The sequence below is a fragment of the Enterobacter sp. CCUG 70166 genome (assembly GCF_020224095.1).
Classification (GTDB): Bacteria; Pseudomonadota; Gammaproteobacteria; order Enterobacterales; family Enterobacteriaceae; genus Enterobacter; species Enterobacter intestinihominis.
On the sequence record NZ_NRIQ01000027.1, the window covers coordinates 113,551 to 171,221 of the forward strand.

The window sequence follows — 57,671 nt, forward strand, 5'->3', positions numbered from 1 at the left end:
ATATCCCCCAGTACCGCCCCGGCTTCCACGGAGGCGAGCTGGTCGCGATCGCCCAGGAAAACCACGCGCGCATGCGGCGGCAGAGCATCGATCAGGCGCGACATCATGGTCAGGTCAATCATGGAGGCTTCATCCACCACCAGCACGTCCAGATGCAGCGGATTACCCGCATGGTAGCGCAGCCGCTGGCTACCCGGCTGCGCGCCGAGCAGACGGTGCAGGGTACTCGCTTCACCCGGGAAAAGCGCAAGCTGCTCCTGAGTGAGCGGCAGCTGTTGCATCGCACCGCCCAGTGATTCGGTCAGTCGCGCCGCTGCTTTCCCGGTGGGCGCCGCCAGACGAATACGACATCGCTGCTCGCCTGATAGCTGGATCAGGGCTGCCAGCAGCTTTGCGACGGTCGTGGTTTTCCCGGTCCCCGGGCCACCTGAAATCACCGAAATCCGCCGCGTCAGGGCGACGGCCGCCGCCACTTTCTGCCAGTCTGTAGGCTCACCGGAGTCAAACAGCCTGTCCAGTGTCTGGCGAAGCTGCGCTTCGTCGCAGGGAAGCGGCGCGTTGGTCTCACTAAAGAAACGCGCTACCGTCAGTTCGTTTCGCCACAGACGGTTCAGATATAAGCGCTCCCCCGTCAGGATCAGCGGCGCCTGGTTTTCTCCCGGCCCGACGGCCGACGATTCGCGCAAAATTTTCTGCCAGTCCACCCTCTCCCCCAGCAGCGCAAAGCAGGACTGGAGGACAGGCGGCATTTTCTCGTCAACAACCAGACGCGAGAGCGGCAGACACACATGCCCCTCTCCGGCGTCTTTACTCAATAGGGCAGCGGCAAGCATCACGGCGGGCTGGTCAGCGGCAATCATCATGGCAAACTGCACATCCAACTGACGCAGCACGCGTTGCTCTACCGCTTCCAGCAATAAGTCCTGCATCGTCATGCAATCTCCTCCGTGTTTGCTGCAAACAGGTTATCCATTTTATTAATCAATTCCGCATCCGGACGGGTGCTGAAGATCCCGGAGCGCGGATCGGCAGCGTCGACCCCGCGCAAGAAGAGGTAGATGACGCCACCAAAATGATCGTCGTAGCGGTAATCCGCAATACGGTGGCGCAAATAGCGGTGCAGCGCTAGCGTGTAGAGCTGATATTGCAGATCGTAGCGATGCATTTGCATGGCTGCCGCCATCGCCTGCTGGGTATAGGCTTCGCTGTTCTCGCCCAGCCAGTTCGATTTGTAATCCAGCAGGTAGTACCGTCCTTCGTGACGGAAGACCAGGTCGATAAAGCCTTTCAGCATGCCCTGCACTTGACGGAAGTTCAACGGCGGGCAACCGGCTGAGAGCGGATCGCACTGACGGATAAGCGCATCGAGCGCGTCGGCCTTAAGCGGGCCTGCGACAGGCAGATAAAACTCCATCTCAACCTGTTTATTTCTGGCCGTTAGCTGACGAAGAGCGAAGCCCTGCTCAGTCAGCGGTGCCTGCAAAATGGCGTTGATCCAGTCAGTGAGAACGGGCTGCCAGTGCGCGTCATAGCCCCCGCTCTGTAGCATCTTCAGCACCCACTCCTCACTGACAGGCTGAGTAAAATCAAGCTCTTCAAAGAGGCTGTGCAAAAAGGTGCCCGGCGACGCGCCGCGTGGGAACTGATGCGGAGTTAACGTCGGTTCAACCGGAATATCACCCACCCCTGCGGCATCCACGTCCAGCTTCGGCATGAGATCCAGCGCAATACTTTGCCCGTGCTGTTGCAGGCCAGAATAGCTGGTGACGCGCCAGTCGTCGGCAAGCACCCGCGTGATCTGGCGCGCATTAAGGTCGGTCGCGGGCTCTTGCGCCATTTGCCAGCGGCTATTGTCTGGCAGAGACGGGATATGCAGCGCGATATCGTCACCGCAGAGCGACTCAATGCAGAGGCGCAACCCCGCCGCATCTTTCGGCTCGCCACGCTGAATAAGCCGCCCTAACGCGCTTAAATGGAAATCGCTTTCCCCTGTTTTCTCCCCGCGACGGCGGAAAACCGGGGCGACGCCCAGGCTGCAATGCCAGACAGAACGGGTCAGCGCCACGTAAAGCAGGCGCAAATCCTCCGCCAGACGCTCCGCTTCTGCCAGTTCAACGCTGGTCTCCGCCTTGCTGAGATCGAGCACCGCATCGAAAGTCTCGCGGTCATGGTAAAAGGCCTGATCCTGAACCCGGTAGTTCGCGATGAAAGGCAGCCAGACCAGCGGATATTCGAGACCTTTGGATTTGTGAATAGTGACGATTTGCACCAGATGCTTATCGCTCTCAAGACGCATCTGCTGGCTTGAAGAGTTACTGTTTGGATCCGCGATTTGCTGCGCCAGCCAGCGCACAAGGGCATGTTCACTTTCAAGCTGGGTACCCGCTTCCTGTAACAGTTCGCTGATGTGTAAAATATCGGTCAGACGCCTTTCACCGCCGGATGTCGCCAGCATATTTTCGGCAATCTGACGCCGTGTCATCAGCTCGCGCAGCATCGCCATGACGCCGCGCTTTTGCCAGCGTTCACGGTAATGGACAAACTCTTCTACCACCGCATCCCATGCGTTTTCGTCATGGTTGAGTTCATCAATATCCCGTGCGTTCAACCCCAGCATAGAACTGGCCAGCGCGCTTCGAAGCGTATTTTCGCGCTCCGGCGCCAGCACCGCCTGAAGCAACCAGAGCATTTCCTGGGCTTCCAGCGTGTCGAACACGCTGTCGCGGTTAGAGAGATACACTGACGGAATATCCAGCAACGTTAGCGCATCGCGGATTAACGCCGCTTCCTGACGACTGCGCACCAGCACGGTAATATCAGAGGCCTTTACAGGATATGCCTGTTCCCCCTTCCACAGTAGTGCCTCGCCGCGCGCGCCTGCGCTTAGCCAGTCACGGATTTGCGCGGCGCAGTGCTGGGCCATCGCCGCCTGATAATCGGCAACGCCATAGCCTTCCCCCTCAAGCAGCCAGAAGGTCATGGCGGGTTGTACCGCACCGCTGACTTCGTAGCGCAGGGATGCGTTTTTTGGGGCGGATTTCACCGGCAGGAAAGGGATTTCATTGAACATAAACGCCGTCTCCATACGGCTGAACAGCGCATTGACGCTCTCAACCATCCCCGGAGCGGAGCGCCAGTTGGTATCTAACGTGTAATGCGCGACCACCTCACTACGGGCTTTCATATAGGTGAAGATATCTGCCCCACGGAAGGCGTAAATGGCCTGTTTAGGGTCGCCTATCAGCAGCAGGGCAGTGTCGGGCTGCTGTCGCCAGATGCGGCGAAAAATGCGGTACTGCTGGGGGTCGGTGTCCTGAAATTCGTCAATCATCGCCACCGGAAAACGGGTACGGATCGCGCTGGCGAGCGCTTCACCATTCTCGCTGGACAGGGCTTCGTCCAGGCGGCTCAGCATGTCATCAAACCCCAGCTCGCCCCGGCGACGTTTTTCGCGCGCGACGGCCTGGCGGATCTCCGTCATGGCGCGGGTGATCATCAGGTCATTGAGCGTTAATGGCTCCGCAAGCAACGCTTCAATCGCCACAAACAGGGGATGCTCAGGCACAATACCGTCGGCTTTGGTTCGCTCGGTCAAAAAGCGCTGTGAAAATTTTTCCAGTGCGTCCGGAAGCTGGTAACCCCGCGTCTCCTCCTGGGCCCAGGCGCTGATCTTTTCGATCCACTTCCCCTGGTTCCCACGGTTGAACTTGCGTCTGTCGATGCCTGAGTTTTCGATGATTGCATCAATTTCACCAACCGACTCATTCCATTTCTGCTTAAGCGCGGTAATTTTGGCGACGATCTTTTCATGGCGCGAGGCCAGCGTTTCATCGGCAGGCGGAGGAGATTTAATGACCGGCGCTTCGCCTTGCAGGTAACGGTCGATGGCGCGAAGAAGCTCTTCCGGACCTTTCCACAGGGCGTGAACCGCTTCAGCAATGTCGCGCTGCAACGGATAACAGTGACGACGCCAGAAATCCGCACAGGCCTGATAGCGAAGCTCGGATTCATCTTCAATAAGCTGCTGCTCAAAGAGCATGCCGGATTCAAACGCATTCAGGCTCAGCATGCGCTGACAAAAACCGTGAATGGTGAAGACGGACGCTTCATCCATTTGCCGTTCGGCCAGCAGCAGCCATTGCGCAGCCTGTTGCTTATCCGCAATCTCGTCCAGCAGGCTCGCATAGAGGGGGTTATCCGTCGTCTGACGCAGACAGGCGATGCGCAGCTCATGAATGTTGCTGCGAATACGGCCACGCAGCTCGGCAGTGGCCGCTTCGGTGAAGGTTACCACCAGCAGCTCTTCCACGCTTAACGGGCGCGAAAAAGCGGCGTTGCCGCCGAGCCCCAACAGCAGACGCAGATAGAGCGCGGCGATGGTATAGGTTTTTCCCGTTCCCGCTGAGGCTTCAATCAGTCGCTCACCCTGTAGAGGTAAACTTAGGGGATCAAGCGGCTCAGCGGTATGGGTCATTCTTTCTTACTCCAGGGCATAGTTTGTTGCAGCGCGCTGACGCTCTTCCAGACGGTCCACTCTTTTGATTTTACGTAGTCCGTTTTCCCGTTCTGGCTGCCAGAAACCTGAGACAGGATGGCCATACCCTGCGGTTTAACTACCGCCTGATGGAAGAAATCGGCAACTTTTTGTGGCGTCAGCTGTTTTATTTCGGCCACTATTTTATCACGCGAATCAAATTTCATATTACCGCGATCAAAATCTTTGCTCAGCTGCGAGGCCTCTTCACCCAGCGTCTGCGGCGGTTGCATCACCTGGGCGATAACCGCCTGCTGGATCTGGGCAAACTCTTCCGGCTTCATGGCGCGCAGTTTTGCTTCCGCCTGCGGGAAGAATGCCTGATAACGTTGCCACAGGTAAGCAGGTTGTTTGTCGCTGCTTTGCAGAAGGAAGCCCAACCCCCACTGACGGCCCACATTCATCGAGAAAGCGAATACCGCATAACCCAGCTGCTCTTCGGTGCGCAGCTGGTTGTAAAACCACGGCTGAATAATTTGACCGAGCACCGCACTCTGGGCAGAGCTGGTAAATTCGTCATATCCGACAGGGACAAACACCGCGGCCAGCGCGGAATCCGTGCTGCTTCCCGCTTTTTCGAAGATCGCATTCTGCTTTTTCTCTACCAGCACATCCTGGTTACGGCACCACTCATCGCCTTTTGAACCCAGTTGCGCACGCACGTTTTGTGCCAGCGTTTTAGCCTGATCTTCGCTCATGTTCCCTACAACCAGGAACTCCGGACGGGTATTGGTTTTCAGCGAATCACGGTAAGCCAGCACCTCTTTTAAGGTGACTGAGGGCAATAACGCGCGGCGATCTTCGCGCTGGAAATAAGGAATTTGGGACAACATCTGTGCTGGCATAATCGCCTGATCGTAGGCTTTACCCTTCTCGGCAGACTCCATCATCTGGGCATACCAGGACTTAGCCTGCTCGAGCTGTTCTTCCGTAGGCGTATAGCTGAAATAACCGTCCAGCAGCGCCTGGAACAGCTGCGGCAAACGCTGGGTATAGCCGTTGGCATTCACCATCAGACCGTTATTGGCATTGGTGGAGAAACTGATACCGCCAACGGCAGCCTGGTTGCTGAGCTGATCGAGGGCAATACCGGCCAGATAATCGTTAAGCGCAAACAGCACCTGATTTCTGGCGCTGTCCATTGCTTTAGGATTACGCAGCACTACGCTGACATCCGCTTTTGGCTCGTCGCCGAAATAGCGGCTTGGGGTGTAGACCACGCGCAGCGTCGGCTCATCAACAATCAGCTCCGGATGCGGATAGGCCTTTGCGGGTTTGATCAGCGAGAAATCGTCCGGGATGTAGGGGTTAAGCTCCGGTAACTTCAGCGCAATTTCCCCCGCCTTTTTCTGCCAGCCCGCGAAGGTCTGTTCGCTGATTTTTTCAACCTGATACGGGGCATCAACGAAGTAGGCCATTTTGTTATGCGGTTCGTTCGGGCTGATATACCAGACGCGGGCATTCTGCGGAGTCATCATCGCCAGACGCGCTTTGAGCGCCCCGGCGTCATACTGATCGGCAATATTTACCGCATCCAGCGTATGTTCCACCGGCACGCGGATCATGGTATCTGCCAGCCACTCGACGTAGTCCATATCACGCGTAATAGAGGGATAGCGGAAATCGAGATCCAGCACGTGCGCCAGCTCGTCGAAGTAGCGTTTATCGACGCCTTTGTCGCGCAGCAGAGAGAGATAACTGAAAATGGCCGCAACGACGTCGTCACGGTGAGCCAGCCCTTTATCGGTCAGCGTCGCGGAGATGGCCAGCACGCCGCTATTCCCGTTTACGACGGGATCGGAGTCAGCGCGAATACCTTCCACCAGCCCCTGCTTTTGCAGCCAGTCGGAGAGCGTACCCGGGCTGCGGTTACCGATAAGATAAGTCACCAGCTCGTCGGTTTTGCTGCGGAACTGCGCCGTGTTGTTATCAATACGGAATTCAACGCGTAACACCTTGCGCGGCAAGGCCGGCACATAGTGAATAACAATGCCTTTTTGCGCGTCCGTGACAGCCGGCACGTTAATCTGCGGCAGATCGATATTTTTATTTGGCACCCTGCCATAGGTCTGCGCAGCCATTTTTGCCAGCGTCGGCAACGGTTTATTGCTGTAGATAACCGCTTTCATCAGATTGGCGGAATAGTATTTTTCACGAAACGCATGCAGCGCATCGAGCACCGGGCTACCCGGCTTGTCGCTCAGCGTTTCAAGGTTGCCGCCTGAGAAGCGCGAACCCGGGTGCGCCGGATTGATGGTTTCAGCGCTAACCTGCGCCATGCGCATACCGTCTCGCGTGCGCGCCATCGTAAGTTCGGCGTTTACGGCGTTGCGTTCCCGGTCAGCATATTTTTTATCCAGCAGCGGTGCGGCGATGGCATCCGCCAGACGGTCCACCGCCCCGTCAAGCGCATCATTTTCCACTTCCAGGTAAAACGCGGTACGATACGGCGCAGTGCTGGCGTTGTGGCTGCCGCCATGCATTTTCAGAAATTCGGACAGGCTGTCAGGCTGTGGGTATTTTTTAGACCCCATCAGCGTCATGTGCTCAAGGTAGTGCGCCAGTCCCGGATGGGCGTCAGGATCTTCCAGCGATCCGACCGGCACAACCAGTGCAGAGAGCGATTTAACCGCCTGAGGATCAGAAACCAGCAGCACGGTCATCCCGTTATCAAGACGAATCGCCTGATACTGACGGGTGTCCTTATCGCTCTTACGGATTGTTTCCTGGACAGGTTGCCAACCGGAATCGGCCTGAGTGACGGGAGCCCAAAGGGCGATAAACAAAACAAACGCTTTGAACAAGGTGCTGCCTGGCATTACGACCTCTTTATCACGGCTACATCATTAACAACGTGCGTGCTGGACACGCCAGCATCTCTTTCTTTGGGTACATCAGTCCGTGATAAGAGGTGCATCATAAATGAACACCCCGTGCTGTGCAATTTTTATACAGCACTCAGGACTGCTTAAATTTGAACAACGGTAACAGGTAGCGTTGCGCCTCTTCCGTGATAATGTCGAAATATTCTGGCTCCAGCGTTCGCCATAAACGTTGATACCAGACATCGTCGCCCTCGCCACGTACCATCATGTTCCCTTCGTAGGCCTGCAAAAACTTGCTGCGCGCTTTCTGGAGCGAAGCCTCATCCGTTAACATGGCATCATTCTGCGCGTCGTAACAGGCTTTTATCCATGCCCCCCCACTTTCAGGCAGCAAAAGCAGAGGCTTGTTCATGCCCTGACGATAACCTTCAATATAAAGCGACAGATACGTCAACGCCTGCTCAGGCTCCATCGGCGGGAAGCGCCACTCGCCGTCCTTACGTACAAACAACCGGCTTTCGCCTTCGTGACCGCTCGCACTGTAGACAAGATGTTCGAGCCAGAGTTGCAGGCCATGTGAAACGCTGAGCATAGATGGGCGCCAGCGTAGCAGCCCGTCAGACTGCACGTGCGTGAGCCAGCCGCTGAGGTGCATACCGTTACAATCGAGATCAATTTCAATGCTGCTCGCCGGTTGCCGACACGCGATAACCCGGTCAGCAAGCGCTTGCATCTCCTCACACTGGGCATCCCAGACGATTTCGCCGAACGCACCATACGGCAGTAATCCCGACGCCCTGTAACGTCGGAACAGTTTACTGGCGTCTTCTTCGTCAACCAGCGCATTCAAAAGCTGGGAATTAAGCTTAAAACGCTCCAGTCCATCAAGAATAAACGGTTCCGCATCAGGGATTTCGCTCTCTTCCGAGCGGAAGTTCACCTGCAAGCGTTGCTGGAAAAAAGCCCGAACCGGATGGGCCCAAAAGCGCTGCAGCTGCTCAAACGTAAGGGTGTCTATGGCGCGCGGTTCGAGCGCCTGAATGAAATCGGTTTGCGGTGTGCCCGCGTTCTTCGCAGCGGGAAGCCACTCGCGGGCGTAGCTTTGCAGTTCATCAGGAACGTAATTGACAGGATCAAACGGCATACGGCTATGGTGACAGGTAATATGCGCTTTCACCCGACGTTCGCTTTCGTCGCAGTTACAGGCCTCATCGCCCGGCAGATAGTGACTCTGCCCGATGTAGTCCACCAGCTCCTGCAGCAGCACGGACGGGAAACGCTCGCTGTTGTCCTGAATTGAACGGCCGATATAGCTGATATAAAGCCTGCTTTGCGCAGACATCAGCGCCTCAAGGAAGAGATAACGGTCATCATCGCGGCGGCTGCGGTCGCCCCGCTTCGGCTGTGCGCTCATGAGATCAAAGCCAAGGGGTGGCAGCGCACGTGGATAAATACCGTCGTTCATGCCAAGCAGACAGACTACTTTGAACGGGATTGAACGCATCGGCATCAGGGTGCAGATATTCACCGGCCCAGCAAGGAAGCGCTGGCTGATGCGCTCCTGATCGAGACGTTGCGTCAGCTCATCACGCAGAAGCGAAAGGGGAACCGCCTCGTGATAGTGCGAATTAACCCCCTCATCAACGATGGCCTGCCACTGCTTCTCGATAAGCGCCATGGCGGCTTCCGTTTCGCTGTCCGGCAGGAAGAAGTCATTTAGCATTTCGCGGCAAATCGGCAGCCACTCTTCGAGTGGACGGGGCTGCATCAATGCACGGCGCCAGCGGTTGAGCTGCATCAGCAGCGAGGCTAAGTGACCAACCAGTTCCGCAATTAACCCACTGGACTCATCGTACGGCAGCACGTCATTCCATTCGCCGTGGATGCTCTCCATCGCATACCCCAGCAGCATACGCGTCAGGCCAAACTGCCAGGTATGCTGGCCAGTCGCGGGCAGCTCAAACTCCTGGACGTTATCATCGTCGATTCCCCAGCGGACGCCGGATTCGTTGACCCACTGGCGCAGGTAGCGCAAGCCCTCTTCGTTAATGCTGAAGCGTGCGGCCAGAACAGGCACATCCAGTAATGCCAGCACATCCTCAGAGATAAACCGGCTATCAGGCAGCGAAAGCAGGCTGATAAAGGCCTGTAGCGCCGGGTGTGACTGACGAGCACGGCGGTCAGAGATCGCGTAGGGAAGATAGCGGTCGCCCGTTGCGCTGCCAAATACAGCCTGAATAAACGGGCTGTAGCTGTCGATATCCGCCACCATCACCACGATATCGCGGGGTGTCAGGGTTGGGTCGTCCTGCAACATGGCCAACAGGCGGTCATGAAGAATTTCAACTTCACGCTGTGGGCTGTGGCAAACGTGGATCGCGATACTGCGATCGTCAGGATCCAGTTTTCGCTTCTTATCGCTTCGCGCAAACTCCTCGGCAGTGATCCCGGCCACGGCACGGTTTTCTAAATCCAGAATATCAAGCTGAATATTGTGCAGCAGGCTGTCCGGCGTAATATCCGCAAACGCGTCCACGTCCCCCTCTCCCGAGGAGGTGATATCTGAAAGCAGATAAATATAGTCGCGCCCCAGCTTGCCCCACGAGGCAAGTAGCGGGTTCGGCAGGTTCTGAATCCCCTCTTCATCGAAAAGCTGCGCCGCGTTTTCAGTGTCTTTAAACAGCGGCACGGCGCGTTCCTCAAAGAGGCGTTTACGCTGGCGGGTGACCAGCCGTGAAAGCCAGCGCGGATCCTGAATATCTCCCCAATAGTGCCGACATGGGTTGGTAAAGAGGATATGGATATCAATGTGCTTACCGAGCGCTTTTAGCGCGTTCAGGTAGACAGGCGGCAGCGCGGAGATACCGCAAATGAACACGCGTGACGGCAAACGGGCTGGCCGTTCTGCGGTGTTCTCAAGTGTTGAGATAAAGCGATCGTACAAGTTAGCACGGTGCCATTTAGGCTGACCGAGCTGCCCGGTATGCTCGACCAGCGCTTTCCAGAGCGGCGCCTGCCAGATTTGCGCTTCCGGTAACCCATCGACTAATTCTCCCGCTTCCCAGCGAATCAGCCATTCTGCGCGGTAAACCAGATACTGGTCATAGAGGTCAGCAGTGCGTGAGGCCAGCTGAAAAAGTTTGCGCTTGTCGGTGTCGTCATTCAGATAGTGGCGCAGCATGGCGAACTCATCATGCGCCAGCATGTCCGGCAGCAGCGTCATCAGTTTCCAGGCCATGCTTTGTTTGTTGAAGGCACTCTGCTCAGGAATATCCGGCAGGACGCGTACAAACATCTCCCAGATAAAGCTCGCGGGCAGCGGAAAATCGATATTCGCCGCAATGCCAAACTTCTGCGAAAGGGACATTTGTAGCCACTGCGCCATACCGGTGCTCTGCACCAGCACCATTTCTGGCTCAAACGGATCGTCAAGACGCTCTTGCTCAACGATATACTCCATCAGTGCTTCCAGCACATCCAGACGATTTGAGTGGTAAACCCTTAGCATAAACGCTCCCGACTAGCGGCTAACCGGGCAATGCAGACGCGTCAACGCGCCCTGCCGCCCCAGAGGAGAAATAAGTGTGACCGTGATGCTGACACATCCGGACTGTGTTGTCTGCCCCCGACTGACCTGCCAGCCCGGCGGGAGCGTTAATGTTGAGATCTGCGACTGATTCCACGCATGATGCCATAGCTGGCGATACTGGCTAAGCGCCGCATACCGGGCTGCCAGCGCGCGATGATATCCGGATAACGCCGTCACAACCACAACCAGCAACATCATTGCCAGCAAAACCTCAACCATGCTAAATCCTTTTTGTCTGCTCAGGGTAACTGACATAGCGCACTTTCCTTAAGGGGGCAGAAGTCGCTCCAGCCGTGGGCAGAAAAGCGTATCTGTCCTTCCGCGATATCCCCGCCTCGCCATAGCAACAGATCGTCATTTCCGACAATAAGCAAAACACGCTCCTCAAACAGCCTTACACAGACCCTCAGACCTTGTGTCAGTTTGCACTGAACCTCTGGCTGTAAAGCCCAGTCCTGAACGCGTCCCCACTCCAGTGCAGATTGCAAGGCAGCCTGCTGGCGAACAGACAAACTCTCGCCATTCACCAACGTACTAAAGGTTTGCAACTGCTGGTTTAATCCGGTGAGGATCAGCGTGCCGAGCACCAGCAATAGCAGGACCAGCGCCAGCGATGACATGCCCCGCTGACGATTCACAGATTAAACCCCGTTACGGTGTGGCGAGCCGAAAAGGGTGCGGTCAGTTCACCTTTGCGGCGGGCACGCAGCTCGATACTGATGACCGGCGCAAAGCCAGCACGATCGGTTTTAGTGACCATAAACTGCTCTATCAGGACCCGATCCGGGTCAGTGAGCTTATCCCATCCCTTACCTTCACAGGATGTCGCGCCCCGCAGCGTTTCGAGCGTTCCGGCTTCAAGCCGAAATCCCGTGCTGTCATTTTCTGACGCGGTGCTATCCCACTGGCCGTTGCTGTTTGCATCCCATTGCACAATCGCACATCGTCCTTGCCTGCCGATGATCACCCCCTGCCCCTGGCAATACCCTGCACAGTATCCTGCTCGCTGGAGCTGTTTACCCATCGCAAGCAGACGTTGCCACACCTCATCTTCCAGCTCCCGTTGCCCGGATTGCAGTAAAACACCCTGCTGTAGCCCCGGTAAAAAACGTGACGTGCTGAGTAACAGAATACTGCTTATCGTCATCGCAATCAGGACCTCCAGAAGGGAGAACCCTTTTTGTTTTACTGGCATAGACTTTCTCCTGCGGCATTACACAGCCTGATACGTCCGCCATTTGAGACAATAACCCACCACGCACCGGCGCGGCTCTGCACGCGAATATGTCCGGCCCATGCGGTATCCCTTAAGCCGTAAAATCCCAGCCCCGGTGTTATGTCGCTTATTGTGACCCCGGGCCACATCGGCTTCATCACGTACGGGCTGCCGCTGTCACAACCTGCAGCCGCTGAACTCACCAGACAGTCCCTTTCACCGTCTTTATGCAGCGCGATCCTGTGCTCGCTGTTGTGACGATTTGCGTCGTTTCGCAAGAACGCCAGGTAATCCCGCACCTGACAGGCTGTCTGCCAGAGCCGCTGCCGCTGTTGCCAGCTGTCCCAGCCATAAAGACCCGTCGCGCTGAGGATCACAACCAGCGAGATGGCGAAAAGGGTTTCGATAAGCGTAAAGCCATGTTCGTTTTTCATGGCGGAAGTGTGGCGGAATGGCAGAAAAGGCGCGAGCGTTAAACCAGAACATTACGAGCCGCTTTCCGGAGATTTTCACCCGTTGCAACGCGTTACATCGTCTCTGGATACAGGCTCGAAGAACAAAACGAGCGCGAAAAAAAACCGGCGCTAAAGAGCACCGGTTGTGTCAGGATTCGCCGTATCAGATGGCGACAGGGGCTTTGATGCCAGGATGCGGGTCGTAGCCTTCAATCTCGAAGTCATCAAAACGGTAATCGAAGATCGAGTCCGGTTTGCGTTTGATCACAAGCTTCGGCAATGCACGCGGTTCGCGCGTCAGCTGGAGATGAGTCTGTTCCATATGATTGCTGTAGAGGTGGGTATCACCGCCCGTCCAGACAAAATCGCCCACTTCAAGATCGCACTGCTGCGCCATCATGTGCACTAACAGCGCGTAGCTGGCGATGTTAAACGGCAGGCCGAGGAACACGTCGCAGGAGCGTTGATACAGCTGGCAGGAGAGTTTGCCGTCCGCCACGTAGAACTGGAAAAACGCGTGGCAAGGCGCCAGCGCCATTTTATCCAGTTCACCCACGTTCCAGGCAGAAACAATGATACGGCGCGAGTCCGGGTCATTTTTCAGCTGGTTCATGACGGTCGTGATCTGGTCGATATGGCGGCCGTCCGGGGTAGGCCACGCGCGCCATTGCTTGCCGTAAACCGGCCCCAGGTCTCCGTTCTCATCTGCCCACTCGTCCCAGATGGAGACATTGTTTTCATGCAGATAAGCAACGTTGGTATCGCCTTGCAGGAACCAGAGCAGTTCATGAATGATCGAGCGCAGATGGCAGCGCTTCGTCGTCACCAGAGGGAAGCCTTCTTGCAGATTGAAGCGCATCTGGTGGCCAAAAATGGAGAGCGTACCGGTGCCGGTGCGGTCGTTTTTCGGCGTGCCCTCGTCGAGCACTTTTTTCATCAATTCAAGATACTGTTTCATGATTCCTCAGGAAAGTTGTTGCTGTGGACGACGACGATACGCCCAAATCATCATAATGGCACCCGCGACAATCATCGGAATGGAGAGGATCTGCCCCATGCTGATGTACTGTACCCACTCGCCGGTAAACTGTGCATCCGGCTGGCGGAAGAACTCGACGATGATACGAAACGCGCCGTAGCCAATCAGGAACAGACCAGATACTGCCCCCATTGGGCGCGGTTTGCGGATATACAGATTCAGGATGATAAACAGCACCACACCTTCCAGCGCCAGCTCATAAAGCTGAGACATATGACGCGGCAGAACGCCGTAGGTATCGAAAATGGACTGCCACTCAGGATGCGAAGGCAGCAGCGCGATATCCTCTGCGCGGGAGCCCGGGAACAGCATGGTATAAGGCACGCTCGGATCGACACGCCCCCAGAGTTCACCGTTGATGAAGTTGCCCAGACGCCCTGCACCCAGCCCAAACGGGATTAATGGCGCAATAAAATCAGCCACCTGGAAGAAGTTACGTTTGGTGCGTTTGGCGAAGATCACCATCACGAGGATCACACCAATCAGTCCGCCGTGGAAGGACATGCCGCCGTCCCAGACGCGGAACAGATAGAGCGGGTCGTTCAGGAATACCGGGAAGTTGTAGAACAGGACATAGCCGATGCGCCCGCCCAGGAATACGCCAAGAAAGCCAGCATAAAGCAGGTTTTCCACTTCGTTCTTCGTCCAGCCGCTGCCCGGACGACTGGCGCGACGACCAGCAAGCCACATGGCAAAGACGAAGCCCACCAGGTACATCAGTCCGTACCAGTGAAGCGCTACAGGTCCTATTGAGAAAATAACCGGATCGAATTCCGGAAAATGCAGATAACCACTGTTCATCTGTCACCACAAGATGTTGTTATTCCGCTGAAAGTGGACAGCGGCTGAATTGCATTCCCGCCGTTGGCAGGTGCTCCAAAGTTGCGAATCATAGCATAAGGCAGGCGCGGAGGATGCGCCTGAGATGTAAAAGATGTGTATAGGGTTTTATGCGCGCTGTTCCCCCTCACCCCATTCCTCTTCCTCAAGGGAGAGGGGGTCGTCCGAGCAGTCATTATTTTGTGGGGATCAGCGGCCGCCGCGGATCAAACCGCCCATGCCGCGTCGCTCCATAAACGCCGCCACCTGATGGCGCACTTCGGCTGCCAGCTGTGCTTCCAGGCTACGCGCGGCCAGCTCATGCGCCTCATCTTGTTCGATGTGACGTAACAGGTATTTCACACGCGCAACGGAACGTCCGTTCATTGACAGGTGACGGAAACCGAGGCCAATCAGGATCGCCACGCACATCGGATCGCCGGCCATTTCGCCGCACAGGCGCAGGTCGATATTATGCTGCTCGGCTTCGCGGGCGATCATCGCCAGGGCACGAAGCATCGCCGGATGCAGGCTGTCGTAGATACTGGCCACGCGGGTATTGTTGCGATCGACCGCCAGAATGTATTGCGTTAAGTCGTTGGTACCAACGGAGATAAAATCAACGCGGGTTGCCAGCTGCGGTAACATAAAGACCATCGAAGGCACTTCCAGCATCACGCCAATACGGGGTTTAGGGATCGCGTAGCCGATCATCTCTTCCACTTCGCGCCCTGCACGTTCAATCAACCGCCGCGCTTCGTCGATCTCGTCAATACTGGTGACCATCGGCAGCAAAATGCTGAGATTCCCCGTGGCCGCGTTGGCACGCAGCATCGCACGAACCTGGATAAGGAAAATTTCCGGCTGATCGAGGGTAATGCGGATCCCACGCCAGCCGAGGCAGGGATTCTCTTCACTGATGGGCATATAGGGCAGTTGCTTATCCGCGCCGACGTCGAGGGTGCGCAACGTGACGGGTTTGTCGTTAAACATCTGCAACATGCCCTGATACTGCGCAACCTGCTCCTCTTCTGACGGGAAGCCGCTTTGCAGCATGAACGGTATTTCGGTGCGGTAGAGACCAATGCCATCGATGCGGCTGCCGAGCTTCTCTTCATGCTCGGGGCTTAACCCCGCGTTGAGCATCACCTTCACCCGCTCACCGCTCTTGAGCTGCGCGGGCAGGTTGACGTCATCTTCCGCCAGCTTGCTTAATTCATTCTCTTCGCTGATAAGACGCTGGTACTCCTGAAGGAGAACCGGCTCAGGATCCACCAGCAACTCACCGCGATATCCGTCCACCACCAGCGTACGGCGATGTAGTACGGAGGGCTGAATATCCGCCCCCATCACGGTCGGAATACCGAGCGCACGCACCATAATGGCGGCATGGGAGTTAGCTGCGCCATCGCGCACCACCACGCCCGCCAGCCTGTCCTGCGGTAATTCCGCCAGCGTCGTCGCCGAGAGTTCATCGGCCACCAGCACAAACCGGTTCGGCCAGGCATTCGCCCCCTGAATAGTATCATCGAGGTGGAACAGCAGACGTTGCCCAAGCGCGCGTAAATCGCCGGCGCGCTCTTTCAGATAGCCGTCAGTCAGTACCGCAAACTGCTCGGCAAATTTTTCAATGACCTTTTTAACCGCCCACTCTGCCACCGACCCCTTATCGACCTCGGCAAATAACTCACGACGCAAACGCGCATCGGAAAGCAGGTGTGAGTAGAGATCGAAAATGGCCGCCGTCTCTTTTTGCGCGCCAGCGGCAAAGCGTTTGCTGTAGCGACGAAACTCATTCGCCGCCTCTTCCAGCGCAGCGGTGAGCCGTTCGCGCTCAAGCGCCTCATCCAGCGTAGAGGCTTCGTAGACCTGCTCCATCAGCGGGAGCGTGGCATCCATCCAGCCTTCGGCAATAGCGACCCCCGGCGAGGCCGGAAGCGCGCGAATACGCGTATGACGATACTGACCAAAAAGGGCTGTCAGTTGGGACTGAGAGAGGATCGCCGCCATCTGCGTTGCGAGCGTGACGAGGAAGGACTCCTCGCTTTCATCGTACTGGCGCAGCTCGCGCTGCTGAACAACAAGCACGCCAAGCAGCTGGCGGCGCTGAATAATCGGTACGCCAAGAAACGCGCGGAAACGCTCTTCTTTGACGGAAGGGATATATTTGAAGCTGGGGTGTTTTTGCGCATCGGCAAGGTTGATTGGCTCCGCCAGTCGCCCGACCAGGCCAACAATACCTTCATCAAACGCGAGCGTGACGGTACGTCCCCGTGGTTTTTTTAATCCGCGGGTTGCCATAAGGTAGTAGCAACGTCGGTCATGGTCGGCCAGGTAGACCGAACAGACCTCTGTTTCCATCGCAAGACAGATGTCCGTCACCAGAATATTCAGCGCCTCGTTAAGGCGAGGCGCACTGGCGACCTTTTCAACTATTTCTCGCAAGCGGGTGAGCATGATTTGCGTAGCTTAACCTCTTTTACGTCGCCAGGCAGGTGCGCTCTGTGGCTTCGGAGTCGTCTCCTGAAGCTGCATCACGACACTTGCGAACTCTTTCATCACCCTACGGTATACATCGCGCTTGAATGACACGACCTGACGAACCGGATACCAGTAGCTTACCCAGCGCCAGCCATCAAACTCTGGCGTGCTGCTGGTTTGCATATTGATATCTGAATCGTTGCCCACCAACTGCAAAAGAAACCACTTCTGTTTCTGGCCGATACAAACCGGCTTTGTGTCCCAACGCACCAAACGTTTCGGTAACTTGTAACGCAACCAGTTGCGGGTCGAAGCCAGGATGCGAACATCTTTTCGGCTTAAACCCACCTCTTCAAACAGCTCCCGGTACATCGCTTGTTCTGGGGACTCTCCAGGATTGATCCCGCCTTGCGGGAACTGCCAGGAGTGCTGACCATATCGCCGGGCCCACATCACCTGGCCCAGACGATTACAAATTACTATTCCTACGTTTGGGCGGTAGCCATCGTCATCAATCACCGGACTACCCCAAACTAAATCTGATATATGAATGATTGTTTCACACTACAGGGAGGCGGTAAACCACTCTCTTACAGGCCTGCAACCTAATAACATTTGAATAACTCACAATTTTGTGAGGAGTTATAAACAGATGAGGGCGACTGAGACCATTTTTATTCACCTTTTCTGTGGATATAGTTGTGAAGAAGTATGGAATTACCGATGAACAACCTTGTGGCCCGGCGAATCGGCAATTTTCATCACTTAAAATAAATCATTTAAATTCATATAGTTAAACGTAAATTTAGGGTATCAAAGGCGATTAACGTGACGATCGTCACATCAAAGATCTTCCTGGTGATGAAAGATCGAACAGCGTCGGTTTTATCCACAGATTGTGCCAATAAGTTAGGCACAATTTGTGTGAAAATTCGATTTTCATCGCACGTCAAGGCTGTAAATTGAAACAGTAGTGGCGGTTATTCGCAGTTATCCCATTTTTCTGTGGATAACATGGTGTAAGATCCTGTTTATTGTCAGTGACCAGAATTGCACAACCTGTTTTTTAGCCATGGCGCGACGGGATACATTTCTAAAAAACATAATATAAATCATCCACATGGAATATGTACTCAGAAAAAAGTAAACTCTATCCACAAGGGATAAAATATCAGTTCATTTTTTAACCAAAAGGTTGTCAGCATGCATTCTCTCGCCCCACTGCTCTCTCCTCCCGTCAGTGAAGCCCAGTTGCTCCAGCAGGCACAACGTCTGGCAGGCTATGCACTGGGCGAGCTGGCCGTGATGGCGGGGTTGACGATACCCAACGATCTGAAGCGCGATAAAGGCTGGATCGGCGTGTTGCTTGAACGTTGGCTGGGCGCAAGCGCGGGCAGTAAACCCGAGCAAGATTTTGCGGCGCTGGGGGTGGAACTGAAGACGATCCCCATTGATAGCCTGGGGCGGCCACTGGAAACTACCTTTGTCTGCGTTGCGCCGCTAACGGGTAATAGCGGAGTGACATGGGAAACCAGCCACGTCAGGCATAAGCTGAAGCGGGTGTTGTGGGTACCCGTTGAGGGTGACAGGCAGATCCCGCTGGCAGAGCGTCGCGTTGGCGCCCCGCTGCTCTGGAGCCCGGATGAAGAAGAAGAGAGACAGCTTTCCCAGGACTGGGAAGAGCTGATGGACATGATTGTGCTGGGACAGGTTGAGCAGATCACCGCCCGGCATGGCGAAGTGCTGCAACTCCGTCCCAAAGCCGCCAACAGCAAAGCGCTCACTGAAGCGGTAGGTGCACAGGGCGAACCGATCCTGACGCTGCCGCGCGGCTTCTATCTTAAAAAGAATTTCACCGGTGCACTGCTGGCACGACACTTCCTGTTGAAAACATAGTTTTTTACCAATTTTGCGCTCCGGCTAACATAATCTCCTCCTTTTTAAGATTTCCCCCCTTTCACCTGTCGTAATATCAGGTTATTACTACACTATGATTTGATACGAGCCAGGTGAGGATGAGAACGATGAAAAAATGGGCAGTAATTATCTCAGCAGTCGGTTTAGCGTTTGCGGTATCGGGTTGTAGCAGCGACTATGTCATGTCAACGAAAGATGGTCGTATGATCCTGACCGATGGCAAACCCGAAGTCGACGACGATACCGGTCTGGTGAGTTACCGCGATCGCGAAGGCAATCAAATGCAAATTAATCGCGACGAAGTCTCCCAGATCATCGAGCGTTAAACAGATAAAGGTCAGTAGCTTGCTGGCCTTTTTGATTTTTTCCTTCCCCTTTTGCCTTCCCTCTGCCATGTTTATATTCCTTTGTCGGGAGGTTCCTGACGCGGTCTGTATGTCTAAAAAAGGAAACCGGCTATGCATTATCACCGTATCCCCCATAGCGCTCTGGAGATCAGCCAGCTGGGGTTAGGCACCATGACATTTGGTGAACAAAACAGCGAAGCCGATGCCCATGCACAACTCGATTACGCCGTCAGCCAGGGCATTAACCTGATTGACGTGGCGGAGATGTATCCAGTTCCTCCCCGCCCGGAAACTCAAGGTCTTACCGAAACGTATGTCGGCAACTGGCTGGCGAAACGCGGCAATCGCGAAAAGCTGGTCATCGCTTCTAAGGTTAGCGGCCCTTCCCGTAATAACGATGCCGGGATCCGCCCTAACCAGATCCTCGATCGCAAGAATATCCGTGCTGCGCTGGATGCCAGCCTCAAGCGCCTGCAAACCGACTATCTCGATCTTTATCAGGTGCACTGGCCGCAGCGTCCGACGAACTGCTTCGGTAAGCTTGGCTACACCTGGAACGAGAGTGCTCCGGCCGTCACCCTGCTGGAAACACTGGAGGCGCTTACGGAATGCCAGCGCGCGGGTAAGATCCGCTACATCGGCGTTTCCAACGAGACGGCGTTTGGCGTAATGCGCTATCTGCATCTGGCCGATAAACACGACCTGCCGCGGATCGTGACCATCCAGAACCCGTACAGCCTGCTGAACCGCAGTTATGAAGTGGGTCTCGCGGAAGTGACGCAGTACGAAGAGGTGGAGCTGCTCGCCTACTCTTGCCTGGGCTTCGGAACCCTGACGGGCAAATACCTGAACGGCGCGAAACCGGCTGGCGCGCGTAACACGCTTTTCAGCCGCTTCACCCGCTATAGCGGCGAGCAGACACAAAAAGCCGTGGCGGCCTATGTGGATATCGCGAAGCGTCACGGACTCGATCCGGCGCAGATGGCGCTGGCCTTCGTGCGTCGTCAGCCGTTTGTGGCAAGTACCCTGCTCGGCGCAACGACAATGGATCAGTTAAAAACCAATATTGAGAGTTTCCACCTGAACCTGAGTGAAGAGGTATTAGCGGAGATTGAAGCGGTGCATCAGGTTTATACCTACCCGGCACCGTAATAAAAGCAAAACGGCAACGTGCGTTGCCGTTTTTAGGGTTTTCACCCTCTCCCCGTGGGAGAGGGCCGGGGTGAGGGCATCAGGCCGCACAATTCAACGACGACGCTGCCAGACCCACAGCCCGGTAATCGCCAGCGCAAACAGTGCGCCAAACCCCACCCCGATTGCCACAACCGGCGCACCTGCTTTTACCGCCAGCGAGTAAATCCCCAGCATCAGCAGCATCGCCATGTTTTCGCCAAGGTTTTGCACCGCAATGGCGTTGCCAGCCCCGACGGTCTGCTTGCCGCGCTCCTGCAAAAGCGCGTTGAGCGGCACCACAAAGAAACCGCCTAATACGCCGATCAGTAACAACAGGGCATAGGCTGGCAATATGGCATGTTGCAGGGAGAAGAACAGAACGCCGACGCCGATCAGGATCCCTGCAGGCATGCAGCGCGCAACGGTTTCAAGCGTTACCAGTTTGGCCGCAGCCCCGGCCCCGACCACAATCCCGACGGCGACCATGGCATTCAGGTAGGTCGGCGTGGCGTTGTCTGTTATACCCAGCGCCACCGGCACCCACAGCACCAGCAGGAAACGCAGCGTAACGCCGGCCCCCCAGAACATGCTGGTGCCCATCAGCGAGAAGCGTGTTTCACCGTTACGCCACAGTACGCGGCAGGCGTTGAAGAAGCTGCCGGTCATTGGCCCGAAGCGCCAGGATTGTCCCGGACGCGCCACGGCCAGTTTGGGGATAAACAGGTTGGCGATCACCGCGCCACCGTACATCAGGGCACAGATGCCAAGCGCGGCGAGCACGTGCCAGTCTGCCAGCACGCCGCCCGCCACCGACCCCAGGAGAATAGCCGCAATGGTGGAGGACTCCATCAGGCCGTTGGCCTTCACCAGCTTATCGCCGGTGGTGAGCTCACCCAGAATGCCGTACTTCGCCGGGGAGTAAGCTGCCGCGCCAATGCCTACCAGCGTGTAGCCAACAAACGGGTTGATACCAAAGCAGATGCTTGCCGCGCCCAGAAGCTTAAGACTGTTGGCAAACATCATGACCCGACCTTTGGGGAAGCTGTCCGCCACCTGGCCAACAAACGGCGCAAATACAATGTAAGCACCCACAAACACCATCTGTAGGATCGGCTGGCTCCAGTCGGGATAAAACTCAGCTTTCAGCAACGCCAGCGTAGCAAACAGCAACGCGTTATCGCCGAACGCGGAAAGAAACTGGGCGGCGATAACCGCCATCATGCCTTTCGACCAGATTGAAGTGTTAGTGTGTACTGACTCACGCATTATGCTGTTCCGCCTCTTCAACCATGCCCTTCAGGGTCACAAAATCGGGTTTACCGCTGCCCAGCACCGGTAACTGTTTGAGGTAACGAATATCGCGGGGGACCGCCAGCTCGGGGATACCATGTTCGCGCGCATACCTGAGAAGCGCATCACGTTTCAGTTCACCGTCAGTAGTAAAGAGCACCAGCGCCTCGCCTTTACTGGCATCACTTTTCACCACGGTCGCATGCATTTTCTCCGCCGAGACTGCGGTCGCCAGCGTCTCGACCATTTCAAGAGAGACCATTTCCCCGGCGATCTTGGCGAAGCGTTTTGCACGTCCCTGGATCTGCACGAAGCCCTGATCGTCGAAGCGCACGATATCGCCCGTGTCGTACCAGCCCGTTTCAACCTCGCCATTGACGTTCTCGGCAGTCGGCGCCTCAAGCACGCCCGGGTTTTCCACACGCAGATAGCCGTTCATGACGTTCGGCCCTTTCAGCTGAAGACGTCCGCCGTCTTCAATACCCGGCACCGCCAGCAGACGCGCGTCCAGTCCCGGCAGAATACGGCCAACCGTTCCCGGTTTCGCCGCCATCGGAACGTTGATGGAGACCACCGGCGCGCACTCCGTCACGCCATAGCCTTCCAGAATCCGCAGGCCAAACTTGTCCTGCCAGATCTGGCGCGTACTGTCCTGGAGTTTTTCCGCCCCCGCCACCACGTAGCGCACGCGGAAGAAATCATACGGGTTGGCGAAGCGCGCGTAGTTTCCGAGGAAGGTGGACGTCCCGAACAGCACCGTGCAGTTACGGTCATAAACCAGCTCCGGCACAATGCGGTAGTGCAGCGGGCTTGGGTAGAGGAACACCTCGGCACCGGTCAGCAGCGGCGTAAAGAGACCCACGGTCAAACCAAATGAGTGGAACAGCGGCAGCGCCGACATAAAGCGATCGTTGGCGGTAAAGTCAGCGATGGTTTTAATCTGTTCGACGTTTGCCAGAATGCTTTTGTGGCTATGAACCACACCTTTCGGGTTGCCTTCAGAGCCGGAGGTAAAGAGGATAATGGCATCATCCTCCGGCTGCTGCTTAACCTGCGCCAGACGCGGCATCAGCAGGTGCGCGAAAATCCACAGCTTGTCGGCGGTCGTGACGTCTGCTTTCAGATCTTCCAGGAACACCCAGCGCACCTGCGTCAGCTGTTCCGGCAGGTGCCACAGCTTGCCTTTGTCCAGGAACTGGCGGGAGGTAAAGATGGTGTTGATTTGTGCTGCGGTAATCGCGCTGGAGAGCCCTTTCACGCCCGCCGTGTAGTTCATCATCGCCGGAATGCGGCCCCGGGAGACAGCACCAAAGATCACCGCCGCGCTGATACCCGCGTTTGGCAGCATCAGTCCGATCTTTTCGCCCTGTTTGCTGTACTTTTCCAGGATACGCCCGACAAACAGCGTTTTGGTCAACAGCTTACGGTAGGTATCCGGCGTAAAGTTGATGTCTTCGATGCAGTTTTTCTTCGCACCGTAGCGATACTGCGCCGACAGCAACGATTCATACAGCGTTTCGCGCGGGCGTACGGCCATGCGCGCTTCCATCATAATCTGGTGCAGCATTTCCCCGGCGATTTTACGGCGGTCACGCGCGCGCGGCGCCTCGGGCATCGGCAGTGACGTCGGCGGTAATATATGCAGCGTAATTTTCGGGAACAGACGCTGCTTCACCAGCCCTTTCAGACGGCTGAAAAAGGTCAGCTCAGCCCCGTCGATGCGTAGCGGCACGACGGTGGCCTGAGACTTCGCCGCGACAAAACCGGCCCCGTCGTAAATTTTCATCAGGGAGCCCGTCACTGAAATCCGCCCTTCCGGGAAGATAACCACCGGACGCCCCTGCCCAATCAGACGCACCAGATGTTTAATCATCATCGGTTTGGTAGGGTCGAGCGGGACAAAATCAATCAGCGGCCTGAGCCAGCGCATGTACCATTTTTCACTGATGGAGCTGTACACCGCAAAGACGGGCCGCACGGGCAAAAACAGCGCCAGCAATACGCCATCAAGAAAAGAGACGTGATTCGGTGTGATAAGAACACGCTCGCCATAGAGTGCCTGCGTATCGCCAGTCACGCGAATGCGAAACAGGATACGAAACAGTGTGCGGAAGAACCCAAAAAGCATTTCAACTCCCTTTGCCAGCCAGTGTGAAAGGTATAAATGGTGGCAGATTACACGAGAAGTAGTGAGGGAGCGATAGCAAAAACAGAGGCGAAAAAAAACCTGCGCATCCGCGCAGGTTGGTGCAAGTGAAGAGTACGAAAACGTACCAGGAATTCTCACCAATCAATACCTCTGGGATCTTGATTGTGGCCTCCGGCGACAGACTTCGCCAGCAGGAAAACGCAAGGGAATGAGCCGAAGTGCAACCAGGTGTGAATAATCTCTTTTGCTGTTACAGGTTGAACTTACAGGCAAAAAAAAACCTGCGTAAAACGCAGGTTGGTGTAAATCGTGTTAATCAACCGAAGTTGATTCCACCTATCAATACCTCTGGGATCTCGACTCTAGCAATTCACAACGCATCGTTGCCAACGGACAATCGCAACAGCCTGAGGCAAAGTGTAACTAAAGGTTCAGATTGACATTATTCAGACATGACTGGCCGTGTAACGATTACACCGCGAGGGATGTTCTGCTTCACGTTTGCAGAGGACGCTCACCCGCTCCCCTTGAATGCGCGCCGCTTTTCCGCAACACTAGTTAGTGTGTAAACGCTTACCCCTATAAGAAGGTATTGAATGGCGACAATTAAGGATGTGGCTCGTCTGGCCGGTGTTTCCGTCGCGACCGTCTCCCGCGTGATCAACAACTCCCCTAAAGCGAGTGATGCATCACGCCAGGCCGTGCAGGACGCCATGGAAAACCTGAATTATCACCCTAACGCCAACGCACGCGCCCTTGCCCAACAGTCGACAGAAACCATCGGGCTTGTGGTCGGGGATGTATCCGATCCGTTTTTCGGTGCGATGGTCAAAGCCGTAGAACAAGTTTCTTATCACACCGGTAATTTCCTGCTGATTGGTAATGGCTACCACAATGAACAGAAAGAACGCCAGGCCATTGAGCAGTTGATCCGTCATCGCTGTGCGGCGCTGGTGGTCCATGCCAAAATGATCCCCGACGCCGAGCTGATCCATCTGATGAAACAGATGCCGGGGATGGTGATTATCAACCGTATTATTCCCGGATTTGAAACCCGCTGCGTGGCGCTCGACGACCGTTACGGCGCATGGCTCGCAACCCGTCACCTGATCCAGCAGGGCCATACCCGAATTGGTTATCTGTGCTCCAACCACCCAATTTCCGATGCGGAAGATCGCCTTCAGGGCTATTACGACGCGCTGCGCGAAGCCGGTCTGCCGTGCAACGATCGTCTTGTGGCGTACGGAGAACCGGATGAGAGTGGCGGCGAGCAGGCGATGACGGAGCTGCTGGGCCGCGGGCGGAATTTCACCGCCGTGGCCAGCTATAACGACTCCATGGCCGCCGGCGCGATGGGCGTGCTGAATGATAACGGAATCGACGTCCCGGCAGAAATTTCGCTGATTGGCTTTGATGATGTGCTGGTGTCGCGCTACGTGCGCCCTCGCCTGACCACCGTGCGCTACCCGATTGTGACCATGGCAACGCAGGCGGCAGAACTGGCGTTAGCGCTGGCCGAGCATCGCCCGCCACCGGAAATTACCCACCTGTTCAGCCCAACCTTAGTGCGCCGTCACTCGGTGGTATCGCCCGCGGAAGCCGTGAGCGAACAGCGATAGAGATGGACGGTTTTATCCGGGTATTCCAGCGCATCACCGATGTAGTGCCAGCCGTAACGTTCGTAGAAGTCGCGGCAGGCAGACCAGAGGTGGAGCTCGTGATACCCGGCGCGTCGCGCGTAGCCGATAACATGCTGCTGAAGTTTTCCCGCCAGCCCGTTTCCCCGCGCGGCTTCATCGACATACAGCGCAGCCAGCCAGGGATGAAGATCCTGCCGGGAAATTAAATCGCAACGCCACAACCCAACGGTGCCCAGCAGCTGGTCATCCTCAACGGCAATAAAGGTGAGCGGTAACTCGCCCGGCGTCAGGCTGTGCTCGACAATGCTCTGGAAAAAGGCACGCGGCATACCTTCACCAAACGCGTTCCAGATCCAGTCGATCACCTGCTGTGTAAACTGCGGCGCAGCGTGAAGCGGCAGTATATTCACACCAGCTTCCCCTGGAAAAGAGGGACCGATTCGAAGAGATAGCCGTCAAAATCGGGCGCGTCTTCGTCTGACAGCTCAAGCAGGCTCTTTTTAACGTTCTCAAGATGCTGGAACATCGCCTGCCACGCCCCCATCACGTCGCGGCGGCGGAGCGCAGCGAGAATGGTTTGCCTGTCTCCGAGCCACTTCAGGCGCCAGGCGCGGCTGGCGATATGGCCATTGAACTGCTGCCACAGCGGACTGCTGTCCATGTGATGCCAGACACTCTCAACCGTCGCCAGCAGCATCTGGTTTTGTGTGGCCCCAGCCAGCACCAGGTGGAACATTTTGTTGTTGTCCTGGCTGCGATCGTCGACGGCAATCGCCCGTTGCTCTTGCTCGATAATGCGGCGCAGGTTGTCGATGTCCGCCCGTGTCGCCATTTTTGCGGCAAAGGCAGCGATGTTGCTTTCAAGCAGTTGACGCGCCTGGAGAATTTCAAACGGCCCAACGTCACTGTTCAGAAAACGCTCTTCCTCGTTTTCATGCTCTTCCGGAATGCGCATCACGTACACGCCAGACCCCTGGCGAATATCCACCGTCCCCTGAAGCTCAAGCATCAGCAGCGCCTCGCGCACGATAGTGCGGCTGACGCCATACGTCTCGGCGATGTTGCGCTCCGGCGGCAGACGCGATCCCACGGGATAATGCCCCTGGATAATCTGCGCCCGTAAATCCTCGCCAATCTCCTGGTACTGTTTTTTTTCCGGCAGGATGACAGCCTTATCCACGTTTTCACCTGTGTTTTTCAGTTAATGCGCGGGCCGGACGTCCTCCCGGCCAGTTTGTGCGCTATTTTACCAGAAGGCTTACTTCCATTCATCGTCTACCCTGAGCGTCAGCACACGCTCATCGCGCAGCTGGCGGAACCAGGACGCTGATTTCTTTGCCCGCCGTGCGCGTTGATTTTCAAGGTCGATCTCAATCAGCCCGTAGCGGTTTTTAAACGCGTTCATCGGGGAGACATTGTCGGTGAAGGCCCACAGCATATAACCGTGACAGTTCGCCCCCGCCTCCCGCGCCAGCAGCGTGTAGTAGAGATGTTCGCTGATAAACGCGATGCGGTACGTGTCGTCAATGACGCCGTCACGATTGCGATACTGCGCTTCGTTCTCCACGCCCATCCCGCTTTCCGCCACAAACCAGTCAATGTTGCGATAGTCGTTTTTAATCCGCATCGCCATGTCGTAAATAATGCGCGGAAAGATCTCCCAGCCGCGAGAGGTGTTCATTCGCCGTCCGGGCAGCTCAAACGGCTCGTAGTAGTACGCCGGATGGAACGGCGTCTTCGGGTGCCAGCCGCGGGACGGGGCTTTGACGCGATGCGGGTAATAGAGGTTAATGCCCAGCTCATCGACGGTGTTGTCGGCAATCAGCGCCAGCTCGTCAGCCGTGTAGTCCCACTGCACCTGATGCTGCGCCAGCAGGGTAAAGAGCGCCTGCGGATAGCGCCCGTGCACCAGCGGGTCGAGAAAGACACGGTTGTAGAACAGATCGTACATCTCTGCCGCTCGCACGTCATGCGGCGCGCGGGAGCGCGGATAGGTCACTTCCGGGTTAAGAATACAGCCCACCGTGCCGTCATAACCTTTCTCGCGAAACAGCTTCACCACTTTCGCCGTCGCCAGCACCTTATGGTGGTTCCACTGCATCCAGGTGCTGATGCTCTGCTCATAGGGCCAGCGCAGCGCGTCAAGGTAGACGCGCGTCTGGACCACAATCGGTTCGTTGAAGGTAAACCAGCGGGTGACTTTGCCGTGAAAGCGCTCAAATACCTTTTCCGCATAGCGAACGAACAGCTCGACGACGTGCTTTGACGCCCAGCCGCCGTAGGTCTCCAGCAGCACGCCCGGCAATTCGTAGTGTTCCAGGCAGATCATCGGCTCAATGCCCTGACGGTGCATTTCATCGAACAGCGCGTCGTAATACGCGGCGTACTCTTCATCTACCGTCGCATTTTCATAGTCGGTTAAAAAGCGCGACCAGTTGATCGAGGTGCGATAGTGCGTCAGTCCCGCCTGCTTCATCAGCGCTACATCTTCGCGGAAGCGATTGATAAAGTCGGTTGCCACCGCCGGACCATAGCCGTTGTGCCAGACGTGACGATCGTTCATGTACCAGAGATCGATCCACGAATCCTGCCCCGGCTTTTTGCCGCTCCAGCCCTCGGTCTGCCAGGCCGATGCCGCCGCACCCAGAATAAAATCTTGCGGTATGGCTATCTGTTTTGTGCTCATCGTATCCTCATGCGTTATCGGTGGCTTGTTGCAGTGCGGCCTGCTCTGCGCGGCGTGAAGCAATTTTCACAAACGGCAGATAGATAATCACCGCGGTCACGATGCAGATAAACTGGGTGATGACCGCCCCCATGGAGCCCGCCGTTGACAGCCAGGCGTTGATCAGCGGCGGCGTGGTCCAGGGCACCATCACCACGGCTTTCCCGGCAAATCCGGTCACGGTAGCAAAGTAGCCAATCGAGCCCGTCACCAGCGGCGTGATGATGAAGGGGATAGCCAGGATCGGGTTGAGCATGATTGGCATACCGAAGATCACCGGCTCATTGATATTAAAAATACCCGGCCCGATGGAGAGCTTGGCTATCTCCTTCATCTCTTTACGTTTGGTGGCAATCATGACGGCTATCAGCAGGCCGATGGTCAGGCCGGAGCCGCCGATGCTCATATAGACGTCCCAGAACGGCATGGTGATGATGTTTGGCACCTCTTTGCCCTGCTCGAACGCGCTCATGTTAACGGTGATTGCCCCCAGCAGCAGCGGCTCGCGGATCGGCTTGATCATCTGGTTGCCGTGAATACCAATCACCCAGAACAGCTGGGCGACAAACATCAGCAGAAGGATCCCCGGCAGGCTTTGCACCACGCGCTCCAGCGGCTGTTGCACCACCTGGTATACCGCGTCGTAGAGATACATGCCGGTAATCTGATGAAACACGAAGCCAAAGGTGGCGATGGCGGTGGTGGTGATAATGGCCGGGATCAGCGCAGAGAACGACGCGGCAACGTTCGGCGGCACCGTGTCCGGCATCCTGATTTTCAGCCCCTTGCGGTTTTCCAGCCAGCAGTAGATCTCCACCGACAGGATGGCGATAAACATACCGAGGAACAGGCTGCGGGTATCTGAGAACTGGCGCAGCAGCACATCTTTCACCACGTGCATCTCACCGTCCACCAGCATTTCCACCGTGGTCGGCGTCACGCAGATAAAGCAGATCACCGCCAGCAGGCCGGGGAACAGGGACTTAATGCCGTTAATACGCCCCAGCTCAATGCCGATTAAAAACACCGCGCCGATGTTGAGAAAGTTCAGCGTGGCGTAGTTGAGCGCGCTGGTGATCGGCTTTAAGGCCGCGAGAAACGACAGCGACTGAAAGCTCGCCAGACCGTTTTTCGGATCCAGCACCATATTGGAGATCAATACCGAGAACGCCCCCACTATGATGACTGGCATTAAGGTAATAAACGCAGACTTGATCGCCTGGATATAGCGATAGCTGTTGAAGGTAGTGGCAAAACTGCCCAGAGCGTCGATCAGTTTTTCCTGAAATGCCATAGGGTAATACCTCAGTAAAAGGGCTTTTATTGAATAAGGTGTACAGCCGGATACTATTGGTATGCCAAAAATAGCGTCCACAGGCGATTTGTTCTGTGATTAAGCTCCCAACGCCGTTAGAGGTATTCCAGATTATGATTTATCACCATTTTGGTATACCAATGACAGGCATTTATTCCGCGGGCGAGGATCGTTACTGAAAAGCGTGATCGTTATGGGGTTTTGTCCTTCCCACGTCGCTTATGCGCCGGATGGTCTGTGTTAAACTGCAAACCATTACGTGGAAACAGGAATTTCGAATGGCAACAATGCTGGATGTCTCACTGCGTGCGGGCGTGTCGAAGGCCACCGTTTCGCGCGTGCTGAACGGCACAGGTCAGGTTAAAGAGAGCACGCGCCAGCAGGTATTTCGCGCGATGGAGGAGCTGGGCTATCGTCCGAACTTTCTCGCGCGCTCGCTGGCTAACCAGACCAGCAACAGCATCGGTCTGGTCGTCTCGACGTTCGACGGTTTTTACTTTGGTCGTTTGCTACAGCAGGCGTCACGGCAGACCGAAACGCACGGTAAACAGCTGATTGTTACCGACGGTCACGATGCCCCTGAACAGGAAGAACTGGCGGTGCAGATGCTCGCCGACCGCAAGTGCGACGCCATCGTGCTGTACACGCGCTACATGAGCGAAAAGACGATCCTGAAGCTGATCAACAGCGTGCAGACGCCGCTGGTAATCATTAACCGTGAAGTGAGCCAGGCGGCGGATCGCTGCGTCTTCTTTGAACAGCAGGACGCAGCCTTCAAAGCGGTGGATTACCTGATAAGCCAGGGCCATCGGGAGATCGCCTGTATCACCGTCCCGATCCACACCCCAACGGGTAAAGCGCGGCTGATGGGCTACCGTAAGGCGCTGGAGAAGCACGGTATTCGTCTTGACGAGCGGCGGATTAAATACGGCGATGCAGGCATGACGCGGGGTTACGAGCTGTGCAAGGAGCTGATTGCGGAAAAGACATCGTTCAGCGCCCTGTTTGCCTGTAACGATGACATGGCCCTGGGCGCCTCCAAAGCATTACACCAGGCCGGGCTGAAGATCCCGCAGGATATTTCGCTGTTTGGTTTTGACGATGCCCCCAGCGCAAAGTGGCTGGAGCCTGCCCTGTCGTCGGTGTATTTGCCGATCGACAACATGATCGTCACGGCGATCGACCAGGCGATCCGGCTGGCAAAAAACCAGCCGGTTGAAGCGATCCCACCGTTCACCGGCACGCTGGTATTACGCGATTCCGTGACAACAGGCCCCTGGTTTAATCAGACCAGCTCTAACGCCAGCAGCTCCTGAATGGTCTGGCGACGGCGAATCAGCCGCGCCACGCCGTTATCAAACAGCACTTCCGGCAGCAGCGGACGGCTATTGTAGTTCGAAGACATAGATGCCCCGTACGCACCGGTATCATGCAGCACCAGATAATCTCCCGGTTTTACCTCTGGCAGCGAACGGGTTTCGACTTTCCCGCCTTCCTGCTGAGTAAAGACGTCACCGGATTCACACAGCGGGCCGGCAACAACGGTCTCGATGCGCGGGGCGTTGACCAGCTCGCGGCCATCGGCGGCAAGCGCGGTGATGTGATGATAGCTGCCGTACATGGACGGGCGCATCAGGTCGTTGAAGCCAGCATCAATCAGCACAAAGTGACGGCTTCCCATCTCCTTCACGCTCCGCACCTGCGCCACCAGCACGCCAGCTTCGGCGACCAGGAAACGACCCGGCTCAATCTCCAGCTTCACCGCATGGCCCAGATGAGCGGCGATGCTGTCACGCGCGGCGCTCCACAGGCCGTAATAGTGATCCGTGTCGATCGCCTCCTCCCCTTCGCGGTAAGGGATCGAAAGCCCTCCCCCGGCGGAGATCGCCTCCAGATCCTGACCAAAATCGATAACCTGACGCACCATCGCGCCACAGACCTGCTCAAGATGGCCATAATCCACGCCGGATCCGATATGCATGTGAATACCCACCAGCTTAAGGTTGTAACGTTGTAAAACCTCCAGCGCCGCAGGCATATCGGCATACCAAATCCCGTGCTTGCTGTTTTCGCCCCCGGTGTTGGTTTTCTGACTGTGACCGTGACCAAAGCCCGGGTTGATGCGCAGCCAGACGCGATGGCCCGGGGAAACCTGCCCAAGCTGTTCCAGCATATCCACCGAACCGGCATTCACCGGGATTTGCAGCTCGTGCACGCGCGCCAGCGTGGCGTCGTCTATCAGGTCAGCGGTGAAGACGATCGCGTCGCTATCGGCCTTTGGATCAAACCCGGCCGCCAGCGCACGTTCGATTTCACCCAGCGATACGGAGTCAACCTTCACGCCCTGCTCGCGCATCAGGCGCAGAATATGAATATTGGAGCAGGCCTTCTGCGCAAAACGCACCACGTCAAACTGATGCAGCGCGGCGATTTTCTCGCGAACAATCTGCGCATCGTAGACCCACACCGGACAGCCGAATTCGGCAGGCAGGCGCAGCAGGTTATCGGCGTTTAAATCGGTTTCGGTCTGGTTGAGCGGGCGTGGCATGGTCGTCTCCGGTATTCTGTTTTTTATCATTACGCCACAGCCTGAAGAGAATAAAAAATATCGTTTTATCGTGAGTCTATGCAAAAATGATATGGACCACGCTCAGCCATCAGGTGCCCTATGCCCGCCGTTAACCTACGCCATATCGAGATTTTTCATGCGGTGATGACCACCGGCAATCTCACTGAAGCCGCGCAGATGCTGCACACCTCGCAGCCGACGGTCAGCCGCGAGCTGGCGCGTTTTGAGAAAGTGCTGGGGCTGAAGCTGTTTGAACGCACCCGCGGCAGGCTGCATCCAACGGTGCAGGGTTTACGTCTTTTTGAGGAGGTTCAGCGCTCCTGGTACGGGCTGGACAGGATCGTGAGCGCGGCGGAGAGCCTGAGGGAGTTTCGCCAGGGCGAGCTGTCCATCGTCTGCCTGCCGGTCTTTTCTCAGTCGTTCCTGCCGGTACTGCTACAGCCGTTTCTGGCCCGCTATCCGGAAGTCAGCCTGACCATCGTGCCGCAGGAGTCGCCGCTGCTGGAGGAGTGGCTTTCGGCCCAGCGCCACGATCTGGGTCTGACCGAAACCCTCGTCACGCCAGCGGGAACGGAACGCACGGAGCTGCTCTCGCTGGATGAGGTCTGCGTGCTACCTGCCAGCCACCCGCTTGCTTTCAAAGCAGTTCTGACCCCGGCAGATTTTCACGGTGAGAACTATATCAGCCTGTCGCAGACCGACAGCTACCGGCAGCTTCTGGATGGCCTGTTTGCCGAACATCAGGTGAAGCGGCGGATGGTGATGGAAACGCACAGTGCGGCATCAATTTGCGCGATGGTGCGCGCGGGCGTGGGTATTTCGGTGGTGAACCCGCTCACGGCTATGGACTACGCCAGCAGCGGCGTGGTTCTGCGCCGTTTTAGCGTTTCCGTTCCCTTTACGGTAAGCCTGATCCGCCCGCTGCACCGGCCCGCCTCAGCGCTGGTTGATGCCTTTAGTGAACACCTGATTGCGCACGCGCGTCAGGTGGCGCTTCGCTTACCTGACCTGCAAAAACCTTTATGACAGCATAAACTCCACCGCATCCGCGGCATGGATGGCGGCGGTATCAAAGACCGGTATCGGGCTTTGGTCTGCCGGCACCAGCAGGCCAATTTCGGTACAGCCGAAGATGACTCCTTCCGCCCCCTGCTGCGCCAGTTTCTCAATCACGCTGACGTACCAGGCGCGCGAAGTTTCGCTGAAGGTGCCGAGGCACAGTTCATCAAAAATAATCTGATTAATGCGCGCCCGGTCTGCCTCCTCCGGGATCAGGCTTTCAATCCCGAACTGGCTACTCAGCCGCCCGCGGTAAAAATCCTGCTCCATGGTGTAGCGCGTCCCCAGCAGCGCCACGCGCGTCATGCCGGCGGCACGTATGGCACGCCCGGTGGCATCCGCGATATGTAAGAACGGCAGAGAACAGCGGTCTTCAATATGCGACGCCACCTTATGCATGGTGTTGGTACACAGCAGAATACCCTGCGCGCCCGCACGCTCCAGGCCAAGTGCGGCGTCCGCCAGCATTTGCCCGGCTTTGTCCCACTCCCCGCTCGACTGGCAGGCTTCTATTTCATGGAAATCCACGCTGTGCAGCAGCAGGCTGGCCGAATGCAGACCGCCCAGACGCTGTTTGACGCCTTCATTAATCAGGCGGTAGTACGGGATCGTTGATTCCCAGCTCATGCCCCCTAACAGACCGATCGTTTTCATCTTTCCTCCTGTACGTTTCACCCAGTGAAGCAAACTTGTGATCGCCTTTCCAGTTATTTGGCTAAACGTTTTCTTTTCGCTGCGGCTGAGATAAGTTAAATGAAACAATGTTTCATTACATAACAGGGCGAAAATATGTTTATTTTCCATAAAGAGACCACGCTTGAGGATTTGGGCAACGGCGTGACGCGTCGTATTCTGGCGCACGATGGCAGGATGATGGCGGTGGAAGTGAATTTCGAGCAAGGTGCGATTGGCCCGCTGCATAACCACCCGCATGAGCAGCTCACCTACGTTCTCTCGGGGGAATTTGAGTTCACCATTGGCGAGGAAAAGCATGTGGTAACGGCGGGCGACACTCTCTATAAAAAGCCGCACGTGATGCACGGCTGCGTTTGCCTCAAACCCGGCACCTTGCTGGATACCTTTACGCCGGTACGCGAGGATTTCCTGAAATAAAAAAAGGCGCTCATCAGAGCGCCTTTTTTCATGTTATTCCGTAACCGGCTCAGGAAGTTGTTCCGGCAGCGGGTTGCGGGAGCGCATTGCTTCGCGCAGCAGCACGCTGCCACAGGCGAACAGCCCACCCAGAATACCCGCCAGCAGCACGATCAGTGCTTTGCCCGGGCCATCTTTTTTCACCGGCATAGAAGGAGAGAGCTGGTATTTGAACGGCTCCAGGCTCACGTCTTCGAAGGAGAGTTTTTGCAGCTGCGCCAGATAGTATTCGCGGTTCTGGAAATCGGCGTTCAGCTCAGAAACATCCTTCAGATTTTTTTCAATCTGCAATTTCTGCGCAATCCCGTCCGCGCCGAGCGCGACGGAGTAATCCGGATCGTCTTTCACCGCCTGTCCGTTACTGTAAACCGGCTTTTTGATCCCTGCCGCGTTCGCCACTTCCAGCGAGTAGTTAAGGCGTTGCAGGTTGGTATTGTGGATATTGGTCAGTCGAACCCGATCCAGCTCCAGCTGCTGCTGAACCGTTTTGGTTCTCAGGATCAGCTGATCGCGGATGTTTTGCATGGTCTCCTGCTCGACGATGCGGGAAATGTACTGAATGTAACCATTTAACACTTTCTGCGCGTCCTCTGCCGTTGGGGCAGTGAAGCTTAACGTCCAGGAGAGATACGGTGCTTTATCAGCATTTTTTTCCTGGGTGTTATCAATAGCCTTCATCTTTTCGGCGATATTGACCACCGCGCGGTGCAGCTCCAGCGGGTCAACCTCGGCGCCATCGAGCTGAGCCATCACGTAAGGAGAGCTCTTCATGTACTCTTCAAGCAGGGACTGAGACTGAAACTTTTTGATAAACAGATTAAATATATCCGCACGGGTAACTTTAACGTCCACATCAAGCACCTGCAGCGTCACCATCATCTGGCGCAGCGAACTCCACTGCGTCTGTTCCGCTGGCGTAATGACCGCTTTACTGGTCCATTTTTGCGGTATCAGGAAGGCGATTGCCAGGCCGACCAGTGCAAATGCAAACACAATGGTAATGATGCGTTTTTTTGCTGCCAGCAGGACGTCCAGCAGACCCAGGAGATCTATTTCTTTAGCGCTCACCGCCGGGGGAGCATAGTGAGGAAAGTTGAGATCCGTATGTTGTTTGAAATCCATTGCTGACATAACTGTTCTTCTTTTAAGGATGCAGTGAAATTCTGCCTGACTGGTTCCGGTTTGAGAAATCATACAAGAATGTAAGAATTATCTGAATGCCGAATTGGTACATCTGTAGACCTGCTATCAGATCTGGTAGTTAGCCACGCTGCGTGACTATTGTTTTTCCCGTTTCCACTTGTGCTTCGTCTCGCCTCCTCGCAGCCCCGACGAACGTCCGTGAAAAGGCAAAAATGCCACCTCCCTCACTATATTGAAACAGCGTTTCGACGCTGATCACATTTCCATCATTAAGCGAATGACGCAGAAATAAATCGCAATAATATAAAATAAAACGATGTTTTAGTATCCAAGAACGGCGGTTCAGCTCTTTTGAAACCCAACGCATTTAGCGCAAAGAGGAAGGCAAAAAAGCGTTAATAAACAATTTTATATTTAGCCGACGCCAGATATTGCACCCTAAAATTCAGCTCTCATGCCGCGCGATGCTGGCCTGGGAAGATGTAACAAAGCAGATTCCGTTTTAAACCATTGATCGCCAGGTAGGTATGTATGAATGAAAACAAGCTGCTGGGGCTCGCATGGATATCACCCTACATCATCGGGTTGATACTCTTTACGGCATTCCCCTTCGTCTCATCATTTTTCCTCAGCTTTACGGATTACGATTTGATGAGTCCTCCGGTGTTTAACGGCATCGAAAACTATCGCTACATGTTTACCGAAGACACGCTCTTCTGGAAATCAATGGGCGTGACCTTTGCATACGTATTTTTAACCATTCCGTTAAAGCTCGCCTTCGCATTAGGGATTGCCTTTGTCCTGAACTTTAAATTACGCGGCATCGGATTTTTCCGTACTGCCTACTATATTCCGTCGATCCTCGGCAGTTCCGTCGCCATTGCCGTATTGTGGCGCGCCTTATTTGCCATCGATGGCCTGCTGAACAGCTTTATCGGCGTATTTGGTTTTGACCCGGTGAACTGGCTGGGTGAACCGTCACTGGCGCTAATGTCCGTTACCCTGCTGCGCGTCTGGCAGTTCGGTTCCGCGATGGTCATCTTCCTGGCCGCGCTGCAAAACGTACCGCAGTCCCAGTATGAAGCGGCGATGATCGATGGCGCATCGAAATGGCAGATGTTCATGAAGGTGACCGTGCCGCTGATTACGCCGGTGATCTTCTTCAACTTCATCATGCAGACCACGCAGGCGTTCCAGGAATTTACCGGGCCGTACGTGATCACCGGCGGCGGGCCGACCTATTCGACCTACCTGTTCTCGCTCTACATCTACGACACCGCGTTTAAGTATTTCGATATGGGTTATGGCGCGGCGCTGGCGTGGATCCTGTTCCTGGTGGTGGCCGTCTTCGCCGGTATCGCCTTTAAGTCGTCGAAATACTGGGTGTTCTACTCCGCCGATAAAGGAGGCAAAAATGGCTGATATTCAACAACTCTCCACGGCAAGAAGCATCGCCGAACGCGAAGTAGCCCGCACGCTGCGCAGAGAGAAAATCAACGCCACCGTTCGCTATGCGATCCTGCTGTTTGTCGGCCTGCTGATGCTTTACCCGCTGGTGTGGATGTTCTCCGCGTCGTTCAAACCGAACCACGAGATCTTCACCACCCTGAGCCTGTGGCCTGCCCATGCCACCTGGGACGGCTTCATCAACGGCTGGAAAACCGGCACCGAGTACAACTTCGGCCACTACATGCTGAACACCTTTAAGTATGTGATCCCGAAAGTGATCCTGACCATTATCTCCTCCACCATCGTGGCGTATGGCTTTGCCCGCTTCGAGATCCCGTGGAAGAAGTTCTGGTTCGCCACACTCATTACCACCATGCTGCTGCCAAGCACCGTGCTGCTGATCCCGCAGTACCTGATGTTCCGTGAAATGGGCATGCTGAACAGCTATATGCCGCTGTACCTGCCGCTGGCCTTCGCCACCCAGGGGTTCTTCGTCTTCATGCTGATCCAGTTCCTGCGCGGCGTCCCGCGTGACATGGAAGAGGCGGCGCAGATTGACGGCTGTAACTCCCTTCAGGTGCTGTGGTACGTGGTTGTGCCGATCCTTAAACCGGCCATTATCTCCGTCGCCCTGTTCCAGTTCATGTGGTCCATGAACGACTTTATCGGGCCGCTGATTTATGTCTACAGCGTGGATAAATACCCGATTGCACTGGCGCTGAAAATGTCCATCGACGTCACCGAAGGGGCGCCGTGGAACGAAATTCTGGCAATGGCGAGCATCTCCATTCTGCCATCCATCATTGTCTTCTTCCTGGCACAGCGCTACTTCGTACAGGGCGTCACCAGCAGCGGAATTAAAGGTTAAGAGGGAAATACCATGGCTGAAGTTATTTTCAACAAGCTGGAAAAGGTCTACTCCAACGGTTTTAAAGCGGTACACGCTATCGATCTTAAAATCGCCGAAGGGGAATTCATGGTGATCGTCGGACCATCCGGCTGCGCCAAATCCACTACTCTGCGCATGCTGGCGGGACTGGAAACCATCAGCGGCGGCGAGGTGCGTATCGGCGACAAGATCGTGAACAACCTCGCGCCGAAAGAGCGCGGGATTGCGATGGTGTTCCAGAACTACGCCCTCTATCCACACATGACGGTGCGCGAGAATCTGGCCTTTGGCCTCAAGTTGAGCAAGCTGCCGAAAGATCAGATTGAGTCCCAGGTGAATGAAGCCGCCAAAATTCTTGAGCTTGAAGAGCTGCTCGACCGCCTGCCGCGCCAGCTTTCCGGCGGCCAGGCGCAGCGCGTGGCGGTAGGCCGTGCGATTGTGAAAAAACCGGATGTGTTCCTGTTCGATGAGCCGCTTTCAAACCTCGACGCCAAACTGCGCGCCTCGATGCGTATCCGTATTTCCGACCTGCATAAGCAGCTGAAGAAATCTGGAAAACCGGCCACCACCGTTTACGTGACCCACGACCAGACCGAAGCGATGACCATGGGCGACCGCATCTGCGTGATGAAGCTTGGCCATATCATGCAGGTGGATACGCCGGACAATCTCTACCACAAGCCGAAGAACATGTTCGTGGCGGGCTTTATCGGCGCGCCGGAGATGAATATACGCAAAAGCGTGCTGGTCGAAAAAGCGGGACAGCTGCACATCGCCATTGGTGATGAAACCATGCCGCTGAACGCGGAGAAGCAGGAGAAAGTCGCCGCTTACGCGGGTAAGGAGATCTTCTTCGGCGTGCGCCCGGAATTTGTGTCGCTCTCTGATGAGCCCTTCCCGAACGGCGGCTGTAGTGGGGAGATGGTGCGCGTTGAGAATATGGGCCACGAATTCTTTGTGTACCTGAAGGTCGCGGACTACGAACTGACCGCCAGAATCCCGTCCGATGAAGCTAAACCAATGATTGATAAGGGACTTCATCGTAAGGTGTATTTCACGTTTGATATGAATAAGTGTCATATTTTTGACGCAAAAACTGAACAGAACCTCTCTCTCTGATGGAGTGATAAAAATGAAAAAAGTGCTTTTAAGCGCAGCTATCTCCGCGACCCTGGGCCTTACCGCTTTGCCATCGATGGCGCAGAATGTGGATTTACGGATGTCCTGGTGGGGCGGCAACGGCCGTCACCAGGTCACCCTGAAAGCGCTGGAGGAGTTCCATAAACAGAACCCGGACATCAACGTGAAAGCGGAATACACCGGCTGGGACGGTCACCTCTCCCGTCTGACCACCCAGATTGCGGGTGGAACCGAGCCAGACGTAATGCAGACGAACTGGAACTGGCTGCCGATCTTCTCCAAAACCGGTGACGGCTTCTACGATCTGAACAAGATGAAGGAGGTGATCGACCTGTCGCAGTTCGATCCCAAAGAGCTGCAAACCACCACCGTGGATGGCAAGCTGAACGGCATTCCGATCTCGGTGACGGCGCGGGTGTTCTACTTCAATGACGAAACCTGGAAAAAAGCGGGTATTGCGTACCCGAAAACCTGGGACGAGCTGATGGCGGCCGGTAAAACCTTCGAGAGCAAGCTCGGTAAGCAATACTACCCGGTGATCCTCGAGCACCAGGATACGCTGGCGCTGCTGAATTCGTACATGATCCAGAAGTACAACATTCCTGCGGTGGATGAGAAAACCAAAAAGTTCAGCTACACAAAGGAACAGTGGGTGGAGTTCTTCCAGACCTACAAAAAGCTGATCGACAGCCACGTCATGCCGGACACCAAATACTATGCCTCGTTTGGTAAGAGCAACATGTATGAGATGAAGCCGTGGATCCAGGGAGAATGGGGCGGCACCTATATGTGGAACTCCACCATCAACAAATATTCCGACAACCTGAAGCCACCGGCGAAACTGGAGCTGGGCAGCTACCCAATGCTGCCGGGTGCCACCGACGCGGGCCTGTTCTTCAAACCGGCGCAAATGCTGTCGATTGGTAAGTCGACCAAAAACCCGGAAGCGGCGGCGAAGCTGATTAATTTCCTGCTCAACAGCAAAGAAGGGGTCGATACGCTGGGCCTTGAGCGTGGCGTACCGCTGAGCAAAGTGGCGGTGCAGTATCTGACCGAAGACGGCACCATTAAAGAGGACGATCCTTCCGTGGCAGGCCTGCGTCTGGCGCAGTCGTTGCCGGCGAAACTCACCGTCTCGCCATACTTTGACGACCCACAGATTGTGGCGCAGTTCGGTACTTCTTTGCAGTATATCGACTACGGGCAGAAAACCGTGGAAGAGACGGCCGCTGACTTCCAGCGTCAGGCGGAGCGTATTTTGAGACGTGCGATGCGGTAAACACTAAGCAGCTTACCCGGCCTACACGGTATCGTAGGCCCGGTAAGCGAAGCGCCACCGGGCAATTACATTACACGCCGATATTACGTAGTTTCTCCCCTCTCATCAGCTTGCGTTCAATATGCTCCAGGGTCACGCCCTTGGTTTCGGGGATCAGCCAGAAGGTCACACCGATAAACGCCACGTTCAGCACCGTATAGAGCCAGAAGGTGCCTGCCGCGCCAATCGCATCCAGCAGCGTCAGGAAGGTCGCGCCAATGATCATGTTCGACACCCAGTTGGTGGTGGTGGAACAGGTGATACCAAAGTCGCGGCATTTCAGCGGCTGTATTTCAGAGCACAGGATCCACACCACCGGCGCGGCGCTCATCGCGTAACCGGCGATACACATCATGGTCATGCCCACGGAGAGCCAGGAGAGGCCGCTTGACGCCGTGCCGTTATCGAACTGCATCAGGCAGTAGCCAAGGATTAAGGTGCCGAGCGCCATCACGCTAAAGCCAATTTTCAGGGCGGGTTTACGTCCGGCCTTATCAACGGTGAACACCGCGATAAAGGTGGCGAACATAAAGGTCAGCCCCACCACCAGCGTGGCGATCATCTGCTGTTCGGTGGTGGTAAAACCGGCCATTTTAAAAATGCGCGGGGCGTAATACATAATGATGTTCATCCCCGTAAACTGCTGCATCGCCTGTAACAGCATGCCGAGGAACACCGCGCGGCGCACGTTGCGGTTCGCCTTAAACAGGGACCAGCCGCCCTGCTTCAGCTTCAGGCTTTCGCGGATTTCGTTCAGCTCTTCACGCGCTTTTTCAGACGTGTCGCGCAACATGCGCAGCACCTCTTCCGCCTCCACGTGACGCCCTTTTTGCGCCAGCCAGCGCGGGCTGTTCGGCAGGAAAATGACTAACACAATCAGCACCAGCGCAGGCAGCGCCAGCACGCCAAGCATTGCCCGCCAGTTGCCGCTGTAGCTGAAGTACGTATCCGACAGAAACGCCAGCACGATACCGAGCGTCACCATCAGCTGATACATACTGATCATCTTCCCGCGCACGTTCTCACTTGCCATTTCAGAGAGATAAAGCGGCGCGGTGTAGGACGCGATACCCACCGCTACGCCAAGCAACACGCGTGAAAGCAGCAGCACTTCTATGTTTGTCGCAAACGCGGAGCCGATGGAGCCTGCGACGAACAGGATCGCCCCAACCATCAGGCTGTATTTGCGCCCGAGACGGAACGACAGCCAGCCGTTAAACAACGCGCCGATGGCCGCGCCCAGCATCATGCTGCTCACCACCCACTCTTGCAGGCGGTTGCTTAACGTAAAGTGGTCGGTAATAAAGGGCAGTGCGCCAGCGATAACGCCGATATCCAGACCAAACAGTAGACCGGCTACGGCGGCCGCAACAGAAACAAACTGGTTCATGCGTCGGGTATCGCGCAGCGCAGCGGGCATAAGGGTAGAGTCATTTATAGATGTCATAGTTTCCTGCCTCAACAGCGAAATTCGTTAAGTGAAATTACGAGATACCGGAAGAAAGTGTCAGGTCGGAACTGGTGAAGATATGGATTATTTCGCTACGACATACCGTTCTGTGATGGACATTACAATTTCAAATCAGGGTGGTTTAACCTTATTTTTTATTAATTAGTTAATATTTAAGCAATAAATGTGTGATACCCGTCATTTATTCCTTTTTAGTATGGATTTTTCATCTTTAAGGATATGGATAAAGCCAATTTTGGCGCAAAAAAAAACCTCCACCCGAGGGCAGAGGTTCTTTATTAAGGCTGAATTAACGTGCCAGCCAGCCGCCGTCAACGGCGACGGTATAGCCGTTAATGTAATCCGAAGCCGGAGAAGCCAGGAACACAACCGGGCCCATCAGATCGCTCGGCAGACCCCAGCGACCCGCTGGAATACGTTCCAGAATTGCCGCGCTGCGCTCTTCATCAGCACGCAGCTGCTGGGTATTGTTGGTGGCCATGTAGCCCGGCGCAATCGCGTTGACGTTGATATTGTGCTGCGCCCACTCGTTCGCCAGCAGACGGGTCACGCCCATCACGGCGCTCTTCGATGCGGTGTAAGACGGTACGCGGATGCCGCCCTGGAAAGAGAGCATGGAGGCAATATTGATGATCTTGCCGCCTTTCCCCTGCGCGATGAAGTGCTTCGCAGCCGCCTGGGACATAAAGAACACGCTCTTGATGTTCAGGTTCATCACGTCGTCCCAGTCCGTTTCGCTGAAGTTAATCGCATCTTCACGGCGAATCAGGCCCGCATTGTTGACCAGAATATCGATATGCCCGAACTCCGCCACCGCGCGATCCAGCAGTTCAGGGATCGCATCGATTTTGCGCAGGTCCGCGGTCAGGCTCAGGAAACGACGGCCCAGCGCGGTGACGCGCTCGATGGTTTCCGTTGGCTCTACGATGTTAATCCCGACGATATCACAGCCCGCTTCCGCCAGACCTAACGCCATACCCTGCCCCAGCCCGGTGTCACACCCGGAAACCACAGCCACTTTACCCTGCAGAGAAAATGCATCCAGAATGATGTTTGTTCCTTAATCGTTCAGCGCCTGTCATCAACAGGCAGATGTATGCTTAACTGCCTGCGACTAGCGCAGATCCTTAACAGCGACGTGGTCCATGTCATCGAAGACCTGGTTTTCACCGACCATACCCCAGATAAAGGTATAAGCTTTCGTTCCCACGCCAGAGTGGATGGACCAGCTTGGCGAAATGACCGCCTGCTCGTTGTGCATCACGATATGGCGAGTTTCCTGCGGCTGTCCCATCATGTGGAACACGCAGGCATCTTCATCCATGTTGAAGTAGAAATAGACTTCCATACGGCGCTCGTGGGTATGGCACGGCATGGTGTTCCACAGGTTGCCCGGCGCAAGCTCGGTCAGCCCCATGCTGAGCTGGCAAGTTTCCAGCACATCCGGTACGAAGTATTTATTGATGGTGCGGCGGTTGCTGGTGAGGTTGTCACCAAGGGTCACCGGGGCAACGTCCGCTGGCGTGACTTTTTTGGTTGGGTAAGTCGTATGAGCCGGGGCGCAGTTGTAGTAGAACTTCGCCGGTTTGCTGCCATCGATGCTGGCGTACACCACTTCTTTCGCGCCTTTTCCGACGTACAGCGCGTCACGGTGACCAATTTCGTAGCACTGGCCATCGACGGTTATGGTGCCCGGCCCGCCAATGTTAATCACGCCCAGTTCACGGCGTTCGAGGAAGTAGCTCACGCCCAGCTGTTTGCCCACTTCACCGCCCACGGAGACGGTTTTCGCCACCGGCATAATCCCGCCCACAATAATGCGGTCAATATGGCTGTAGACCATGGTGTACTTGTCGGCTTCGAACACTTGCTCAACTAAAAACTCACTGCGCAGCCCCTGAGTATCCAGCGTTTTTGCGTGCGCACTGTGGATGCTTTGTCTGACGTCCACGTAAACCTCCAGAATTGATCGTGCCCGAAGGCAAAGATGAATAACGAAACAATGTTCCGTTTTCGTGATGAACACATATTATCCCCTGTACATGGGGTTTTCAATTACATTTAAAACAACGTTTCATTTTTTCTGTATGTTTATGCCAGAAATGGTGTTTCGATCACGATAAATCTTTAAGCCCCTCAATCTGGCTAAAGAAACTGAGAATTTGCGCTGTCAGTCACACACAATGAAACGATGTTTTGATAATTTAACACCTAGTTTTCAACCTATATTACGCGTTCAAAGGAGTGCATTATGGCTAAAGGTATGCGGGTCAAGCTGAACTACGAGGTCAGCCGCGATCCGGATACAGGCGTGGAAGTTACCCGCCTGACCCCACCGGAAGTAACCTGTCATCGCAACTACTTTTACCAGAAGTGCTTCTTTAACGATGGCAGCCACCTGCTGTTCGCCGGGGAGTTCGACGGTCACTGGAACTATTACCTGCTGGATCTGAAAAACGCCGAAGCGGTGCAGCTGACCGAAGGCGCGGGCGATAACACCTTTGGCGGGTTCCTCTCTCCGGACGATCAATCCCTCTACTATGTGAAAAACGATCGCACCCTGCTTGAGGTGGATTTAAAGACGCTGGCAGAGCGCGAAGTGTACCGCGTCCCGGAAGAGTGGGTTGGCTACGGCACCTGGGTCGCGAACAGCGACTGCACCAAACTGGTGGGTATTGAGATTGCCAGACGTGACTGGACGCCACTCAACGACTGGAAAATTTTCCACGACTTCTTCCACAAAGGGCCGCACTGCCGCCTGCTGCGCGTTGATCTAAAAACGGGTGAAAGCACCACCATCCATGACGAGAAGATCTGGCTGGGACATCCGATTTATCGCCCGTTCGATGACAATACCGTGGCCTTCTGTCATGAAGGGCCACACGACCTGGTTGACGCCCGCATGTGGCTGGTCAACGAAGATGGCAGCAACGTGCGGAAAGTGAAAACGCACGCGGAAGGGGAAAGCTGCACGCATGAATTTTGGGTGCCGGACGGGTCCGCGCTGATCTACGTCTCTTACCTGAAAGGTCAGCAAGGGCGCACCATCTCCCGCTTCAATCCGGACACCGGCGTGAATGAAGCGGTAATGAACATGCCCGCCTGTTCGCACCTGATGAGCAATGTTGACGGCACCATGCTGGTTGGCGACGGTTCCGGCACGCCTGTCGATGTGAAAGACACCGGCGGCTACACCATTGATAACGATCCTTATCTGTATGCCTTTGACGTGGCGAAGAAAGCCTATTACCGCATTGCCCGTCATGATACTTCCTGGGCTACGGTGGCGAACAGCCGCCAGGTAACCCACCCGCATCCGTCCTTCACGCCGGACGAAAAAGCGGTGCTGTACAGTTCCGATAAAGACGGCAAACCGGCCCTCTATATCGCGAAACTCCCCGAGCAACCTGAAATGTTGCATGCCTGAATGAGTTAGTGTTTCTGTAACTGGCCTTGCCCTCCGATTCGGAGGGCTTTTTTTTGGGTGATTGCGGCGCTTTTTGCCGGGTGGCGCTAACGCTTACCCGGCCTACGAAACGACTGATTCGAGAGAAAGTGTAGCCGGGTAAGCGCATCGCCATCCGGCATACGAAACGACGGAGTGGAAGGAAAGTGTAGGCCGGGTAAGCGAAGCGCCACCCGGCGGTTTTTAGCGAAGAAGCTGGATTATCAGAAGGAGTACGCCACGCCTAAACGGAAACGGGTCTGGCGTTCGTCAGTGTCTTTAACCCCCACGTTGCCCACCTCAACATACGGTGCCCAGTTTTTATCCCATTTGTAGGCCAGCTTGGCGTTATATTCATTGGAATAATCTTTATTGTTATTTCGGGCCACGCCTTCAGAGCTTTTCGCGTAAACATAGTTCAGCTCGGTACGCCAGTCACCTAATACCCAACCGACCCACGCATCACCACGGTTAACTTTATCATCGTCCTTATTTGAGCTTGACGGGTAGCGGGTATATTCATAACGGTAACGCGCGGCCACGTAGAAGCCATTATCGAAACTATATTGCACATGCAGATTCGGTTTATAAATGGTACGACTGTCTGTGCTTTCAATCGTAAACGCAGGCGTCAGGGCGATATTGTCTGTCGCTTTCCAGCGCCAGCTAATCTGATCTTCGTGACCGTTCCCCACCACATCCGCGAATGGCTGATCTGCCTTGTCCCCGCCTGATTTCCACTTCGCCTCGACTGAAAAACCGAAGCCATTGTCAAAGCGGTGCGAGACGGCAACACGGTCGGCATTCGAGCCGCTGTCAATATATTCGTGACGCAGATCGACGGTAACGGCGCTAGCCGCAAAAGAGGCACTAATAAGGGAAGCAAGGAGCAGAGATTTCTTAAACATGAAAAAACCCTCAATTAAAATAACGTTTCGTTTTTATGAAACTTTAGTTTATTTTTTATGTACCGTTATTTTAGTGACAAGGATCGAAATTATTTGTTTCATTTTTTTTGGCAAAGATCGACGTGAACCTCATCAACAAAAAAGGCGTATAACGCATAAATTCCAGGCGTGAGATCACACTAAGAACTTCACAAAGCGAATAATTCACCGCGCAATAATTATTGTGGGCTTAAGAAAGAACGCAGAAGTGTTAAAAAAGGATTCTGCAGACATAAAAAAACCTCCCGAGGGAGGCTTTCTGTGCGCAGAGGGGGAAATTACCGTTCGATAGCCAGGGCTACCCCCTGCCCTCCGCCAATGCAGAGCGTTGCGATCCCTTTTCGGGCGTTACGCTTTTTCATTTCGTGGACTAGCGACACCAGAATGCGGCAGCCGGAAGCGCCAATAGGATGACCGAGCGCGATCGCACCGCCGTTGACGTTGACCCGCAGCGGATCCCATTCCAGCATTTTCCCGACCGAGATCGCCTGTGCAGCAAAGGCTTCATTGACTTCAATCAGATCTACATCGTTCAGCTGCCAGCCCGCCCGCTCAAGACAGCGGCGCGTGGCATAGACCGGGGCGATCCCCATTAACGCAGGATCAACACCCACGCTGGCAAACGCTTTGATGCGCGCCAGCACCGGCAGCGCCAGCTCCTGGGCTTTGCTTTCACTCATCATCATCACCGCCGCCGCACCGTCGTTAATGGATGATGCGTTACCTGCCGTTACAGAACCGAGCGTTTCGAAGGCCGGATCGAGTTTTGCCAGCCCTTCTGCGCTGGCATCGGTGCGCGGCTGCTCGTCGGTATCAACGATGAGCGCTTCGCCGTTCTGGCGCAGGGTACTGACCGGGACAATTTCATCGCGAAAACGGCCGGAGTCGATCGCCGCGCGTGCTTTTTGCTGCGAGCTAAGCGCATACGCATCCTGAAGCTCGCGGCTGATGCCGTATTCCCGCGCCAGGTTTTCCGCCGTTACGCCCATATGGTAGTCGTTGAAGGCGTCCCACAGCCCGTCATGAACCAGGCTGTCAAGCAGTTGACTGTTCCCGAGCTGCGCGCCGGTCCGGCTGTCGGTCAGGACATGCGGGGCGCGGCTCATGTTTTCCTGCCCTCCGGCAATGACCACGTCCGCTTCACCGCACTGGATAGCCTGCGTCGCAAGATGGAGCGCTTTCAAACCTGAACCACAGACGTCGTTGATGGTAATCGCCGAAACGGTATTAGGCAGGCCGCCCTTCAGCGCCGCCTGGCGCGCAGGGTTTTGTCCCGCGCCAGCGGTCAGCACCTGGCCGAGGATCACCTCATCAATTTCATGTGCGGCAACCCCGCTGCGTTCCACCAGCGCTCTTACCACCACGCTGCCGAGATCAACCGCAGAGTGACGCGCAAGCGCTCCCTGAAAACAGCCGATAGCCGTACGTAACGCACCCACTATAACGACATCTTTCATCACGACCTCTGTGCAAAATGACATGACGATAGTAGAGGATTGTTATCAACAATTGACGCAAATGTTTAAAATTAGTGAGTTTAGTCACAGGATTATCGTGCGTCCTGCAAGTACTGGCGCAGCCAGCTTCCGGCGACGCCGGGCGGGGTTCTTTTGTTCCATACCAGATCGATGGCAATCGACCTCGGCCAACCCGGCACGTTCAGCTGCACCAGCGATTTCGATGCGGCAAATTCGTCGACCAGCGCGCAGGGTAACGCGCACCAGCCAAAGCCCTGTACCGCCATGCTCAGCAGCAGCAGATAGTTCGGCGCAGACCAGACCGGCCCGCGCGCAAGGGGCGCTTCCCGTTCAAGATAGGTACTCAGCCGCAGCTCGCGCCAGCCATGCAGCTCGTCCGCCTGCGTCTCATGTTGCCCTGCCAGAGGATGTCCGGCAGAAACGTAAATAGCCATCCGCGTCTGCATAGGCAGGCGGGTCGCGCCAATATCGGTCGGGTAGCTGTCGCGTGCTTCCGTCAGGCCAATTTGCGCCCGCTCCTTTTGCAGCAGATCGATCACGTCCTCCTCTTCCCCAATCAGACACTCGAATTCGGTGTGCGGAAAACGCTGGTCGAACTGGCTCATCATCTCTTCCAGCACGGCCGGGTTAAGCGTATCGGAGAGAACAAAGGTAAAACGCGCCTCCGTTTGCGCCGTTAAGGATACGGCCAGCTCATCAAGGCGCGCGCTGGCGGCGAGGATTGACTGGACATAGCCCAGCACCTGTTCACCCTGGGCGGTTAACACCGGGTGACGCGCCGAGCGATCAAACAGCTCAAAGCCAAGGTCAGCTTCAAGGTTGGCGATGGAGGTGCTGATGGTGGACTGGCTTTTACGCAGCCGTCGTGCCGCAGCTGAAAACGAACCTGCGGCGACAGTTTCAACAAACGCGGTCAGTGCTTCGGGAGAATAACGCATGATGTATCTACTTTATCGATGGATACCATCTTTTATATATCACCTTAAGCGATAAGAATAGGCCGCATCAACGCCCATACTGGCGTCTATATGAGGTAAATATGCAACATCAGGATGCACTCCAACGTAAATTGCCGGAGCGGATCTTCCATGCCGTCTGTTTTGAAGGTATTGCTACGGCGATCCTCGCCCCTACGGCCGCGTGGCTAATGCAGCGCTCGGTGGTTGAAATGGGGGGTCTCACTATTATTCTGGCGACCACGGCAATGCTCTGGAACATTATCTATAACTTTGGCTTCGACCGTTTCTGGCCCGTTCAGCGGGTGAAGCGCACGGCAAAAGTGCGCGCCCTGCATGCGCTGGGTTTTGAATGCGGCTTTATTGTGATTGGCGTAACCATCGTTGCCGCCGTGCTGGGCGTGACGCTGCTCCAGGCCTTCACGCTGGAGATTGGTTTCTTCCTGTTCTTCCTGCCGTACACCATGCTCTACAACTGGGCGTATGACACCCTGCGGGAGAAAATTATCAAGCGCCGCCAGCAACGTCGCGCCCTGGCAAGCGAATGACCTTCCGGCCGGAGACCTTCTCCGGCCCAACCCCAGCGAAGCAACGGCGACCTCAACGCATAATTATGGTAAATTGCACTCCTTTTTGTTCGTTTTATAGTTGATACGTTGCTCTAATGTCGAAAATTTGGTCAAAAGAAGAGACTCTCTGGAGTTTCGCCCTCTACGGCACTGCCGTGGGCGCAGGAACCCTGTTCTTGCCCATTCAGCTCGGCTCTGCTGGCGCGATTGTCCTGCTGATCACCGCCCTTGTGGCGTATCCCTTAACCTACTGGCCGCATAAAGCGCTGGCGCAATTTATTCTGTCGTCGAAGACGAAAGGCAACGAAGGGATCACCGGTGCCGTTTCCCATTACTACGGCAAAAAGATCGGCAACCTCATCACCACGCTCTATTTCGTGGCCTTCTTTGTGGTGGTTCTGATTTACGCGGTGGCGATAACCAACTCACTTACAGAACAGCTGGCGAAACGGATGACGGTGGATACCAGCGTGCGGATGCTGGTGAGTTTTGGCGTGGTGCTGATTTTGAATCTGATCTTCCTGATGGGGCGGCACATCACCATTAAGGTGATGGGTTTCCTTGTCTTTCCGCTGATCGCCTATTTCCTGTTTGTCTCGCTGTATCTGACGGGCAGCTGGCAGCCGTCGCTGCTGACCAGCCAGATGGCCTTCGACCAGCATACGCTGCACCAGGTGTGGATATCGATCCCGGTGATGGTTTTCGCTTTTAGCCATACCCCGATCATCTCGACCTTCGCCGTAGATCGTCGCGAGAAATACGGTCAAGAGGCTATGGGTAAATGCAAAAAAATCATGAAAGTGGCGTACCTGATCATCTGCCTCAGCGTGCTGTTCTTTGTGTTCAGCTGCCTGCTTTCGATTCCACCGTCCTATATCGTGGCGGCAAAAGAGGAAGGGGTGACGATCCTGTCCGCGCTGTCGATGATGCCTTCGTCCCCGGCATGGCTGGGCATTTCCGGTGTTATCGTGGCAATTATAGCGATGTCGAAATCGTTCCTCGGCACCTATTTTGGCGTGATTGAAGGGGCAACGGAAATTGTGAAATCGTCGCTGAATCAGGTGGGTGTGAAGAAAAGTCGTGCCTTTAACCGCGCGGTTTCGATTCTCGGCGTGTCGCTGATTACCTTTGCGGTCTGCTGCATCAACCCGAATGCGATCTCCATGATTTACGCCATCAGCGGTCCGCTTATCGCCATGATCCTGTTCATCATGCCGACGCTGTCGACGTACCTGATCCCGTCGTTAAAACCGTACCGCTCCATCGGTAACCTGCTGACGCTGATTGTGGGTGTGCTGTGTGTGTCGGTGATGTTTGTCGGTTGAGTGTGCTGCCCGGCGCAATGCCGGGCATCTGTTTTACGCCCGAATATCGTCATACTCCCGCGTATTATCAAACTCATGCTTCGCAAACGGACACAGCGGGATAATTTTACGGTTCTCCCCGCGCATCTTCTCTACCACCTTCGCCACCAGCTGCTTACCCACACCCTGCCCTTTCAGGCTCGGATCCACATCGGTGTGCTCGATGATGCTCAGATGCTCGCCGGTCGGGACAAAGACGATCTCCGCAACCTGATTGCCTTCGGCGTCGTTGACATAAAACTTGTTATGGCCTTCAAGAATATCCATGGTTCCTCACTTATTTTAGGCGGTACTTCAGCGCACCGCTCGGGCAGGTATCAATTACGCGCGCAACAGTTTCTGCATCCACTTCATCCGGTGCAATCCAGGGTTTACGCTTCAGGTCGAACAGCGCCGCGCTGCCGCGTACGCAGTTGCCCGAGTGTTTGCAGATCCCTGTGTTGAAGTAGACATCGATTTTCTCACCGGTATAGGCCCGGTACCCTGCATCCAGTAGCTCCTGATCCATGACATTGCCTCTGTAATTATTGTGGTGACGAATGCAGCATACCCTCACCCGATCCGCCTGACCACGTCAAAAACGACGATCGGATACACTGTTTCGGCTCGTTATTTTACTTCTCGCTTAAGACTATTCCGATTATAAAGATTCAGGTCGGCAAGATATATTTTTGCGCTACGTCAATTCTTGTAATCATTTCCGCCGCGTTCATATTAAGATTATTAGCTAAGCGGAATCCTAACGACACAAGTTATTTCCCCCTAAGCAATGGATTTACTTCCGATTTTCAAAAATCGTAACGAAGCGGTATTTTCCCCGCATCTCTGGAAATGGCGCAAAACAACCCAGACAGGAAATTTGACTCTTCTCACATAACGACTAATGTTAATTTCTGAACGACAACTGATACGAATTACTTATCGTATCACCTGACATAAACGCAACATGAGGGTTGATATATGGCAGAGCAACATCGTGGTGGTTCCGGTAATTTCGCGCAAGACCGTGAAAAAGCATCAGAAGCTGGACGTAAAGGCGGCCAGCACAGCGGCGGTAATTTCAAAAACGATCCGCAACGCGCATCTGAAGCGGGTAAGAAAGGGGGACAGAACAGTCACGGCGGGGGCCGTAAATCTGATAACTCCTGATCTTATTTAAAGCTCTTATAAATATACCGAGAGCATGCTGCGGGCCTGTCGGCTCGCAGTACCTTCCCTTTATTTCACTGGAGCGAATATATGAATATGAAAACTGTTGAAGATGTATTTATTCACCTGTTATCCGATACCTACAGCGCTGAGAAGCAGCTGACCCGCGCGCTAAGCAAGTTAGCCCGTGCCGCATCAAGCGAGAAGCTGAGCGCTGCCTTCACGGCTCACCTTGAGGAGACGCAGGGACAGATCGAACGTATCGATCAGATTATTGAGCAGGAATCCGGCCTCAAGCTGAAGCGCATGAAATGCGTTGCAATGGAAGGCTTAATTGAAGAAGCCAACGAAGTTATTGAGAGCACTGAGAAAAACGAAGTGCGTGACGCTGCATTAATTGCCGCCGCACAGAAAGTCGAGCACTACGAAATTGCCAGCTACGGCACCCTGGCCACCCTGGCCGAACAATTAGGCTATAAAAAAGCCGTTAAACTTCTTGCAGAAACGCTGGAAGAAGAAAAAGAAACCGATCTCAAATTAACCGATCTGGCTGTCGGCAATATTAATCAAAAAGCCCAGAAAGGATAAATAATAATTTGATGAGCATCAGCACCAACAATTAACCAGAAAATAAATCACAGGAGTTAATTATGAATCATGTAGAACACTACCATGATTGGCTACGCGATGCCCATGCGATGGAAAAGCAAGCCGAATCCATGCTGGAATCAATGGCCAGCCGTATTGATAATTATCCCGACTTACGTGCACGAATTGAACAACACGTTAATGAAACTAAACATCAAATTACCGTGCTGGAAGAAATTCTCGACCGCAATGATATTTCCCGTTCGGTCATAAAAGATTCCATGAGCAAAATGGCTGCGCTCGGCCAGTCCATTGGCGGCATGTTCCCTTCCGACGAAATTGTTAAAGGCTCCATCAGCGGCTACGTTTTTGAGCAGTTTGAAATTGCCTGCTACACCTCTCTGCTGGCCGCGGCCAAACAAGCGGGCGATACCGCCTCCATTCCAGCCATTGAATCCATTCTGGAAGAAGAGCGCCAGATGGCGGACTGGCTGATTCAACATATTCCACAGACGACGGAACAGTTCCTGCTGCGCTCCGACGCGGACGGCGTTGAAGCGAAAAAATAACGGAAGAGGGAGAAACTATGTTTCGACACGTAAAACAGCTGCAATACACGGTACGCGTAGCCGAACCGAATCCGGGTCTGGCTAATCTTCTGCTTGAGCAGTTTGGCGGGCCACAGGGCGAACTTGCCGCGGCATGTCGTTACTTTACGCAAGGATTGAGCGACGACGATCCCGGTCGTAAAGATATGCTGATGGATATCGCGACCGAGGAGTTAAGTCACCTGGAAATTATCGGCACCCTGGTGGGTATGCTTAATAAGGGTGCGAAAGGTGAACTGGCGGAAGGCGTTGAAAATGAAGCGGAGCTGTACCGGTCCATGACCGAAAACGGCAATGACAGTCATATCACGTCCCTGCTCTACGGGGGCGGTACTCCGCTCACTAACTCCGCAGGCGTACCGTGGACGGCGGCGTACGTGGATACCATTGGCGAACCCACCGCGGATCTGCGCTCTAACATTGCGGCCGAGGCGCGCGCCAAAATTATCTACGAACGGCTTATTAACGTAACGGACGATCCAGGTGTTAAAGATGCGCTGGCGTTTTTAATGACGCGTGAGGCAGCACACCAGCTTTCGTTTGAGAAGGCGCTCCAGTCGATCCGTAACAACTTCCCACCGGGTAAATTGCCGCCAATCGAAGAGTACACCAACAAGTACTACAATATGTCTGAGGGGGGAGAAGTTCGCGGAAGCTGGAACAGCGACAAGCACTTCGACTACGTGGAATCTCCTCAGCCAGCGGTCGATGGCGGTGACGGCGGCGCAAGCGTAACGCTCACAACAGAGCAGGCTACGCTGGTCAAAGCAATGTGCGCACGTACGAAATCCGATCCTAAAGCCGATCCGCTTACCGGTGCCGAGCTTGGCGCGGGTAAGAAAAAACCGTAACCGGTTTTGCCAGGCAGCCTGAGGCTGTCTGGCAATGCCTTGTGGGCTATCAGTTCCAGAGGTACGGAGCATGTTCGAGCTTGATGCGTTTCATCTGGCCAGGATACAGTTCGCCTTTACCGTCTCTTTCCATATTCTCTTTCCGGCAATCACCATCGGGCTTGCGAGCTATCTGGTGGTTCTCGAGGGCATGTGGCTTCGCACAAAAAATGATGTCTGGCGCTCGCTTTACCATTTCTGGCTGAAAATTTTCGCCGTTAACTTTGGTATGGGCGTGGTTTCCGGGCTGGTAATGGCTTACCAGTTTGGGACTAACTGGAGCGGATTTTCCCAGTTCGCAGGCAGCATAACCGGCCCTCTGCTCACTTATGAAGTCTTAACCGCCTTCTTCCTCGAAGCCGGATTCCTGGGCGTGATGTTGTTCGGCTGGAACAAGGTCGGCCCCGGCCTGCACTTCTTTGCCACCTGCATGGTAGCGCTGGGCACGCTGATGTCCACCTTCTGGATCCTCGCCTCCAACAGCTGGATGCACACCCCGCAGGGCTTCAGTATTCAGAACGGTCAGGTCATTCCCGAAGACTGGCTGGCCATTATTTTTAACCCCTCATTCCCTTACCGTCTGATCCATATGTCCATCGCCGCCTTCCTGTGCAGCGCCTTGTTTGTGGGCGCGTCCGGGGCATGGCATCTGCTGCGCGGCAACGACACGCCCGCTATTCGCAAAATGTTCTCCATGGCCATGTGGATGGCGCTGCTGGTCGCGCCCATCCAGGCAGTCGTTGGGGATATGCACGGCCTGAATACGCTTGAGCATCAGCCTGCCAAAATCGCCGCGATTGAAGGCCACTGGGAAAATCCGCCCGGCGAGGCTACCCCGCTGCTGCTGTTCGGCGTACCGGATATGGAGGAGGAGCGCACCAAATACGGGCTTGAAATTCCGGCGCTCGGCAGCCTGATCCTGACGCACAGCCTGGATAAACAGGTCCCGGGGCTGAAAGATTTCCCGAAAGAGGACCGCCCGAACTCGCTCATCGTCTTCTGGTCTTTCCGCATTATGGTCGGCATGGGGCTGCTGATGATTACGCTTGGTGTGCTGAGCGTCTGGCTGCGCTATCGCCGCCGACTCTATCACTCGCGACCATTCCACTGGTTTGCCCTGTGCATGGGGCCAGCCGGACTGCTTGCGCTGCTCGCCGGGTGGGTCACCACCGAAGTGGGCCGCCAGCCGCGGGTCGTCTACGGCTATCTGCGCACGATAGATGCGGTGTCTCTGCACAGCACGTTGCAGATGAGCATCAGCCTGCTGGCCTTTATCGTGGTCTACTGTTCAGTATTTGGCGTGGGTTATGTGTATCTCGCCCGGTTGATAAAGAAAGGGCCGCAGCCTGTCGGCACGCTAACGTCTAATACGTCGGGCACCCCTGCCCGTCCGCTGTCCGCCGCCGAGTCTGTTCCGGAAGAGGAGAAGATCTGATGGGCGTCGATATCCCGGTCATCTGGTTTGCCATTATTGTCTTCGCCACGCTGATGTACATCATCATGGACGGTTTCGATCTCGGTATCGGCATGCTCTTCAGCTTTGTGGGCGATGCCAAAGAGCGCGACGTAATGGTGAACAGCGTCGCTCCGGTATGGGACGGAAATGAAACCTGGCTGGTTCTCGGCGGCGCAGGGTTGTTCGGCGCGTTTCCGCTGGCCTACGCGGTGATTATCGATGCCCTGACCATCCCGCTGACGGCCATGCTGATCGGGCTTATTTTCCGCGGCGTGGCATTTGAGTTTCGCTTTAAGGCGACCCCTTCCCACCGCAAATTCTGGGACTATTCTTTTGCTGGCGGTTCCCTGCTGGCAACCTTCAGCCAGGGGATCGTGGTCGGCGCGATGATCAACGGCTTTGACGTGGAAGGGCGACGCTTTGTGGGCTCCTCGCTGGACTGGTTAACCCCGTTTAACCTGTTCTGCGGGCTGGGTTTGATTGTCGCCTATACCCTGCTGGCTACCACATGGCTGATCATGAAAAGCGAAGGCGCGCTGCAAAACCGGATGCGTGAGCTGACCCGCCACGTGCTGCTGGCACTGATCGCCGTTATTGCGGTGGTGAGTATCTGGACCCCGCTCGGCTGGCAGTTTGTCGCCGAGCGCTGGTTTACACTGCCTAACTTCTTCTGGTTCCTGCCGGTTCCGGTTCTGGTGGCGGTATTCAGCCTGTGGATCTGGCGGCTGACGCGCAATCCCGACAGCCATGCCCGTCCGTTCCTGTTAACGCTGGGCCTGATTTTCCTCGGCTTTAGCGGACTGGGCATCAGCCTGTGGCCACACATTATCCCGCCGCACATCACCCTGTGGGAAGCCGCCGCGCCGCCTGCCAGCCAGCTGTTTATGCTGATCGGCACGCTGTTAATCATCCCGGTGATCCTGGTTTACACCGCCTGGAGCTACTACGTCTTCCGGGGCAAAGTGTCTGATACCGAAGGTTATCACTAAGGATTGCTATGGCAGGCTGGCATACACGCGCCATTATTTACCAGATTGATACCGCCCTGTTTTACGATCTTAACGGCGATGGCTGTGGCGACATCGCCGGGATCGCCGCGAAGTTGCGCTACATCCGCCGGATGGGCGCGACGGTTATCTGGATCACCCCGTTTTACCTCACCCCTTTTCTCGATGAAGGCTATGACGTAAGCGACCATTTGCAGGTCGATCCCCGCTTCGGCAAGCTCAACGATATCATCGCCTTTATTGAACAGGCGCGGGAGCTGGGGATGAAGGTCATTATTGAGCTGCTGATCCAGCACACCTCGGATGCGCATCCCTGGTTTCAGCAAGCCCGCCGCAACCCGCAGTCACCCTACCGTGACTATTATCTCTGGTCTGACACGGACGAGGACGATACGCCACCGATGTTCCCCGGCGTGGAAAAGAGCGTCTGGACATGGGACGACGAAGCGGGGCAATACTACCGGCATATGTTTTATCACCACGAGCCGGATCTCAATCTGGCCTCCCCGGCGGTGCTGAAGGAGGTTGAGAACATCATCATCTTCTGGCTAAAGCTCGGGGTGTCGGGCTTTCGCCTGGATGCAGCGTCGCACCTGACAAAACAGGCCGGGCGTGGAGATGAAAAACGCGGCCTGTGGATCCTGGAGCATCTGCGCCGTCTTATCGAACAGCGCAATCCGGACGCGATCCTGCTCGGCGAAGTCGACGTGGAGGTCGACGCCTACAAAGATTATTTTGGTCAGAATGACCGGCTCAACCTGGTGCTGAATTTCTGGCTCAATAAGTACTTTTACGTCAGCCTTGCAGAGAAGAGCGCACGACCGCTGCGCAACGCAGTGAAGAAGATGATCGTGCCGCCGGACTCCTGCTGCTTCGCCAACTGGCTGCGCAATCATGATGAGCTGGATCTGGAAGGGATAGGCAAAAAAGCGAAGCAGACCGTCATTGATGCCTTCGCCCCTGATGAAGAGATGAGCGTGTATCAGCGAGGGATCCGCCGCCGTCTGGCGCCGATGCTTAAGGGCGATCGAAAGCGGCTGGCCTTTTGCCATGCGGTCTTGTTTTCGCTGCCGGGCGTACCGGTCATGCGCTACGGGGATGAAATTGGAATGGGCGATGATTTAGATCTGGAGGAGCGTTACGCCGTACGCACCCCGATGCAGTGGGCCGGATCGCAGGGCGGCGGTTTCTCAGATACCGACCCGAAAACCTTTATCGCCCCAATGATTGACCATGGTCCGTACCGCTATCAAAAAATCAACGTGGCGGATTCGCTGTTGCACCGCAACTCCCTCCTGCACTGCATTATCGATATCGCCAATACGCGCTCGGAGTTTCCTGAGATCGGCGTCGCGCCGTTTCGTCTTATTACTATCGACAACGATGCGGTACTGGGGATCTATTACGAAACCGACACGCGCAGCATTCTGACCTTCGTTAACTTCAGCGATAAGCCCGTTAATTTTACCGCCAGAGGGATCCGGCATGCGACCTGGACCGCATGCCTGGC

At 55.2% G+C, this 57,671-nt stretch carries 50 protein-coding genes (2 of these 50 only partly in view); 21 read left to right on the forward strand and 29 right to left on the reverse strand.

Features of this window, described 5'->3' with window-relative positions:
- From recD to rppH, 12 genes are all read right to left on the reverse strand, one after another.
- A protein-coding gene (gene recD / locus CKK19_RS11865; RefSeq protein ID WP_058676758.1) for an exodeoxyribonuclease V subunit alpha crosses the window boundary here: on the reverse strand, positions 1-935 show its 5' portion. Its footprint begins 886 nt before the window's first position; only the first 935 of its 1,821 coding nucleotides appear in the window; the start codon lies at positions 933-935; the stop codon falls past the left edge of the window.
- Positions 932-4,474 carry an exodeoxyribonuclease V subunit beta gene (gene recB / locus CKK19_RS11870; protein WP_063853195.1) on the reverse strand — a complete coding sequence of 1,181 codons (3,543 nt, stop codon included), beginning with the start codon at positions 4,472-4,474 and terminating at the stop codon, positions 932-934. The genes recD and recB overlap by 4 nt, the downstream gene beginning before the upstream one ends.
- Positions 4,471-7,353 (reverse strand): pitrilysin, encoded by a 2,883-nt coding sequence (gene ptrA, locus CKK19_RS11875; RefSeq protein WP_063853196.1) that lies wholly within the window; start codon positions 7,351-7,353, stop codon positions 4,471-4,473. The genes recB and ptrA overlap by 4 nt, the downstream gene beginning before the upstream one ends.
- A 139-nt stretch (positions 7,354-7,492) precedes the next feature.
- Positions 7,493-10,867, reverse strand: coding sequence for an exodeoxyribonuclease V subunit gamma (gene recC, locus CKK19_RS11880; RefSeq protein ID WP_022649231.1), 3,375 nt, complete (start codon positions 10,865-10,867; stop codon positions 7,493-7,495).
- 12 nt (positions 10,868-10,879) lie between these two features.
- Positions 10,880-11,203, reverse strand: coding sequence for a prepilin-type N-terminal cleavage/methylation domain-containing protein (locus tag CKK19_RS11885; protein ID WP_023298509.1), 324 nt, complete (start codon positions 11,201-11,203; stop codon positions 10,880-10,882).
- A complete protein-coding gene (locus CKK19_RS11890) occupies positions 11,188-11,586 on the reverse strand; it encodes a DUF2509 family protein (RefSeq protein ID WP_063853197.1) in 399 nt (132 codons plus the stop codon). The genes CKK19_RS11885 and CKK19_RS11890 overlap by 16 nt, the downstream gene beginning before the upstream one ends.
- Positions 11,583-12,143 carry a prepilin peptidase-dependent protein gene (locus CKK19_RS11895; RefSeq protein ID WP_063853198.1) on the reverse strand — a complete coding sequence of 187 codons (561 nt, stop codon included), beginning with the start codon at positions 12,141-12,143 and terminating at the stop codon, positions 11,583-11,585. The genes CKK19_RS11890 and CKK19_RS11895 overlap by 4 nt, the downstream gene beginning before the upstream one ends.
- Positions 12,134-12,598 (reverse strand): prepilin peptidase-dependent protein, encoded by a 465-nt coding sequence (locus CKK19_RS11900; protein ID WP_063841212.1) that lies wholly within the window; start codon positions 12,596-12,598, stop codon positions 12,134-12,136. The genes CKK19_RS11895 and CKK19_RS11900 overlap by 10 nt, the downstream gene beginning before the upstream one ends.
- 184 nt (positions 12,599-12,782) lie before the next feature.
- Positions 12,783-13,577, reverse strand: a complete 795-nt coding sequence (thyA, locus tag CKK19_RS11905; protein ID WP_006811817.1) for a thymidylate synthase — start codon at positions 13,575-13,577, stop codon at positions 12,783-12,785.
- Positions 13,578-13,583: 6 nt separating this feature from the next.
- Positions 13,584-14,459 (reverse strand): prolipoprotein diacylglyceryl transferase, encoded by an 876-nt coding sequence (gene lgt, locus CKK19_RS11910; protein WP_063853199.1) that lies wholly within the window; start codon positions 14,457-14,459, stop codon positions 13,584-13,586.
- Positions 14,460-14,687: 228 nt separating this feature from the next.
- On the reverse strand, positions 14,688-16,934 hold the full coding sequence (gene ptsP, locus CKK19_RS11915; protein WP_023306854.1) for a phosphoenolpyruvate--protein phosphotransferase: 2,247 nt from the start codon (positions 16,932-16,934) through the stop codon (positions 14,688-14,690).
- A 12-nt stretch (positions 16,935-16,946) separates the two neighbouring features.
- Positions 16,947-17,477, reverse strand: coding sequence for an RNA pyrophosphohydrolase (rppH, locus tag CKK19_RS11920; RefSeq protein WP_063853200.1), 531 nt, complete (start codon positions 17,475-17,477; stop codon positions 16,947-16,949).
- A 684-nt stretch (positions 17,478-18,161) separates the two neighbouring features.
- Here rppH and mutH point away from each other — a divergent pair.
- From mutH to CKK19_RS11935, 3 genes are all read left to right on the forward strand, one after another.
- Positions 18,162-18,854, forward strand: a complete 693-nt coding sequence (mutH, locus tag CKK19_RS11925; RefSeq protein ID WP_022649239.1) for a DNA mismatch repair endonuclease MutH — start codon at positions 18,162-18,164, stop codon at positions 18,852-18,854.
- Between the two features lie 128 nt (positions 18,855-18,982).
- Positions 18,983-19,201 carry a YgdI/YgdR family lipoprotein gene (locus CKK19_RS11930; protein WP_003862794.1) on the forward strand — a complete coding sequence of 73 codons (219 nt, stop codon included), beginning with the start codon at positions 18,983-18,985 and terminating at the stop codon, positions 19,199-19,201.
- A gap of 132 nt (positions 19,202-19,333) precedes the next feature.
- Positions 19,334-20,374: an NADP(H)-dependent aldo-keto reductase gene (locus CKK19_RS11935; RefSeq protein ID WP_015571754.1), complete on the forward strand. Its 1,041-nt coding sequence runs from the start codon at positions 19,334-19,336 to the stop codon at positions 20,372-20,374.
- A 93-nt stretch (positions 20,375-20,467) separates the two neighbouring features.
- On the opposite strand, the gene lplT is transcribed toward CKK19_RS11935, so the two are convergent.
- Both lplT and aas read right to left on the reverse strand, forming a co-directional pair.
- Complete coding sequence (gene lplT, locus CKK19_RS11940) at positions 20,468-21,661, reverse strand: lysophospholipid transporter LplT (RefSeq protein WP_022649240.1); 1,194 nt, start codon at positions 21,659-21,661, stop codon at positions 20,468-20,470.
- On the reverse strand, positions 21,654-23,813 hold the full coding sequence (gene aas, locus CKK19_RS11945; RefSeq protein WP_063853201.1) for a bifunctional acyl-ACP--phospholipid O-acyltransferase/long-chain-fatty-acid--ACP ligase: 2,160 nt from the start codon (positions 23,811-23,813) through the stop codon (positions 21,654-21,656). Before aas ends, lplT begins: the two co-directional genes overlap by 8 nt.
- Before the next feature lie 617 nt (positions 23,814-24,430).
- Between aas and galR the strand changes: the two genes are divergently transcribed.
- On the forward strand, positions 24,431-25,453 hold the full coding sequence (gene galR, locus CKK19_RS11950; RefSeq protein WP_003862806.1) for an HTH-type transcriptional regulator GalR: 1,023 nt from the start codon (positions 24,431-24,433) through the stop codon (positions 25,451-25,453).
- Here galR and CKK19_RS11955 read toward each other — a convergent pair.
- From CKK19_RS11955 to CKK19_RS11970, 4 genes are all read right to left on the reverse strand, one after another.
- Entirely contained in the window at positions 25,408-25,884 is a 477-nt protein-coding gene (locus CKK19_RS11955; RefSeq protein WP_023306858.1) for a GNAT family N-acetyltransferase, read from the reverse strand. The two genes, galR and CKK19_RS11955, sit on opposite strands and share 46 nt — an antisense overlap.
- Entirely contained in the window at positions 25,881-26,654 is a 774-nt protein-coding gene (locus CKK19_RS11960) for a GntR family transcriptional regulator (RefSeq protein WP_022649243.1), read from the reverse strand. The genes CKK19_RS11955 and CKK19_RS11960 overlap by 4 nt, the downstream gene beginning before the upstream one ends.
- A gap of 78 nt (positions 26,655-26,732) precedes the next feature.
- A complete protein-coding gene (locus CKK19_RS11965) occupies positions 26,733-28,160 on the reverse strand; it encodes a glycoside hydrolase family 1 protein (protein ID WP_063853202.1) in 1,428 nt (475 codons plus the stop codon).
- A gap of 7 nt (positions 28,161-28,167) precedes the next feature.
- Positions 28,168-29,493 (reverse strand): PTS sugar transporter subunit IIC, encoded by a 1,326-nt coding sequence (locus CKK19_RS11970; protein ID WP_003862812.1) that lies wholly within the window; start codon positions 29,491-29,493, stop codon positions 28,168-28,170.
- Positions 29,494-29,792: 299 nt separating this feature from the next.
- Here CKK19_RS11970 and CKK19_RS11975 point away from each other — a divergent pair, with 299 nt between their 5' ends.
- Positions 29,793-30,830 carry a LacI family DNA-binding transcriptional regulator gene (locus CKK19_RS11975; protein WP_023298518.1) on the forward strand — a complete coding sequence of 346 codons (1,038 nt, stop codon included), beginning with the start codon at positions 29,793-29,795 and terminating at the stop codon, positions 30,828-30,830.
- On the opposite strand, the gene lysA is transcribed toward CKK19_RS11975, so the two are convergent.
- Positions 30,800-32,062: a diaminopimelate decarboxylase gene (lysA, locus tag CKK19_RS11980; protein WP_045308821.1), complete on the reverse strand. Its 1,263-nt coding sequence runs from the start codon at positions 32,060-32,062 to the stop codon at positions 30,800-30,802. The two genes, CKK19_RS11975 and lysA, sit on opposite strands and share 31 nt — an antisense overlap.
- 120 nt (positions 32,063-32,182) lie before the next feature.
- Here lysA and CKK19_RS11985 point away from each other — a divergent pair, with 120 nt between their 5' ends.
- A complete protein-coding gene (locus CKK19_RS11985; protein ID WP_022649247.1) occupies positions 32,183-33,109 on the forward strand; it encodes a LysR family transcriptional regulator in 927 nt (308 codons plus the stop codon).
- Here CKK19_RS11985 and CKK19_RS11990 read toward each other — a convergent pair.
- Positions 33,104-33,796 carry an aspartate/glutamate racemase gene (locus CKK19_RS11990; RefSeq protein WP_062933179.1) on the reverse strand — a complete coding sequence of 231 codons (693 nt, stop codon included), beginning with the start codon at positions 33,794-33,796 and terminating at the stop codon, positions 33,104-33,106. The genes CKK19_RS11985 and CKK19_RS11990 overlap by 6 nt on opposite strands.
- Before the next feature lie 135 nt (positions 33,797-33,931).
- Between CKK19_RS11990 and CKK19_RS11995 the strand changes: the two genes are divergently transcribed.
- Positions 33,932-34,255 (forward strand): cupin domain-containing protein, encoded by a 324-nt coding sequence (locus CKK19_RS11995; protein WP_022649249.1) that lies wholly within the window; start codon positions 33,932-33,934, stop codon positions 34,253-34,255.
- Positions 34,256-34,288: 33 nt separating this feature from the next.
- On the opposite strand, the gene wzz(fepE) is transcribed toward CKK19_RS11995, so the two are convergent.
- Positions 34,289-35,425 (reverse strand): LPS O-antigen length regulator Wzz(fepE), encoded by a 1,137-nt coding sequence (gene wzz(fepE) / locus CKK19_RS12000; RefSeq protein WP_063853203.1) that lies wholly within the window; start codon positions 35,423-35,425, stop codon positions 34,289-34,291.
- Between the two features lie 543 nt (positions 35,426-35,968).
- Here wzz(fepE) and CKK19_RS12005 point away from each other — a divergent pair.
- The 4 genes from CKK19_RS12005 to CKK19_RS12020 are packed head-to-tail and all read left to right on the forward strand — an operon-like array spanning position 35,969 to position 40,194.
- On the forward strand, positions 35,969-36,859 hold the full coding sequence (locus CKK19_RS12005; protein ID WP_003862825.1) for a carbohydrate ABC transporter permease: 891 nt from the start codon (positions 35,969-35,971) through the stop codon (positions 36,857-36,859).
- Positions 36,852-37,754 (forward strand): carbohydrate ABC transporter permease, encoded by a 903-nt coding sequence (locus CKK19_RS12010; protein ID WP_022649251.1) that lies wholly within the window; start codon positions 36,852-36,854, stop codon positions 37,752-37,754. Before CKK19_RS12005 ends, CKK19_RS12010 begins: the two co-directional genes overlap by 8 nt.
- Before the next feature lie 12 nt (positions 37,755-37,766).
- On the forward strand, positions 37,767-38,894 hold the full coding sequence (locus CKK19_RS12015; protein WP_038416631.1) for an ABC transporter ATP-binding protein: 1,128 nt from the start codon (positions 37,767-37,769) through the stop codon (positions 38,892-38,894).
- Between the two features lie 13 nt (positions 38,895-38,907).
- A complete protein-coding gene (locus tag CKK19_RS12020; protein ID WP_032626062.1) occupies positions 38,908-40,194 on the forward strand; it encodes an ABC transporter substrate-binding protein in 1,287 nt (428 codons plus the stop codon).
- Positions 40,195-40,264: 70 nt separating this feature from the next.
- Here the strand turns inward: CKK19_RS12020 and CKK19_RS12025 are convergent, their stop codons facing one another.
- The 3 genes from CKK19_RS12025 to kduI all read right to left on the reverse strand — a co-directional run bounded on the left by CKK19_RS12025 (position 40,265) and on the right by kduI (position 43,655).
- On the reverse strand, positions 40,265-41,680 hold the full coding sequence (locus tag CKK19_RS12025) for a sugar porter family MFS transporter (RefSeq protein ID WP_022649253.1): 1,416 nt from the start codon (positions 41,678-41,680) through the stop codon (positions 40,265-40,267).
- 313 nt (positions 41,681-41,993) lie between these two features.
- The gene (gene kduD / locus CKK19_RS12030; RefSeq protein WP_003862835.1) at positions 41,994-42,755 is read right to left on the reverse strand and encodes a 2-dehydro-3-deoxy-D-gluconate 5-dehydrogenase KduD; all 762 of its coding nucleotides are present in this window, start codon (positions 42,753-42,755) and stop codon (positions 41,994-41,996) included.
- Positions 42,756-42,818: 63 nt separating this feature from the next.
- Entirely contained in the window at positions 42,819-43,655 is an 837-nt protein-coding gene (gene kduI, locus CKK19_RS12035; RefSeq protein ID WP_063853204.1) for a 5-dehydro-4-deoxy-D-glucuronate isomerase, read from the reverse strand.
- Between the two features lie 300 nt (positions 43,656-43,955).
- On the opposite strand from kduI, the gene CKK19_RS12040 reads away from it, so the two are divergent.
- Complete coding sequence (locus CKK19_RS12040) at positions 43,956-45,131, forward strand: oligogalacturonate lyase family protein (RefSeq protein ID WP_022649254.1); 1,176 nt, start codon at positions 43,956-43,958, stop codon at positions 45,129-45,131.
- Between the two features lie 242 nt (positions 45,132-45,373).
- On the opposite strand, the gene CKK19_RS12045 is transcribed toward CKK19_RS12040, so the two are convergent.
- From CKK19_RS12045 to CKK19_RS12055, 3 genes are all read right to left on the reverse strand, one after another.
- Positions 45,374-46,057, reverse strand: coding sequence for an oligogalacturonate-specific porin KdgM family protein (locus tag CKK19_RS12045; RefSeq protein ID WP_003862842.1), 684 nt, complete (start codon positions 46,055-46,057; stop codon positions 45,374-45,376).
- A gap of 317 nt (positions 46,058-46,374) precedes the next feature.
- A complete protein-coding gene (locus tag CKK19_RS12050) occupies positions 46,375-47,553 on the reverse strand; it encodes an acetyl-CoA C-acetyltransferase (protein ID WP_032626064.1) in 1,179 nt (392 codons plus the stop codon).
- 92 nt (positions 47,554-47,645) lie between these two features.
- Positions 47,646-48,512, reverse strand: a complete 867-nt coding sequence (locus tag CKK19_RS12055; protein ID WP_038416634.1) for a LysR family transcriptional regulator — start codon at positions 48,510-48,512, stop codon at positions 47,646-47,648.
- A gap of 101 nt (positions 48,513-48,613) precedes the next feature.
- Here CKK19_RS12055 and CKK19_RS12060 point away from each other — a divergent pair, with 101 nt between their 5' ends.
- Positions 48,614-49,078 carry a multidrug/biocide efflux PACE transporter gene (locus tag CKK19_RS12060; protein WP_022651793.1) on the forward strand — a complete coding sequence of 155 codons (465 nt, stop codon included), beginning with the start codon at positions 48,614-48,616 and terminating at the stop codon, positions 49,076-49,078.
- Between the two features lie 116 nt (positions 49,079-49,194).
- Positions 49,195-50,424, forward strand: a complete 1,230-nt coding sequence (locus tag CKK19_RS12065) for an amino acid permease (protein WP_063853205.1) — start codon at positions 49,195-49,197, stop codon at positions 50,422-50,424.
- Between the two features lie 33 nt (positions 50,425-50,457).
- Here CKK19_RS12065 and CKK19_RS12070 read toward each other — a convergent pair whose 3' ends face one another.
- Positions 50,458-50,730, reverse strand: a complete 273-nt coding sequence (locus tag CKK19_RS12070; RefSeq protein WP_006811846.1) for a GNAT family N-acetyltransferase — start codon at positions 50,728-50,730, stop codon at positions 50,458-50,460.
- A gap of 10 nt (positions 50,731-50,740) precedes the next feature.
- Positions 50,741-50,971, reverse strand: a complete 231-nt coding sequence (yjdI, locus tag CKK19_RS12075) for a 4Fe-4S mono-cluster protein YjdI (protein ID WP_022649260.1) — start codon at positions 50,969-50,971, stop codon at positions 50,741-50,743.
- A 452-nt stretch (positions 50,972-51,423) separates the two neighbouring features.
- Between yjdI and CKK19_RS12080 the strand changes: the two genes are divergently transcribed.
- From CKK19_RS12080 to CKK19_RS12110, 7 genes are all read left to right on the forward strand, one after another.
- A complete protein-coding gene (locus tag CKK19_RS12080) occupies positions 51,424-51,612 on the forward strand; it encodes a general stress protein (protein ID WP_022649261.1) in 189 nt (62 codons plus the stop codon).
- 90 nt (positions 51,613-51,702) lie between these two features.
- Positions 51,703-52,200 (forward strand): ferritin-like domain-containing protein, encoded by a 498-nt coding sequence (locus tag CKK19_RS12085; RefSeq protein ID WP_003862851.1) that lies wholly within the window; start codon positions 51,703-51,705, stop codon positions 52,198-52,200.
- A 62-nt stretch (positions 52,201-52,262) separates the two neighbouring features.
- Positions 52,263-52,769, forward strand: coding sequence for a ferritin-like domain-containing protein (locus CKK19_RS12090; RefSeq protein WP_038416640.1), 507 nt, complete (start codon positions 52,263-52,265; stop codon positions 52,767-52,769).
- A 17-nt stretch (positions 52,770-52,786) separates the two neighbouring features.
- Positions 52,787-53,659, forward strand: a complete 873-nt coding sequence (locus CKK19_RS12095; RefSeq protein WP_022649263.1) for a manganese catalase family protein — start codon at positions 52,787-52,789, stop codon at positions 53,657-53,659.
- A 70-nt stretch (positions 53,660-53,729) separates the two neighbouring features.
- Complete coding sequence (locus CKK19_RS12100; protein WP_225455144.1) at positions 53,730-55,133, forward strand: cytochrome ubiquinol oxidase subunit I; 1,404 nt, start codon at positions 53,730-53,732, stop codon at positions 55,131-55,133.
- Complete coding sequence (cydB, locus tag CKK19_RS12105) at positions 55,133-56,143, forward strand: cytochrome d ubiquinol oxidase subunit II (protein WP_022649265.1); 1,011 nt, start codon at positions 55,133-55,135, stop codon at positions 56,141-56,143. The genes CKK19_RS12100 and cydB overlap by 1 nt, the downstream gene beginning before the upstream one ends.
- A gap of 8 nt (positions 56,144-56,151) precedes the next feature.
- Positions 56,152-57,671, forward strand: the 5' portion of a protein-coding gene (locus CKK19_RS12110) for an alpha-amylase family protein (RefSeq protein ID WP_063854311.1). It continues 106 nt past the right edge of the window; the window shows 1,520 of its 1,626 coding nt (coding positions 1-1,520); the start codon lies at positions 56,152-56,154; the stop codon falls past the right edge of the window.

Coding starts and splice junctions, on each gene's coding strand:
- aas (WP_063853201.1), bottom strand. CDS start 23,813: ATGCTTTTTGGGTTCTTCCGCACACTGTTTCGTATCCTGTTTCGCATT.
- CKK19_RS11985 (WP_022649247.1), top strand. CDS start 32,183: ATGCCCGCCGTTAACCTACGCCATATCGAGATTTTTCATGCGGTGATG.
- lysA (WP_045308821.1), bottom strand. CDS start 32,062: ATGCCACGCCCGCTCAACCAGACCGAAACCGATTTAAACGCCGATAAC.
- ptrA (WP_063853196.1), bottom strand. CDS start 7,353: ATGCCAGGCAGCACCTTGTTCAAAGCGTTTGTTTTGTTTATCGCCCTT.
- CKK19_RS11975 (WP_023298518.1), top strand. CDS start 29,793: ATGGCAACAATGCTGGATGTCTCACTGCGTGCGGGCGTGTCGAAGGCC.
- lplT (WP_022649240.1), bottom strand. CDS start 21,661: ATGCGTGAGTCAGTACACACTAACACTTCAATCTGGTCGAAAGGCATG.
- CKK19_RS11900 (WP_063841212.1), bottom strand. CDS start 12,598: ATGAAAAACGAACATGGCTTTACGCTTATCGAAACCCTTTTCGCCATC.
- CKK19_RS12025 (WP_022649253.1), bottom strand. CDS start 41,680: ATGACATCTATAAATGACTCTACCCTTATGCCCGCTGCGCTGCGCGAT.
- CKK19_RS12060 (WP_022651793.1), top strand. CDS start 48,614: ATGCAACATCAGGATGCACTCCAACGTAAATTGCCGGAGCGGATCTTC.
- CKK19_RS12040 (WP_022649254.1), top strand. CDS start 43,956: ATGGCTAAAGGTATGCGGGTCAAGCTGAACTACGAGGTCAGCCGCGAT.
- recB (WP_063853195.1), bottom strand. CDS start 4,474: ATGACCCATACCGCTGAGCCGCTTGATCCCCTAAGTTTACCTCTACAG.
- CKK19_RS12050 (WP_032626064.1), bottom strand. CDS start 47,553: ATGAAAGATGTCGTTATAGTGGGTGCGTTACGTACGGCTATCGGCTGT.
- CKK19_RS12090 (WP_038416640.1), top strand. CDS start 52,263: ATGAATCATGTAGAACACTACCATGATTGGCTACGCGATGCCCATGCG.
- CKK19_RS12015 (WP_038416631.1), top strand. CDS start 37,767: ATGGCTGAAGTTATTTTCAACAAGCTGGAAAAGGTCTACTCCAACGGT.
- CKK19_RS11930 (WP_003862794.1), top strand. CDS start 18,983: ATGAAAAAATGGGCAGTAATTATCTCAGCAGTCGGTTTAGCGTTTGCG.
- CKK19_RS12080 (WP_022649261.1), top strand. CDS start 51,424: ATGGCAGAGCAACATCGTGGTGGTTCCGGTAATTTCGCGCAAGACCGT.
- CKK19_RS12005 (WP_003862825.1), top strand. CDS start 35,969: ATGAATGAAAACAAGCTGCTGGGGCTCGCATGGATATCACCCTACATC.
- ptsP (WP_023306854.1), bottom strand. CDS start 16,934: ATGCTCACCCGCTTGCGAGAAATAGTTGAAAAGGTCGCCAGTGCGCCT.
- CKK19_RS11885 (WP_023298509.1), bottom strand. CDS start 11,203: ATGTCAGTTACCCTGAGCAGACAAAAAGGATTTAGCATGGTTGAGGTT.
- CKK19_RS11935 (WP_015571754.1), top strand. CDS start 19,334: ATGCATTATCACCGTATCCCCCATAGCGCTCTGGAGATCAGCCAGCTG.
- CKK19_RS12055 (WP_038416634.1), bottom strand. CDS start 48,512: ATGCGTTATTCTCCCGAAGCACTGACCGCGTTTGTTGAAACTGTCGCC.
- recC (WP_022649231.1), bottom strand. CDS start 10,867: ATGCTAAGGGTTTACCACTCAAATCGTCTGGATGTGCTGGAAGCACTG.
- yjdI (WP_022649260.1), bottom strand. CDS start 50,971: ATGGATCAGGAGCTACTGGATGCAGGGTACCGGGCCTATACCGGTGAG.
- CKK19_RS12070 (WP_006811846.1), bottom strand. CDS start 50,730: ATGGATATTCTTGAAGGCCATAACAAGTTTTATGTCAACGACGCCGAA.
- CKK19_RS12095 (WP_022649263.1), top strand. CDS start 52,787: ATGTTTCGACACGTAAAACAGCTGCAATACACGGTACGCGTAGCCGAA.
- lgt (WP_063853199.1), bottom strand. CDS start 14,459: ATGAACAGTGGTTATCTGCATTTTCCGGAATTCGATCCGGTTATTTTC.
- cydB (WP_022649265.1), top strand. CDS start 55,133: ATGGGCGTCGATATCCCGGTCATCTGGTTTGCCATTATTGTCTTCGCC.
- CKK19_RS12085 (WP_003862851.1), top strand. CDS start 51,703: ATGAATATGAAAACTGTTGAAGATGTATTTATTCACCTGTTATCCGAT.
- CKK19_RS12010 (WP_022649251.1), top strand. CDS start 36,852: ATGGCTGATATTCAACAACTCTCCACGGCAAGAAGCATCGCCGAACGC.
- CKK19_RS12045 (WP_003862842.1), bottom strand. CDS start 46,057: ATGTTTAAGAAATCTCTGCTCCTTGCTTCCCTTATTAGTGCCTCTTTT.
- mutH (WP_022649239.1), top strand. CDS start 18,162: ATGCATTCTCTCGCCCCACTGCTCTCTCCTCCCGTCAGTGAAGCCCAG.
- CKK19_RS11970 (WP_003862812.1), bottom strand. CDS start 29,493: ATGGCATTTCAGGAAAAACTGATCGACGCTCTGGGCAGTTTTGCCACT.
- CKK19_RS12100 (WP_225455144.1), top strand. CDS start 53,730: ATGTTCGAGCTTGATGCGTTTCATCTGGCCAGGATACAGTTCGCCTTT.
- thyA (WP_006811817.1), bottom strand. CDS start 13,577: ATGAAACAGTATCTTGAATTGATGAAAAAAGTGCTCGACGAGGGCACG.
- CKK19_RS11895 (WP_063853198.1), bottom strand. CDS start 12,143: ATGCCAGTAAAACAAAAAGGGTTCTCCCTTCTGGAGGTCCTGATTGCG.
- CKK19_RS12020 (WP_032626062.1), top strand. CDS start 38,908: ATGAAAAAAGTGCTTTTAAGCGCAGCTATCTCCGCGACCCTGGGCCTT.
- CKK19_RS11965 (WP_063853202.1), bottom strand. CDS start 28,160: ATGAGCACAAAACAGATAGCCATACCGCAAGATTTTATTCTGGGTGCG.
- CKK19_RS11990 (WP_062933179.1), bottom strand. CDS start 33,796: ATGAAAACGATCGGTCTGTTAGGGGGCATGAGCTGGGAATCAACGATC.
- CKK19_RS12065 (WP_063853205.1), top strand. CDS start 49,195: ATGTCGAAAATTTGGTCAAAAGAAGAGACTCTCTGGAGTTTCGCCCTC.
- galR (WP_003862806.1), top strand. CDS start 24,431: ATGGCGACAATTAAGGATGTGGCTCGTCTGGCCGGTGTTTCCGTCGCG.
- CKK19_RS11995 (WP_022649249.1), top strand. CDS start 33,932: ATGTTTATTTTCCATAAAGAGACCACGCTTGAGGATTTGGGCAACGGC.